The sequence below is a fragment of the Agrobacterium sp. 33MFTa1.1 genome (assembly GCF_004328495.1).
Lineage (GTDB): Bacteria > Pseudomonadota > Alphaproteobacteria > Rhizobiales > Rhizobiaceae > Agrobacterium > Agrobacterium pusense.
Genome location: NZ_CP036359.1, coordinates 914652 through 971682, shown reverse-complemented (window position 1 = coordinate 971682; position 57031 = coordinate 914652). Strand labels below are relative to the sequence as shown.

The 57031-nt window shown below is 57.0% G+C and carries 56 protein-coding genes and 1 pseudogene (2 of these 57 only partly in view); 27 read left to right on the top strand and 30 right to left on the bottom strand.

All coding sequences use genetic code 11. From position 1 onward, the window contains the following. The 8 genes from EYD00_RS18290 to EYD00_RS18250 form a co-directional block, all read right to left on the bottom strand. A protein-coding gene (locus EYD00_RS18290) for an alginate lyase (protein ID WP_022563233.1) crosses the window boundary here: on the bottom strand, positions 1 to 953 show its start. It extends 1378 nt beyond the left edge of the window; only the first 953 of its 2331 coding nucleotides appear in the window; the start codon lies at positions 951 to 953; its stop codon lies beyond the left edge, outside the window. Positions 954 to 1023: 70 nt separating this feature from the next. Then, entirely contained in the window at positions 1024 to 2553 is a 1530-nt protein-coding gene (locus EYD00_RS18285; protein ID WP_034497518.1) for an extracellular solute-binding protein, read from the bottom strand. 60 nt (positions 2554 to 2613) lie between these two features. After that, complete coding sequence (locus tag EYD00_RS18280) at positions 2614 to 3495, bottom strand: carbohydrate ABC transporter permease (protein WP_006697906.1); 882 nt, start codon at positions 3493 to 3495, stop codon at positions 2614 to 2616. Positions 3496 to 3505: 10 nt separating this feature from the next. Continuing rightward, entirely contained in the window at positions 3506 to 4435 is a 930-nt protein-coding gene (locus EYD00_RS18275) for an ABC transporter permease (protein ID WP_022563231.1), read from the bottom strand. Beyond that, positions 4432 to 5547 (bottom strand): ABC transporter ATP-binding protein, encoded by a 1116-nt coding sequence (locus tag EYD00_RS18270; protein WP_004446116.1) that lies wholly within the window; start codon positions 5545 to 5547, stop codon positions 4432 to 4434. The genes EYD00_RS18275 and EYD00_RS18270 overlap by 4 nt, the downstream gene beginning before the upstream one ends. 34 nt (positions 5548 to 5581) lie before the next feature. Then, a complete protein-coding gene (locus EYD00_RS18265; RefSeq protein WP_022563230.1) occupies positions 5582 to 6292 on the bottom strand; it encodes a GntR family transcriptional regulator in 711 nt (236 codons plus the stop codon). Positions 6293 to 6525: 233 nt separating this feature from the next. After that, entirely contained in the window at positions 6526 to 6744 is a 219-nt protein-coding gene (locus tag EYD00_RS18260) for a hypothetical protein (protein WP_131258901.1), read from the bottom strand. Positions 6745 to 7193: 449 nt separating this feature from the next. Continuing rightward, positions 7194 to 8075 (bottom strand): LysR family transcriptional regulator, encoded by an 882-nt coding sequence (locus EYD00_RS18250; protein WP_022563228.1) that lies wholly within the window; start codon positions 8073 to 8075, stop codon positions 7194 to 7196. A gap of 122 nt (positions 8076 to 8197) precedes the next feature. Between EYD00_RS18250 and EYD00_RS18245 the strand changes: the two genes are divergently transcribed. The 6 genes from EYD00_RS18245 to EYD00_RS18220 all read left to right on the top strand — a co-directional run bounded on the left by EYD00_RS18245 (position 8198) and on the right by EYD00_RS18220 (position 14047). Further along, positions 8198 to 9247 carry a hydroxyacid dehydrogenase gene (locus EYD00_RS18245; protein ID WP_077985887.1) on the top strand — a complete coding sequence of 350 codons (1050 nt, stop codon included), beginning with the start codon at positions 8198 to 8200 and terminating at the stop codon, positions 9245 to 9247. A 32-nt stretch (positions 9248 to 9279) separates the two neighbouring features. Then, positions 9280 to 9963: an RraA family protein gene (locus EYD00_RS18240; protein ID WP_022563226.1), complete on the top strand. Its 684-nt coding sequence runs from the start codon at positions 9280 to 9282 to the stop codon at positions 9961 to 9963. A 94-nt stretch (positions 9964 to 10057) separates the two neighbouring features. Beyond that, positions 10058 to 11014: a tripartite tricarboxylate transporter substrate binding protein gene (locus EYD00_RS18235; RefSeq protein ID WP_022563225.1), complete on the top strand. Its 957-nt coding sequence runs from the start codon at positions 10058 to 10060 to the stop codon at positions 11012 to 11014. Beyond that, complete coding sequence (locus EYD00_RS18230; protein WP_022563224.1) at positions 11014 to 11478, top strand: tripartite tricarboxylate transporter TctB family protein; 465 nt, start codon at positions 11014 to 11016, stop codon at positions 11476 to 11478. The genes EYD00_RS18235 and EYD00_RS18230 overlap by 1 nt, the downstream gene beginning before the upstream one ends. An 11-nt stretch (positions 11479 to 11489) precedes the next feature. Further along, complete coding sequence (locus EYD00_RS18225) at positions 11490 to 12998, top strand: tripartite tricarboxylate transporter permease (RefSeq protein WP_006697897.1); 1509 nt, start codon at positions 11490 to 11492, stop codon at positions 12996 to 12998. Between the two features lie 68 nt (positions 12999 to 13066). After that, positions 13067 to 14047: a D-2-hydroxyacid dehydrogenase gene (locus tag EYD00_RS18220; RefSeq protein ID WP_022563223.1), complete on the top strand. Its 981-nt coding sequence runs from the start codon at positions 13067 to 13069 to the stop codon at positions 14045 to 14047. 216 nt (positions 14048 to 14263) lie between these two features. On the opposite strand, the gene EYD00_RS18215 is transcribed toward EYD00_RS18220, so the two are convergent. Then, complete coding sequence (locus EYD00_RS18215; protein WP_022563222.1) at positions 14264 to 15160, bottom strand: LysR family transcriptional regulator; 897 nt, start codon at positions 15158 to 15160, stop codon at positions 14264 to 14266. A 136-nt stretch (positions 15161 to 15296) separates the two neighbouring features. On the opposite strand from EYD00_RS18215, the gene EYD00_RS18210 reads away from it, so the two are divergent. After that, on the top strand, positions 15297 to 15623 hold the full coding sequence (locus EYD00_RS18210; RefSeq protein ID WP_022563221.1) for a nuclear transport factor 2 family protein: 327 nt from the start codon (positions 15297 to 15299) through the stop codon (positions 15621 to 15623). After that, complete coding sequence (locus tag EYD00_RS18205; RefSeq protein WP_022563220.1) at positions 15620 to 16399, top strand: SDR family oxidoreductase; 780 nt, start codon at positions 15620 to 15622, stop codon at positions 16397 to 16399. The genes EYD00_RS18210 and EYD00_RS18205 overlap by 4 nt, the downstream gene beginning before the upstream one ends. Before the next feature lie 29 nt (positions 16400 to 16428). Here EYD00_RS18205 and EYD00_RS18200 read toward each other — a convergent pair whose 3' ends face one another. Next, a complete protein-coding gene (locus tag EYD00_RS18200; RefSeq protein WP_022563219.1) occupies positions 16429 to 16896 on the bottom strand; it encodes a MarR family winged helix-turn-helix transcriptional regulator in 468 nt (155 codons plus the stop codon). Between the two features lie 144 nt (positions 16897 to 17040). Here EYD00_RS18200 and EYD00_RS18195 point away from each other — a divergent pair, with 144 nt between their 5' ends. Both EYD00_RS18195 and EYD00_RS18190 read left to right on the top strand, forming a co-directional pair. Further along, positions 17041 to 17832, top strand: coding sequence for an alpha/beta fold hydrolase (locus EYD00_RS18195; protein ID WP_022563218.1), 792 nt, complete (start codon positions 17041 to 17043; stop codon positions 17830 to 17832). A 32-nt stretch (positions 17833 to 17864) separates the two neighbouring features. Next, positions 17865 to 18278 (top strand): annotated as a pseudogene (locus EYD00_RS18190) (GMC oxidoreductase); the annotation flags it as partial. A 384-nt stretch (positions 18279 to 18662) separates the two neighbouring features. Here EYD00_RS18190 and EYD00_RS18185 read toward each other — a convergent pair. Continuing rightward, positions 18663 to 19160: a DUF6985 domain-containing protein gene (locus EYD00_RS18185; protein WP_022563216.1), complete on the bottom strand. Its 498-nt coding sequence runs from the start codon at positions 19158 to 19160 to the stop codon at positions 18663 to 18665. 448 nt (positions 19161 to 19608) lie between these two features. Here EYD00_RS18185 and EYD00_RS18180 point away from each other — a divergent pair, with 448 nt between their 5' ends. Further along, on the top strand, positions 19609 to 20826 hold the full coding sequence (locus EYD00_RS18180) for a GGDEF domain-containing protein (RefSeq protein ID WP_022563215.1): 1218 nt from the start codon (positions 19609 to 19611) through the stop codon (positions 20824 to 20826). A gap of 149 nt (positions 20827 to 20975) precedes the next feature. Here the strand turns inward: EYD00_RS18180 and EYD00_RS18175 are convergent, their stop codons facing one another. After that, positions 20976 to 22931, bottom strand: a complete 1956-nt coding sequence (locus EYD00_RS18175; protein ID WP_022563214.1) for a methyl-accepting chemotaxis protein — start codon at positions 22929 to 22931, stop codon at positions 20976 to 20978. 512 nt (positions 22932 to 23443) lie between these two features. Then, positions 23444 to 24193: an SDR family oxidoreductase gene (locus tag EYD00_RS18170; RefSeq protein ID WP_034497515.1), complete on the bottom strand. Its 750-nt coding sequence runs from the start codon at positions 24191 to 24193 to the stop codon at positions 23444 to 23446. A 110-nt stretch (positions 24194 to 24303) separates the two neighbouring features. Between EYD00_RS18170 and EYD00_RS18165 the strand changes: the two genes are divergently transcribed. Beyond that, entirely contained in the window at positions 24304 to 25209 is a 906-nt protein-coding gene (locus EYD00_RS18165; RefSeq protein ID WP_004446094.1) for a LysR family transcriptional regulator, read from the top strand. 252 nt (positions 25210 to 25461) lie between these two features. Here EYD00_RS18165 and EYD00_RS18160 read toward each other — a convergent pair whose 3' ends face one another. From EYD00_RS18160 to EYD00_RS18150, 4 genes are all read right to left on the bottom strand, one after another. Further along, on the bottom strand, positions 25462 to 25953 hold the full coding sequence (locus EYD00_RS18160; protein ID WP_004446092.1) for a DUF4142 domain-containing protein: 492 nt from the start codon (positions 25951 to 25953) through the stop codon (positions 25462 to 25464). 245 nt (positions 25954 to 26198) lie between these two features. Further along, positions 26199 to 26351: a hypothetical protein gene (locus EYD00_RS25965; protein WP_004446089.1), complete on the bottom strand. Its 153-nt coding sequence runs from the start codon at positions 26349 to 26351 to the stop codon at positions 26199 to 26201. A 142-nt stretch (positions 26352 to 26493) separates the two neighbouring features. Further along, a complete protein-coding gene (locus tag EYD00_RS18155; RefSeq protein ID WP_004446087.1) occupies positions 26494 to 27198 on the bottom strand; it encodes an anti-sigma factor in 705 nt (234 codons plus the stop codon). Further along, positions 27195 to 27740: a sigma-70 family RNA polymerase sigma factor gene (locus EYD00_RS18150; protein WP_004446085.1), complete on the bottom strand. Its 546-nt coding sequence runs from the start codon at positions 27738 to 27740 to the stop codon at positions 27195 to 27197. The genes EYD00_RS18155 and EYD00_RS18150 overlap by 4 nt, the downstream gene beginning before the upstream one ends. 197 nt (positions 27741 to 27937) lie before the next feature. On the opposite strand from EYD00_RS18150, the gene EYD00_RS18145 reads away from it, so the two are divergent. The 3 genes from EYD00_RS18145 (at position 27938) to EYD00_RS26435 (ending at position 30487) form a co-directional block, all read left to right on the top strand. After that, the gene (locus EYD00_RS18145; RefSeq protein WP_022563210.1) at positions 27938 to 28726 is read left to right on the top strand and encodes a DUF4394 domain-containing protein; all 789 of its coding nucleotides are present in this window, start codon (positions 27938 to 27940) and stop codon (positions 28724 to 28726) included. Positions 28727 to 28821: 95 nt separating this feature from the next. After that, positions 28822 to 29292, top strand: a complete 471-nt coding sequence (locus EYD00_RS18140; protein ID WP_309762518.1) for an aconitase family protein — start codon at positions 28822 to 28824, stop codon at positions 29290 to 29292. A gap of 691 nt (positions 29293 to 29983) precedes the next feature. Continuing rightward, entirely contained in the window at positions 29984 to 30487 is a 504-nt protein-coding gene (locus EYD00_RS26435) for a hypothetical protein (RefSeq protein ID WP_112636311.1), read from the top strand. Here EYD00_RS26435 and EYD00_RS18125 read toward each other — a convergent pair. The 3 genes from EYD00_RS18125 to EYD00_RS18115 form a co-directional block, all read right to left on the bottom strand. Then, positions 30472 to 31119 carry a response regulator gene (locus EYD00_RS18125; RefSeq protein ID WP_022563207.1) on the bottom strand — a complete coding sequence of 216 codons (648 nt, stop codon included), beginning with the start codon at positions 31117 to 31119 and terminating at the stop codon, positions 30472 to 30474. The two genes, EYD00_RS26435 and EYD00_RS18125, sit on opposite strands and share 16 nt — an antisense overlap. Next, positions 31116 to 32486 carry a sensor histidine kinase gene (locus EYD00_RS18120; protein WP_022563206.1) on the bottom strand — a complete coding sequence of 457 codons (1371 nt, stop codon included), beginning with the start codon at positions 32484 to 32486 and terminating at the stop codon, positions 31116 to 31118. The genes EYD00_RS18125 and EYD00_RS18120 overlap by 4 nt, the downstream gene beginning before the upstream one ends. A 184-nt stretch (positions 32487 to 32670) precedes the next feature. Beyond that, positions 32671 to 33066 (bottom strand): DUF1236 domain-containing protein, encoded by a 396-nt coding sequence (locus tag EYD00_RS18115; protein ID WP_004446075.1) that lies wholly within the window; start codon positions 33064 to 33066, stop codon positions 32671 to 32673. Positions 33067 to 33234: 168 nt separating this feature from the next. On the opposite strand from EYD00_RS18115, the gene EYD00_RS18110 reads away from it, so the two are divergent. Both EYD00_RS18110 and EYD00_RS26370 read left to right on the top strand, forming a co-directional pair. Beyond that, on the top strand, positions 33235 to 33540 hold the full coding sequence (locus tag EYD00_RS18110; protein WP_034497513.1) for a DUF1236 domain-containing protein: 306 nt from the start codon (positions 33235 to 33237) through the stop codon (positions 33538 to 33540). 226 nt (positions 33541 to 33766) lie between these two features. After that, on the top strand, positions 33767 to 34384 hold the full coding sequence (locus tag EYD00_RS26370; protein WP_022563205.1) for a BA14K family protein: 618 nt from the start codon (positions 33767 to 33769) through the stop codon (positions 34382 to 34384). A gap of 368 nt (positions 34385 to 34752) precedes the next feature. Here the strand turns inward: EYD00_RS26370 and EYD00_RS18100 are convergent, their stop codons facing one another. The 4 genes from EYD00_RS18100 to EYD00_RS18085 all read right to left on the bottom strand — a co-directional run bounded on the left by EYD00_RS18100 (position 34753) and on the right by EYD00_RS18085 (position 40241). Next, complete coding sequence (locus tag EYD00_RS18100) at positions 34753 to 37062, bottom strand: GAF domain-containing protein (RefSeq protein ID WP_022563204.1); 2310 nt, start codon at positions 37060 to 37062, stop codon at positions 34753 to 34755. A gap of 26 nt (positions 37063 to 37088) precedes the next feature. After that, on the bottom strand, positions 37089 to 37514 hold the full coding sequence (locus tag EYD00_RS18095; protein WP_004446066.1) for a response regulator: 426 nt from the start codon (positions 37512 to 37514) through the stop codon (positions 37089 to 37091). 11 nt (positions 37515 to 37525) lie between these two features. Beyond that, entirely contained in the window at positions 37526 to 38635 is a 1110-nt protein-coding gene (locus EYD00_RS18090; protein ID WP_006697873.1) for a PAS domain-containing protein, read from the bottom strand. A 226-nt stretch (positions 38636 to 38861) separates the two neighbouring features. Next, positions 38862 to 40241: an enoyl ACP reductase FabMG family protein gene (locus EYD00_RS18085; RefSeq protein ID WP_034497511.1), complete on the bottom strand. Its 1380-nt coding sequence runs from the start codon at positions 40239 to 40241 to the stop codon at positions 38862 to 38864. A gap of 664 nt (positions 40242 to 40905) precedes the next feature. Between EYD00_RS18085 and EYD00_RS18080 the strand changes: the two genes are divergently transcribed. The 6 genes from EYD00_RS18080 to EYD00_RS18055 all read left to right on the top strand — a co-directional run bounded on the left by EYD00_RS18080 (position 40906) and on the right by EYD00_RS18055 (position 47483). Next, positions 40906 to 42369, top strand: a complete 1464-nt coding sequence (locus EYD00_RS18080; RefSeq protein ID WP_286084890.1) for an ABC transporter substrate-binding protein — start codon at positions 40906 to 40908, stop codon at positions 42367 to 42369. A gap of 164 nt (positions 42370 to 42533) precedes the next feature. Beyond that, positions 42534 to 43505: an ABC transporter permease gene (locus tag EYD00_RS18075; protein ID WP_034497506.1), complete on the top strand. Its 972-nt coding sequence runs from the start codon at positions 42534 to 42536 to the stop codon at positions 43503 to 43505. Position 43506: 1 nt separating this feature from the next. After that, positions 43507 to 44406 (top strand): ABC transporter permease, encoded by a 900-nt coding sequence (locus tag EYD00_RS18070; protein WP_034497503.1) that lies wholly within the window; start codon positions 43507 to 43509, stop codon positions 44404 to 44406. Beyond that, entirely contained in the window at positions 44403 to 45377 is a 975-nt protein-coding gene (locus EYD00_RS18065; RefSeq protein ID WP_034497501.1) for an ABC transporter ATP-binding protein, read from the top strand. The genes EYD00_RS18070 and EYD00_RS18065 overlap by 4 nt, the downstream gene beginning before the upstream one ends. Then, positions 45374 to 46363, top strand: a complete 990-nt coding sequence (locus tag EYD00_RS18060; protein WP_034497499.1) for an ABC transporter ATP-binding protein — start codon at positions 45374 to 45376, stop codon at positions 46361 to 46363. Before EYD00_RS18065 ends, EYD00_RS18060 begins: the two co-directional genes overlap by 4 nt. A 40-nt stretch (positions 46364 to 46403) precedes the next feature. Next, complete coding sequence (locus EYD00_RS18055; protein WP_034497497.1) at positions 46404 to 47483, top strand: serine hydrolase domain-containing protein; 1080 nt, start codon at positions 46404 to 46406, stop codon at positions 47481 to 47483. Positions 47484 to 47504: 21 nt separating this feature from the next. On the opposite strand, the gene EYD00_RS18050 is transcribed toward EYD00_RS18055, so the two are convergent. The 5 genes from EYD00_RS18050 to EYD00_RS18030 form a co-directional block, all read right to left on the bottom strand. Further along, positions 47505 to 48455: a LysR family transcriptional regulator gene (locus EYD00_RS18050; RefSeq protein WP_034497496.1), complete on the bottom strand. Its 951-nt coding sequence runs from the start codon at positions 48453 to 48455 to the stop codon at positions 47505 to 47507. Between the two features lie 201 nt (positions 48456 to 48656). Beyond that, positions 48657 to 48854 carry a hypothetical protein gene (locus EYD00_RS18045; protein WP_034497494.1) on the bottom strand — a complete coding sequence of 66 codons (198 nt, stop codon included), beginning with the start codon at positions 48852 to 48854 and terminating at the stop codon, positions 48657 to 48659. Between the two features lie 96 nt (positions 48855 to 48950). Beyond that, positions 48951 to 50882, bottom strand: a complete 1932-nt coding sequence (locus EYD00_RS18040; protein WP_051674184.1) for an autotransporter family protein — start codon at positions 50880 to 50882, stop codon at positions 48951 to 48953. Positions 50883 to 50910: 28 nt separating this feature from the next. Continuing rightward, positions 50911 to 51801, bottom strand: coding sequence for a transporter (locus EYD00_RS18035; protein WP_131258895.1), 891 nt, complete (start codon positions 51799 to 51801; stop codon positions 50911 to 50913). A gap of 104 nt (positions 51802 to 51905) precedes the next feature. Continuing rightward, positions 51906 to 53702, bottom strand: coding sequence for a heavy metal translocating P-type ATPase (locus tag EYD00_RS18030; RefSeq protein WP_081859439.1), 1797 nt, complete (start codon positions 53700 to 53702; stop codon positions 51906 to 51908). Between the two features lie 180 nt (positions 53703 to 53882). On the opposite strand from EYD00_RS18030, the gene EYD00_RS18025 reads away from it, so the two are divergent. After that, the gene (locus EYD00_RS18025; protein ID WP_131258892.1) at positions 53883 to 54707 is read left to right on the top strand and encodes a universal stress protein; all 825 of its coding nucleotides are present in this window, start codon (positions 53883 to 53885) and stop codon (positions 54705 to 54707) included. Between the two features lie 71 nt (positions 54708 to 54778). Here the strand turns inward: EYD00_RS18025 and EYD00_RS18020 are convergent, their stop codons facing one another. Next, positions 54779 to 55705 carry a LysR family transcriptional regulator gene (locus EYD00_RS18020; RefSeq protein ID WP_004446048.1) on the bottom strand — a complete coding sequence of 309 codons (927 nt, stop codon included), beginning with the start codon at positions 55703 to 55705 and terminating at the stop codon, positions 54779 to 54781. Between the two features lie 123 nt (positions 55706 to 55828). Here EYD00_RS18020 and EYD00_RS18015 point away from each other — a divergent pair, with 123 nt between their 5' ends. The 3 genes in view from EYD00_RS18015 to EYD00_RS26190 are tightly spaced (at most 4 nt apart) and all read left to right on the top strand, a layout consistent with a single transcriptional unit that may run on beyond the window. Then, positions 55829 to 56185, top strand: a complete 357-nt coding sequence (locus EYD00_RS18015; RefSeq protein WP_022563192.1) for an antibiotic biosynthesis monooxygenase — start codon at positions 55829 to 55831, stop codon at positions 56183 to 56185. 4 nt (positions 56186 to 56189) lie between these two features. Continuing rightward, positions 56190 to 56864 (top strand): MFS transporter, encoded by a 675-nt coding sequence (locus EYD00_RS26195; RefSeq protein ID WP_286084889.1) that lies wholly within the window; start codon positions 56190 to 56192, stop codon positions 56862 to 56864. Further along, positions 56864 to 57031 carry the 5' portion of an MFS transporter gene (locus EYD00_RS26190; RefSeq protein WP_286084888.1) on the top strand. It continues 366 nt past the right edge of the window, so only the first 168 of its 534 coding nucleotides appear in the window; it begins with the start codon at positions 56864 to 56866; its stop codon lies off the right edge, out of view. Before EYD00_RS26195 ends, EYD00_RS26190 begins: the two co-directional genes overlap by 1 nt.

The following is a 57031-nucleotide window of genomic DNA, read 5'->3' as shown; positions in this document are numbered from 1 at the left end:
GCAGACAGGGAGCGTACTGCGTGGCTGTCATAGGGGAAGACGTGGATACGCGCATGCGAGATCACATGGTCAGCGACCTCACGCGTACGGCGCAGCAGAACGGCTTTGACCGTTTCGCGCTCTTTCGCACTCAGATGGTCGTAAAGCCAGTCATATCCCCAGGCCAGTGCAACAACGACACGAAAGGCGGCTTCATCATTATAGGCGCGGGAGGTCGGGCCAGACGGATCCCAGCCCGCCACGGTCAGCAGCCAGTCACGCGACCTGTCGAGCAGGTCTTCCCGCCCCAGAACACGTCCCGCAATCGCCAGATGGCGAATGGCATAAATCACTTCCTGGCAATCAATATACATTTGCCGCCACAAGGTCGCGACGCGGACATTGTTGGGGTAGGGTTTCGGTTCCAGGATGATCGGCCGGTCCAGCCAGGGCTGGACAGATTTTTCGAAAAAGTCAGACCACCCGCAATGATCGGCATCCTTAGCAACAGCAGCCGAGAAAGCTTTCAACTGGTCGCCATTCAGCCAGAGCCTTGGATGGCTCGTATGGGCGGCGGCACGTCGCGCCGCCCGGCCGGGTAACGGGGTTTTTGGCAATGCGGCAGTGATTTCGAAGCCCCGCGCCTTGCTCCAGTTGGAAAGAGGTTGCCGTGCATTCTGGTCCCAGAGCGCGTAGCTCCAGTGATAGTGGCCATCCTCCAGCGCCACGTCTGGGGTGAAGAAATTCCAAGCCAGATCTTCAAACACAGTTGTCTGTGCGTCAGGGAAATTGGGGTCAGTCGAGATGCGCAGCACATAGCGCGCACCATCATCAATATCGGGAAGCCAGGAAAAACGTGGGGGATTTTCGGTAGGCGGTAATTGCTCACTCGGCATGTAGCCAATGGTCAGGGAACCTGGGCGCGGTTCATCGAGATGAGCTTGTCTGGCAATCGCCGAGGCAGAGGGACGCATTGCGCTCTAACTCCTATAAGAACAAAGAGAGGAGATGGCGGCGACAGGGCCGCCATCACAATAGCCTGATTTATTGGGCCGATTTGTACTGACGGTCGTAGGCTGACTGCATCATCTTGATGACCTCATCGTAACCGAGTGCCGTCAGCCTTTTCTTGTAGGCATCCCAACCGGCATCGACGTCCTGCGCACCAAGGATCCAGGTTTGCTGCATCTCGGTCATGTATGTGAGAATGCTCGGCCAATAGCGGTCGAAGGTTGCCTTTTCCTCGGCGTTCAGCGACACGCCCATGAACTCGTCCTTAAGGCAATTGCACTTGTCGTACATATCGATACCTTCAAGCGCGATTTTGTTGGTCCACTGGCGTTCATATTCGTAGTCCATCCAGTAGCCGCGCGGTACCTGCGCACCCACAGCCCACAGCTGGGCATTAACCGGGTCCTTGTTTTCAAGAACTTCCTTTTTGAACTGCGGTTTGCCGTCGACCATCTCATAGGTCAGGCCTTCGACACCGAAGTTCGACAGGACACGGCCTTGCTGGGAGAACCAGAAATCGAAGTACTTGATCGTTTCGACCGGATGTTCATTGGCGGCCGAGATCGCCCAGCCAACCGGCTGAACACGCAATCTGCGGGCATCTTCGAAACGTTGACCGGAGACGGTCTTCGGCGGCAACATTGGCTTCAGCGCGAAACCTTCGATCTTTGGCGACAGCGCGTCGTTATAGGTCGAGGTGCTGGCGAACCAGTCATGCGTCATGCCGCCGAGATTGTTGCCTAGAAGATATTCACGCGACCGGGCGCCCCGCGTGAAGATTTCCTTGTCGATCAGGCCTTCCTTGTACCACTTGGCGACGTTCGAGATGCCGGTCCTGTAGTTTTCTTCAGCCCATGGATGGCGCAACTCGCCGTCATAGACGGCAAAGTCACCATAGCGTTCAGAACCTGAAACCCGGGCATCCCAGAGATTGATAAGGCGAACCGCGTCGATCTCTTCACGGGCAAAATACGGTACTTCGTCCTTCTTGCCGTTGCCATTCGGGTCCTTGTCGCGGAAGGCTTTCAGGACCTCATAGACTTCTTCAGGCGTTTCCGGCTGTTTCAGTCCCAGTTTGTCCAGCCAGTCCTGGCGGATGAACCAGCCACGGGAGTATTTTCCGTCCGGCACGTAAGGAATGAAATAGAGCTTGCCATCCGGTCCGGAAATCGCGTTGCGGATATCCTTGTGGCTGTCAAAGAATGCCTTGAGGTTGGGGGCGTGTTCCTCGATCAAATCATCAAGCGGAACAAATGCACCTTCCAGCCCGTAACGAATGAAGTCTTCCTTCAGGCCGCCCGACGCATCACCGCCGACGATGTCGGGAAGGTCACCCGAAGCGATCAACAGGTTGAAGGCATCGCGGCTGCTGGTGGTTGCCAGCGATGCGACGTTGCGCACACGGATATTGGTGATCTCCGCAGCCTTCTGCTCCACCGGCCACTTTTCCGAATAGACGTATTTGTCGCGGAAGTGGAAGTGGATCGTCAGCTCCAACGGGTCTTCTGATATTTTGCCCGTATCTTGCGCGAAGGCCGGCAAGGCCATTGTCGCTGCAGTCATCAACGCCAGAAGGGGCGTGCCTTTTCGCAGTTTTCTCACAGGTTCTCCTCCCTTGTGCAGCTACTCTTTGACCCCGCCCAGCAAAATTCCCTTTGTGAAATACTTCTGGGCGTAGGGGTAAATGATAAGGACGGGGATGATCGACGCGATCATGATGGCGGAGGTCACCGTCTCGAATGAATAATGGGCTGTGAGCAGGCTCGAAGCGAACTCGTCGTTCGAATTGAGGTCGACGATGACGCGCTTGAGGTAGACCTGCAGCGGGATTTTCTCCTCGCCACGCAGGAGCACCATTGCCCAGAAATACCCGTTCCAGCGCGAGACGATGCAGAACAGCGCCACCGTGACGATGGCCGGTTTGGAAAGCGGAATGAATACTTTCCACAGCAGTTGCAACTCGCTCGCGCCGTCCATCTTGGCGGCTTCCTCGAAGGATTTCGGCACGGCTTCGAAGAAGTTTCGCAACAGGATGACATTGAAGGCGCTGGCCGCGAACCCGATGATGATACCAAAGCGGCTGTCGAGCAGGCCGAGATCCCGCATGTTCAGGAAGAAGGGGATCATGCCGGCATGAAACCAGAGCGTGAAGGCAATCGCGATATTGAAGAACGTGCGACCGCGCAGACGCTTGCGTGACAATGCATAAGCGCCCGGGATCATGATCAGCAGGCTCATGAATGTACCGCCGAACGTGTAGATGAACGTGTTGCCGTAAGCGATCCAGAACATCCTGTCCGAGAGGACATGTTCATAGGCCGCCAGCGTGACATCGACCGGCCAAAGGGTGACGCGACCGGCAGTCACCGCGGCCCCTGAGGATATCGAAACTGCTGCGACGTAAATGAACGGGTAAAGCGTCGACAGAACGAATAGCCCTAGAAGAATGGCGTTAGCCCAGCCAAAAATCCTGTCGCCACGCGAATAGAGATTGAAACTTGTCATTTTCAGTTCCTCACCAAAGCGATGTCGACGAGACTCGTCGGCTGATGCGGTTTGCCGAATAGACCAGCACGAAAGCGATAACCGCATTGAACAGGCCGGCGGCCGTTGCCAGGTCGTACTGGGTACCTTGCAGACCGGTGCGGTAGATGAAGGTCGAAACGACGTCGGCAGTCTCGTAGGTGGAAGGGCGGTAGAGAAGAATGATGTATTCGAAACCGACCTCGACCAGATTGCCAATGCGAATAATGAGCATGATGACAATCGTGGGGAGAATGCACGGTAGCGTGATCCGCCACATCATCTGCCAGCGCGAGGCTCCATCGACCCTCGCGGACTCGTAAAGGGTTGGGCTCACACCGGCGATTGCTGCCAGATAGACGATCGATTCAAACCCCGACTCCTTCCAGACCGACGAGCCGATGAACACAGGCCGAAACCATTCGGGCTGCGTAAGGAAATATATCGGTTCAAGCCCGATGCCCTTCAGCAGAAGATTGACGATGCCGATGGATGGGGAGAGGAAATTGATGACGATACCCGCAACGATCACCACGGAGATGAAGTGGGGCAGGTAAACGATCGTCTGGGCCCAGCGCTTGCCGATTTCGCTCTGAACCTCGTTAAACATCAAGGCCAGAATGATGGGGACCGGAAAAGCGAAGATGAGGCCGAGGCCACTGATGGTGATGGTGTTCCAGAATGCACGAACGAACATGTCATTCTGGAAAAGCTCGATGAAATTCGCAAAGCCGACCCACGGACTTTTCTCGATGCCACGGAAAATCGAAAAATCCTGAAAAGCGATGACCAGGCCGTACATCGGCTTGTAAAGAAAGAGTGCAAACCAGATGGCCATGGGGGCAAGAAGCAAATAAAGCTGCCAGTCACGGCGCACATCTTGCCAGAGCTCGTGTAGCGACTCCTGAAGATACTGTCTCATGGCCGCGCCCTGCCGGCGGCCTTGAGAGATCTGCCGCTTGCGGCGTCAAAAACATGGATGCGCGCCGTATCGATACCGAGCCGGGTAACGCCGTTTAGCGAGTGATCCGCATAAAGCGTTTCGGCTTTGGCGATGAAGGACTGGCCATCGGCCTTCCCGTGCAACAGTGCCTCGGCACCAAGCGGTTCAACGAGGTCGATGCTGCAATTGAGCACGTCCTGTCCATCGGCCACTTCTACGGACATGATTTCGGGTCTGATGCCGAGTTTCACCGGCTGGCCTTGCACCGCGTTCCGGGCAAAGGCATCGGGGATCGTCAGGCTTTGTCCGGCATCACCCGTGAGCACGGCTTTGGCGTAGCCACCCTGCTTGTCGATTGTCGCGTCAAAAAGGTTCATGGGCGGAGAGCCGATGAAGCTGGCGACAAAAACATTCGCCGGCTCAAGAAAGACTTCCATCGGCGAGCCGACTTGCTCGATATTGCCGCGGTTCATGATGACTATACGGTCGGCCAGTGTCATCGCCTCGACCTGATCGTGGGTCACATAGACGCTCGTCGCCTGCATGCGCTTGTGCAGCTGCTTGATTTCAGCCCGCATATGGGTGCGCAGCTTGGCATCAAGATTGGAAAGTGGCTCATCGAAGAGGAAAATCTTGGGGCGACGTACGATCGCGCGCCCCATGGCAACACGCTGACGCTGCCCGCCCGACAGGTCGGCTGGCTTACGTGCCAGATATTCCGTCAGACCAAGGATTTGGGCGGCTTCGGCAACGGCCTTGTCGACCACATCGCGCTTTTCACCGCGCACGCGCAGGCCGAAAGCAATGTTCTCGGCGACGTTGAGATGCGGATAAAGCGCGTAGTTCTGGAACACCATGGCGACATCGCGATCTTTCGGGGCGATCTTGTTGACCACCCGCCCATCAATCGCGACGGTGCCGCCGGAGATATCCTCAAGACCTGCGAGCATGCGCAGTGTGGTGGATTTTCCGCAGCCCGAGGGGCCGACGAGCACGACGAATTCTTGCGGTTGAATGGAAAGGTTGATGCCATGTACGACTTCGAGAGCACCGTAGCGCTTGACGACGTCGTTGATTTGAACTGCGGACATGAAAGGCCCCTCCTCAAAAGCCTTGAATGTTCAGTCAGGCAGGGGCCTTGGCTCCTCTTGACACACGCTTCCTGGTGACGCGCGTATTGACCTGTTCGATGAAGGTCCAGATTTTGGGGTTCTTGGAGAGCTCTGCGATTTTGGATTCCAGCGATCCCAGATGACACTGTATGGCGTCACGCGCTGCCTCGACGTTGCCAGACTCGATCGCATTCACGATCGCATCGTGCTCTTCGATAACCTTTTCCGTGCGACGTACAGCAAATACCCTTTTCAGGTGGCGCATGCGGTCCATTTCACCTTTGGCCTGATTGACGACGCTCCAGGCGCCGGGCAGGCGAGCCGCTGCAAAAATCGTGCGGTGGAATTCCTCGTCGAGCAGGAAAAAGTCAGTAAACTCTTCATCGGCCGCGGCGGTACGCTGCTGCGAAAGACAGGTCTTCAGGCGGGCGATATCTTCAAGTGAGTGCCGCTTGGCAGCCTCTATCACCGCGCCTTCTTCAAGCTTGAAGCGGATGAAACACGCTTCCATGTAACGCTGCACGTCGATCGGCGAGATATAGGTACCACCCTGCGGTACAACCGTCACGAAACCTTCCTCTGCAAGGCGAATGATCGCCTCGCGCACCGGCGTCTTGCTCACATGCAACAACGCCGCGATTTCCTTTTCGGACAGAGCCCGACCCGGCAGCAGCTTCACTTCCACAATCAATTGGCGAAGCAACGCGTGGATCCGATTGGTCATGTTTCCCTCAACCGGCAAGTCCTGCGGCGTCACAAGATCGGACAGAGGCAAAGATGGGAATTCAACGGTTTTAGACATATCAATAACCAAACTGAGATATCAGAATCTAAGTTGACATATCTGTTGATTTTTCGAAAGTCAAGCTTGTGATGAGGATGGAGATGTCGACCTACCCACAATTCATCCGGATTTTCTACGGAAAGCATCTTCACCCGCAGGGGCTAACACCTTGATTAAAAAACTTTTTCAGTCCGCCTGTGAATGGCTCGAAATATTCCATCCCAAAGCAGGGCGTCCGGGAAAGTTTGAATATCCGGCACAGTTGTTCGGGAGGCTTCGACACGTTTGATCGCTGCAATCGAAGCTGGCGTGGATTCAGGCGCTGGCTGAATTCGCCACAGCAAGGTTCGTTGACAAGCTGATTTTGGGCCAGCCAACATCAGTTCCGCCAACATTGCTTCCTCAACCTTGGCTCCTTCGAAGCATGGAGCAGAGGCCCATCTTGAAGACGTGCGATCACAGCGCGCGATGATGCCGTCCAGAGGCAATATCAACGTTCCATCCATCGTACGTGCGGCGTTCTACCGGTTGATGAAATACAAAAGTCCCGAGTCCTATTGCGGGAAAAGGACGCTTAACAAGAAAGTGGATATCCAATCAGGAAATCAATTGGATCTGGATTAGTCCGCCGGAGCGCTTGGTTCGAATCTCGACAAGTGTTGATCTATCGGCGTTCGAGAGCTCCTCGCCGGATGTCTATTGAGGAATATTCGCGAAAGCATGAAGCGCCACGCCAATCTTCTGAGCCGCAGCGGCGAGGCGTTCATCCCTCGTCCACAAGCTTGATCGTCGATCGGGGAGGATTGAGGTCAACCGATGGGCATCAGTATGCCAGCGTCAGTCAACGGGCTATACCGTACGGATCGCTAAGCCTGCTCAAGTGCTGGTGCAGCCGATCTATAATCGCGACGCGCGTCCCGGCTCGCCTTTGCACGAGCCCGATAGGCCGAAATATCTGCGGCTCACCAAATGGCGCCGAGACAATCGGCACAGCGATATCTCTAAGCGCGATCCAGGGCACCACGGACACGCCGAGACCATGAATTACGCAAGAGACCACCGACGCGATCGTGTCGATCTCGGCTATCAGGTTCGGGGCGACGCCGGTTTTTGCAAGCTCGGTCTCGATGATCTGGGCCAATCTGAACCGACTGTTGAACCTGACATAAGGCATGGTCGACAGCATGTCGATGCCGGACATTCGGGGAGTGCCCTTGGGAGCGATCACGAGCAGGGGTTCGTTGATAAAGGGGTGCCACCTTAGCGCTGAAGGGATTCCAGAGTACTCGGCGACCATCGCGCAGTCCAGGCGGCCGGACAGGACGCCGCTCATCAATTCATCTGTATTGGCGACCTGTAGCTTGATCCTGAGATCAGGATAATCTGCCTTGAGGGCGACGATTGAGAGAGGCAGGAGCGAAAGCGCACTTGAGCGAACGGAGCCGATTGTGAAGGTCCCGCTGATGGCTCTGCCGGAAATCGTGTCAATGATGTTGTCTGCATCACGCACCAGAGTACGTGCTGCTTCGAGCATCTGCAGCCCATGGCCGTTAAGCGTGATCGGCCGGCTCGAGCGATCGAAGAGTTCTCCGCTGACCTCTAATTCAAGTGCCTGCATTTGCTGACTGACTGCGGATGGGGTCAAACCGACGGCCTCAGCAGCCTTTGCAAAAGTTCCGTGCTCAGCGATCGCGATGAAGGTCTTCAGTTGCCGCGTATCCAAACCATCCTCCGACTAATTAAGATTCTCTGTTCATCGTGGCCAGAATTATTCGCTTTAATCAAGAGAGGCTTATGTTAACTTCCGCTCAGGAGACGCCAGGAGGAGCTTTGGCGTATGGGAGGATGGCTACGCTGCGCGCTCAGCGCTCGCGTCCTCGCGCATTCCAGTTCGAGGTACGCATGGGAAGCCGAAACATCCTGGTCACTGGACCAGCCATCAACGAACAAGCAGTCAAGCTGATCGCCGAGAACGGCTATCACGTGTCTTACGTTCCCCCTTACACGAGCGAAGACGACCTGGTCCGGATTGTGACGGAACTTGATCCTGTCGGCGTGGTGGTGCGCATGGGGCGGTTCGGCTCCGCAGCGATTGAAGCCGCGCCTTCGCTACGTGTCCTTTCCAAGCACGGGGTTGGGGTTGACAACATCGACGTGGACGCCGCGTCTCGCCGCGAAATCCCCGTTGTCGTCGCCGCTGGCGCAAATGCGCTTTCGGTCGCTGAACATGCGATTGCACTACTTTTTGCCGTGGTAAAGCGGATTGTGCCGCTCGACAGCAGCCTGCGCGCTGGGCGCTGGGAGAAGGCGGGCTTTGCTGGCAAGGAACTGGCTGGCATGACTATCGGCCTTGTCGGGTTCGGCGCGATTGCTCGGCAAACTGCCTTGTTCGCTAAGGGTTTTGGCTTGAAGGTCCAAGCCTTCGACCCCTTTACAGATGAGGCGGCGTTTGCCGAGGCAGGTGTCCGCCAGGTGACTGATGTCGACCGCCTCCTCTCCTCGTCGGATATCTTGAGCCTGCACTGCCCTTTGACGCCCGACACGCGGAATTTGCTTGATGACCGCCGGCTCGGCCTGATGAAGCCGGGATCGTTCGTTATCAATACAGCCCGGGGCGGCCTGATCGATGAGGATGCCCTTCTTCGCGCTGTCGAAAGCGGACAGATTGCCGGGGCCGGGCTTGACACGTTCCAGACAGAGCCTCCTGGAGACAACCACCCGTTCTGGCAGAATCAGCGGATCGTCGTCACGCCGCATATCGGCGGCGTAACCCAGGAGGCGAACGTTCGCGTCGGCGTCGATGCCGTCGAGGGCATTCTTGCGATCGTGGAAGGTCGTGAGCTTGGCCGCGAGAGGATCGTGAACCATCGCGCGCTGGCAAAGACACCTGCCTGAAAAAGACAATCAAGATCATCGAGGAGAATACGTTGACTATAGGATTTAGGGTTCGCAACAGGGACAGGATCGTCGAACAGGAATGGATCGACAAGTTCAGGGAGCTTCCCGTCGCCAACATCAGCGATAGCATGCACCGCATGTACGCGGGCGGCGCTCAGCTTCGCCCGATGCACCGCCACGGCAAACTTGTCGGCCGCGCACTGACCGTCAAAGCGCCTCCGGGCGACAACCTTATGCTCCACAAGGCGATGGACATGGCCGTGGACGGCGACGTCATCGTCATGGATGCCGGCGGCGACGTGACCCACGCCCTGATGGGGGAGATGATGCTCGACTACGCTCATCGCCGCGGTGTTGTGGGCTTCGTTCTCAACGGTGCGATCCGCGATGCGGATGCGTTTCTCGAAATGAACGTCCCCTCCTACGCGGTCGGCGTGACCCACCGTGGCCCCTACAAGAACGGCCCAGGCGAAATCAATACGCCCATTGCCATTGGAGGAATGGTTGTGATGCCGGGCGACCTGATCGTAGGCGACGCGGACGGGGTCGTCGTTGTTCCGATCGACGATGTGGCGGAGGTTTACGAACGGACGGTTGCCAAGCACGCCGCCGAGCAAAAGCAGATCGAGAATATCAAAGCTGGCACGCACAAGCCGACTTGGTTCAACGACGCCCTCGTCAAGGCCGGATGTGAGCTACCGCCGACTAACTGAACGAAGCTGGCCGATGTTCCGGAGGGGAAACGTCGGCCGGTCACCGAGACCTTGGACGGTACCGTCCAAATACAAACTATCCTGGGAGGATAAGATGAAGCATTTGATTAGAAATACCGCACTGGCAACGACGCTGCTTCTCGCCATAGGCGTAGCCCACGCTGACTGGCCAACGGATCGCCCGATCGAATTTATCGTGGCGTTTGCTCCGGGCGGCGGCACTGATGTGATGAACCGTACGCTTGCTCCTTATGTGGAAAAGGAACTGGACGCGAAGATAACCGTCCTAAACCGTCCAGGTGCGTCCGGTGAAATCGCCTATACTGCGATGACCCAGGCTCGCCCCGATGGCTACACCGTTTCCTCGCTAAACACGCCTGGCTATCTGACGATGCAAATGGATCGCAAGGTGCGGTTCGACCCGAAAAAGCTCTGCCTCGTCGCGCGCATTGTCGAAGATCCCGGTTCGTTCATTGTCCAAACCAATTCCAAGTTCAATACGCTCAAAGACCTCGTCGCCTATGCGAAGGAGAACCCCGGGGCTGTTACCGTCGGCACAACTGGCCTCGGAACCGACGAGCATCTTGCCATGCTTCAGTTGGAGAAGTCTGCAGGTATCGATCTGACTGCGGTCACCTTCAATGGGGCGAACGAGGCTCGCACCGCGCTTCTCGGCGGGCACGTGGACACGATCGGCATCAACGTCGGGGAGTTCGTGGGCAGCGATCACTCCGCGTTCAAGAATCTCGGCCAGTTTGCCGAAGAGCGCGCCTCCATCGCTCCCGATCTCCCAACCGCAAAAGAACAGGGTTTTGAAGTCCTGATGAGTTCTGAGCGCGGAATCGCAATGAGCTGTGACGTGCCGGAGGAAATTCGGACGAAGTTCTCCGCCGCGGTGAAGAAAGCTCTCGACGATCCAGAGTTCAAGGCAAAGGCGAAGCAGATGTCGCTGGCCATTTCCTATCGCTCGTCCCAAGATTGGGACAAGGAGCTTCCCGTGCGCGCTGAGCGCCTGGGCGCGATCTGGAAACTGGCCAAGGAACAGAAGTAATGGCCGCTCCCCGCAAGGCTGGAGGCACCGGTGACCGGCCTGACCTCTTCACCGCAGCGTTATTCATGGGATTCGGCGCGCTTGGCCTATGGGCCGGGCGCGACCTGACCATGGGCACGGCATCCGCCATGGGCCCAGGTTACCTGCCTCGAATAGTGTGCTGGCTTCTTATCATCATTGGCGCCACGATCGGCGGGTTGGGCGCGGTCCGGGCACGGGTCGACATCGACAAACCGAAGATCTGGCCGCTTATGGTCATCCTTGCAGCAGTTGTTGGCTTCGCCTTCATCGCGGAGTTCTTTGGTTTCGTTGCGGCGTCCGTATGGTTGCTTCTGGTCGGCAGCATCGCTGACCGCGATTCACGGCTTCGCGAGGTCATCCTGCTGACCGCTGGGCTGACAGCGTTTGGCGTTTTGGTCTTCATTGTCGGCCTTGGCGTGCAAATGCCTATCTGGCCGTTCTGAGGGAGGTATAATTGAATTTCGTTGACCTTCTCATGCTGGGCTTCAGCGAGGCCCTGACGCCGACGAACCTGGGCTTCTGTCTGCTTGGCGCTCTGCTTGGCACGCTGATCGGGGTGTTACCAGGTATCGGGCCGACGGCGACGATCGCGGTTTTGCTGCCGATTACGTTCTACCTTCCGCCTCTGGCGGGCCTCATCATGCTCGCCGGCATCTATTACGGCGCGCAGTACGGTGGATCGACGACGGCTATCCTCGTCAATCTTCCCGGAGAGGCGTCGTCGGTCGTGACCGCTGTCGACGGTTACAAGATGGCTCAGAAGGGAAGGGCCGGGTCGGCGCTTGCCGTCGCGGCGCTCGGTTCCTTCTTCGCCGGAACGGTCGCGACGTTCGGTATTGCTATCGCTGGTCCGACGCTATCGTCTTTCGCCCTTTCCTTTGGCCCGGCAGAATACGTGTCGCTGATGCTGTTCGGCCTTCTGGCGGCCACTATCCTCGCCCGCGGACCAGTCCTGAAGGCGATCGGCATGATCCTTCTCGGTCTGCTGCTCGGTATGGTCGGGATCGACGCCAGTTCCGGGGAGGAACGCCTTACATTCACTGCAGTCGAACTCTTCGACGGCATCGACTTCGTGGTCATCGCCATAGGTCTGTTCGGTTTCGCGGAGATCATCGAAAATCTTGAGAACGTCGAAGCTCGTGGTGTGCTTGTCAGCAAGCTCAGCCGCCTGTGGCCGACCAAAGAGGACTTCAAACGGGCCTGGCCGGCTGTCCTTCGCGGCACGGGTGTCGGGACGTTTCTCGGCGTACTTCCGGGCGGCGGAGCCACTCTAGCCTCATTCTGCGCCTATTCGGTAGAGAAAAAAGTATCCAAGCGTCCCCAGGAGTTCGGCGAGGGTGCCGTTGAGGGTGTCGCCGGACCGGAGGCTGCCAACAATGCCGGCGCACAGTCCTCGTTTATCCCGCTTCTCACCCTGGGCATCCCATCGAACAACATGATGGCGATGATGCTGAGTGCGTTCATCATACACGGCATCACCCCGGGACCGACGGTACTGGCAACCCAGCCGGAAATCTTCTGGGGACTCGTTGCCAGCATGTGGATCGGCAACCTGATGCTCGTCGTGATCAACCTGCCACTGATCGGCGTGTGGGTGAAGCTCCTGACGGTCCCGTATCGTCTGCTGTATCCGGCAATCCTTCTCTTTTGCTGCGTCGGTGTCTACAGCATCAACAACCGCATATTCGACGTGGTACTGGCTGCCGGGTTCGGCCTGCTGGGGTATGCCTTCCGCAAGGCCAAGTGCGAGCCGGGTCCGCTACTTCTGGGGTTCGTCCTGGGACCGTTGTTGGAAACCAACATCCGTCGCGCCCTGACAATTTCGCACGGAAACCCCAGTGTCTTCGTGGAGCGGCCGATCAGTCTGGTCCTGCTGATCGCGACAGCCGGCGTGCTTCTGCTGATGATCCTGCCGTCATTCCGCAAAACACGCGAAGAAGCGTTTCAGGAAGAAGAAGCCTGAGGCTGATCTTAAATTGAGCGGCCGCTTGAAAGCGGCCGCTGTTCTCCCTCTGAACCTGGTGTCCCCCAATGCCTCATGCTTCCAGCAAGCCTCTTCGGATCGTCCTTCTCGATCGGAAGACCTTACCCGACGATATTTACTTTCGTGCGTTCTCCTTCGCTCACGAGCTCGTTCAGTTTGACCAGACGGCTCCCGACGAGGTGCCGGAGCGCATCAAGGATGCCGACATCGTCATTACCAACAAGGCCCCTGTGCGCGGCTCAGCGGTCGCGTCCGCTCCCAGACTTAAACTGGTCGCCGTAGCGGCGACGGGCACCGACGTCGTAGACGTCGCAGCATGCGCGCAGCATGGAGTCATCGTCTCAAACATCCGCAACTACGCCGTCAACACCGTACCCGAGCACACTTTCGCTCTGATCCTTGCGCTTCGCCGCAGCCTGCTCGCCTATCGCAATTCGGTGCAGGCCGGACGCTGGCAGGAAGCAAACCAGTTCTGCTATTTCGACTTCCCGATTAACGATCTCGCCGGTTCGACGCTCGGCATCATCGGTGACGGTGCCCTCGGGCGCTCGGTGGCCGATCTTGGTCGTGCTTTCGGGATGAAGGTTCTTTTTTCGGACTACAAGGGCACCAGCGGAATGGGGCCGCTCTATACGCCGTTCGAGAAGGTCCTCGCGCTCAGCGACATCATCACCTTGCACTCTCCCTTGATGCCTTCGACCCGCAACATGATCTCGACCGCGGAGTTCGCACGGATGGCTAGGCGGCCTCTTTTGATCAACACCGCACGCGGCGGACTCGTCGATGAGGCCGCGCTGGAACACGCCTTGAGAAGCGGCCAGATCAGCGGCGCCGGCTTCGACGTCGTCACCACCGAGCCGCCTGCACACGATCATCCGCTGATGCGGCTGCTCGATCTGCCGAACTTCATCCTGACGCCGCATGTGGCGTGGGCGAGCCGAGAGGCTGTGCAGTCGCTGGTCGACCAACTGATTGATAATGTCGAGGCGTTCGAGCGCGGCGCCCCCACGAACACCGTGGCCGCTTGATCATGGCGGCAGTCGCGGACAAACGCGCGCAGCCTTCGGGAATATCTCTGCCTCGATGATTTCGCGGAAGGTATCCGCCCATTTTATTGAGGCGAAGTAAACCTCTCGACAAGGGACTTTTGAACTTTAGCTGTGTCCCAGCAGTCAACCGGTTCAAATAGCTTCAAGAGTTTAAGAACGCCCAGCGTTCACTGGCATCGAACATCTGCATGCCGGTCATTCTCTTGCAAATTCGCGAGCAGCCTGAATAAATGCGGTGAACGCTGCAGGGGGGGTCTTCCTACCAGGGTAATACAACGCCAGCGGGGCCAACGAGGGCGTCCAGTCCTCAAGAACGCGCACCAGTCGCCCAGCCTCAATATCCTCTCGAACATCCGCTTCCATGAGATAACCAAGCCCAACCCCATTTTGGGCTGCTATCGTAACGAGGCTTGGCTCGTCCAGAGTGATCGCGCCTTGCACGTCGATCTGGAGTGCATTTCCGTCTTTCTCGAATTTCCACCGGAAAAGCGCATTGTTCGGAAGGCGCGCGCGAATGCAGCGAAACCTGTAGAGGTCAGTTGGTACAATTGGCTTGCCATGTCTGCGCAGGAATTCCGGTGATGCGACGACCGCATTGCTGCGCTTCAAGCCCAAAGGCACGGCGATCATGTCGGCAGGAACGAGATCGGCCGGTCTCAGACCCAGATCAAAACCCGCCGCGACAATATCGACAATCCGTCCCTCCGTGACAAGGTCGATATGCACTTGCGGATACTTCTCCAGAAATGACAGGACGAGCGGCGCCATTACTTCTCGTGCTGCCGTGGCGAAGGCGTTGATGCGCAATGTTCCGCTCGGGGTCTCCTGAAGCGACTGGGCCGCGAGCATTGCGTCGCGGATGTCGGTCACCGCTGGTCCGACCCGTTCTACAAACGTCTTCCCCGCATCGGTCAGGGACACGCTTCGCGTCGTCCTGTTGAACAGCCGGATACCGAGGCGCTGCTCCAGCTTCGCGATGGAGTTGCTCAAGGCCGTTGTTGACATTCCAAGGTCGAGAGCCGCTGCGCGGAAGGTTCCAAGGCGGGCGATGCTGAGGACGGCATCAAGGTCAGCAAGGACGGAACGGGTCATTTATCCCTCTTTTCGCAATACCTCATCCTTGTTTATCCTGCTTATCCCGTCAATAAGCTTCATCTATCTTCCAGCCAGTGGATATCGCGAAGGCGGAGCCACAGCCCAAGATACCAAAACGACGGGAGATACTACGATGATCGAACTACCCAGCGCTATCGAAGCCTATTTCGAAGCCGACAGGTCAGGCTGTCCGGACGCCATCGCTGCCACCTTCACCGAAAACGGGGTCGTCAAGGACAAGGGGAAGATTCACATCGGGCAGAAGGCCATTCGGGCGTGGATGACCGATGAGGCCCAGCAGTACAGCTACACGGTCAGGCCTTTCCTGATCGCCGTCGAGAATGGAAAGACCCAGGTGATGGCCCACGCAGCCGGCACCTTCCCCGGAAGTCCGATCGACCTTCGCTTTATCTTCGTCCTTTCGGGCGACAGGATTGCTGAGCTGGAGATCACCCTATGACGCCGTTTCTGACACTGGAGGGCCGTCGAACTCTCATCACCGGCGGGACGTCGGGCGCTGGCGCTGCGACTGTGGCTCAGTTCAAGGAGCTCGGCGCCCGCGTGCTGACAACCGCACGCAGAAAGCCGGAGGACTTTTCCGGCGCGGCCTTCGTCGAGGCCGACCTGACCACGATGGATGGCGTTCAGACAGTTGTTGACGCAGTCCACCGGGAGCTCGGCGGACTCGATATCCTCGTCAACGTGTTGGGCGGATCCTCAGCACCTTCTGGCGGCTTTGCGGCGTTGACCGAAGAGGAATGGGAAAAGGAATTCAACCTTAATTTCTTCCCTGCGGTGAGGCTGGACCGCGCCCTTATCCCCGGAATGATCGCGCAAGGAAGCGGCGTCGTCATTCACGTGACGTCGATCCAGCGCGTCCTTCCGCTGCACCAGGCGACGACCGGATACGCCTCCGCAAAGGGCGCGCTCAACACCTACAGCAAGAGCATCTCCAAGGAGGTTTCTCCCAAAGGTGTACGGGTGGTTCGGGTTTCTCCCGGCTGGATTGCAGATCCGGGCTCCAGCGGTCTTGCGCTTCGTATCGCGGAGGAAGCCGGCATCAGCTACGACGAAGCTGTGCAGACGATCATGGACTCGCTTGGTGGTATACCGCTTGGCCGGCCGGCCAGGCCTGGAGAAGTCGCCGACCTGATCGCGTTCCTTGCGTCGGATCGAGCGTCGTCAATTACGGGTACAGAGCATGTGATCGACGGTGGGACCGTACCGACCGCCTGAGCGGTGAGGCGATTTACCACTATCGAAGGTCAGGCGGGTGCGTCCCATCCGCCGACCTGGGAATAGATCGCGTTACGGAGATACCGGACATCGCGGTTAAGAGCAGCGAGTTCCTTTGGCGTCTGTGTAGAGGCCGCGAGCAAAGTGTCGCTGAGGCAGCCGGCCTTGTGCTGCAAGGCACGGCCGTCGTCGGTCAAGGCGATGACAACCTGCCGCTCGTTGCTAAGGTTGCGCGTCCTGCGCAGCAAGCCGGCAGTCTCGAGTCGCTTCAGCAGCGGTGTCAGCGTGCTTGATTCCAGAGCAAGGGTCTGGGCGATGGCGCCAACCGTCTGTCCGTCCTGGCTCCATAACACGTTGAGTACGAGATATTGCGGATAGGTCAGGCCCAGTTCATCGAGAAGAGGCTTGTATGCACGCTGGATCGCAATGCCGGCGGTGTAGATCGCATAGCATAGCTGGTCGTGCAGAGGCGGTGGATCGTTATGGCGTTTTGTCACTGTGAACTCCTGTTGCGTCAAATGTAACGAACGAAAGTACGAAAAACAATATCGCGATAATAATTATGTTGACGCGCAACTCCAAATCTGACAGCCTGAATATATCGCGATAAATGTTATCGCGAGTAAAAAGAGGAAAAAGTCATGACGCGCAAGATCCCGCCCACCGTCGCAGCAATTGCAGCCGTAGCCACATTAACTGCCGCATTGCCGGCAAACGCAGCCGATACCATCCCCAGGGAGCAGTCCGTCAGAAACGTTGTCCTCGTTCATGGAGCCTTCGCGGACGGCTCCGGCTGGAAAGGGGTTTACGATAATCTGACCAAGCGTGGTTACCGCGTGACCATCGTCCAGAATCCACTGACGTCTCTCGCTGATGACGTTGCCGCGACTGCCCGCGCGCTTGAGCGCCAGGATGGTCCGGTCATTCTTGTCGGACATTCCTGGGGCGGCACTGTCATCACGGAAGCCGGTATCGATCAAAAGGTTGCCGGCCTCGTCTACGTCTCCGCACTTTCTCCGGATGTCGGCGAAACGACGGCTCAGCAATACGACGGTTTTGCTCCTGCATCGGAGTTCGTCATCGAAACCACGAAGGATGGATTTGGCTATGTCAGCCCGGACAAGTTCAAGGCTGGGTTTGCCCATGACGTCAGTGACGCCGATGTTGCGTTCATGAAAGATGCCCAGGTCCCGATCAATATGTCGGCGTTCAGCACGAAGCTTGAACATGCTGCCTGGCACATGAAGCCCAGCTGGGCTGTTATCGCAACCGAAGACAAGGCGTTCGATCAGGCAATGCTGATCCATATGGCCGAGCGCATCAAGGCAAAAATCACAAAGGTCTCAGCAAGTCACGCACTGTTCATGACCCAGCCGGAGGTCGTGGCCGATACCATTGATCAGGCCGCCAAGGCCGTCTCCGCGAAGAAGTAATGCCAGGCACGGCGTCATCGCAACAGCCAAATTCCCTGGTCGAAACAGGTCTGGAAACACCGGAATATGGCTGGACGATGTTCAACGGACTTGCCCATCCGAAGAGTCGGGGCCGGTTGCTACTCTCCGGCTCCGACGCAACTGATCCGATCCTGATCGAATCGAATTCACTCAGTGAGCCGGAAGACATGGCTGCCGCCTTGGCCGCCGGGGAATTGTGCCGCATGCTCGGGAATAGTGACAGTTTCGCACCTCCGGTGAAAGGCGAAACTGCTCCGGGCGCGCGCGACCGATCGGGCATGATCAATTTTATTCAGCGCTCTGCCGTCACCTACTGGCATCAGTCCTGTACTGCAAAGATGGGTCGTGACAGCATGTCTGTTGTCGATAACAAGCTGAAAGTCTACGGGATCGGCGGCCTCCGTATTGCGGACGCCTCCGTCATGCGGGCATCTCAGGTCTTCATGTGTCGGCGTTGAAGTGGGTCTGGCTAGAATCTCGGACGCCGAACAGTTCGTCTCCTTCCAGATTGCACAGAGTATTTTGCATCCTCACCGAGCTCGAAGAGCAAAACCTTCGGAATGCTGATGTGATTACGGACGAGATCACAACGACTGGAGAGGGGCGGCATTGTGCGACCGATTGTTCTGCACGGTTTCGACACGTCGTTTAGCATCTTGTTTCTGCTGCGAGTGTGCGCCATGGCGGCGAGGAGGTGGGGACTTCCGATGTATAGCCCAGGTCGTCTCGCCTTTCATGGCTTTCTCAAACAACGTGTGGTGAGCGTTTTTCCTGGTAGGTTCACACGCCCGTAAGCAAGTCTCGGATACTCACTCGGCAATCCTAGTTGTGTATTCCGGGTTTCGCGCCTTGTAGACGACAGCCTCCAAAGCGGGATCTGCGTAGGCATTCACATTGGTCAGGTGACCATTATATCCGCCGACTTTCGTAAGCGTCGCACCGTTTCGCCAAACCATCATGAGGCCACGTTCGACATCCCAGCCGCACTCAGCCTGCATCACGACGTACCAGTTTTCATCCTCCTTTCGCCCTTTCTTGACGGTAACAGGTCCGGGAGTGACATGATCCCATATATCGGCGGGTGATTGTGGAACGCCCATTTCCGCGTCCAGCCATTCTGGTTTCCCGGCCTCTTCGTAATAGTCCTTGTAGAAGGCAAAAACGTGCCGCGTGTCCAAGAGCCTGTCCGCCTCCGTCAGCGCAAGAAACGAGGCCAGAGCAGCAGCGGACTCAGGAGCGTCAGGATCAGGCTCTTCGTCCAGTTCAACTTCAGCGCCATCAAAATAAGAAACGACGATCGTAGTCATAAATCTGCACCTTCAATCCTGCCGCAAGCCGATTTTCAATGCGCCTCCACGGGAGCGTCGGAGGCGCACTGTATCATGATGTTTCGCTGCCGGAAGGGATAGAGGGCGCAGGCAGCGCAGGCCGCGACGGGCGGCCTAGAGGCAAGACGCCTCTATCAGGTCCTCTGTATCTCCTTAACGGCCAATGTAACGAACATGGTCTAACTGCAGTAACTGAAAGTTCGGGGCAACTTCAAGCGCGGTGATGGGGTTGGTTTTTAGAAGACCGGTTCGATTTTGCTCAATGCTGCCAGTCAAGTTAAACCGGCCTCTGCGTGCACCAGTTTTCATCTAGGTGCTGTGGTCGAAACAGATGATTTTGGCGATGGATTAAAGGCTCGACAAGTTTTTTACCCGCCGTTCACGGGTTTCGCCGTACTGGTCACGACTTCTGAGAATGGGACATCAAATGCCCGACTTTTATACGCTCTTTCTCGTTGTCTTGCTGCTCGGTCTTTCTCAATGCCTTATTTGGGGTCTGGTGGTCTATCGCTACGGCGAACTGAAGGCGGCACGTTATTGGTTCTCAGGCAGCGTTGCCAGTGTGCTCGGAGGAGCTATTCTGGCCCTCCAGGGAAATGATGGTCTGCTCATCCAGACTGTACTCGGTAACAGTTTCATAGTTCTGGGATTTTATCTGAACTGCGTGGGCGCCCGCTGTTTCCACGGCGCTCGATTAAAGTTGCTTTCTGTCGCTTGTCTTTTCGTGATCAGCGTAGTGCTGATGCTGGCAACTTTTTGTCCCTGGTACGCGCGCAATCCTGTTTACACGGTGGCGCAGTTGTTGCCGCTAGCAATCACCGCAGTCTTTCTCTTGCGACACCATGGCGGCGAACTCGGCGCAATTGTCAGCAGCGGTGCAATGATCGTGGCCGTTTCCTCGCATGCGATAATTGCTTGCGGCAACATCTTGATCGTCACCCGCCTAACGCCAGAACTGGACCTCAAAGCGGCAGCCGCTGTTGATCTCTTGGCATTCCTTTTTGCCGCAGTGGTCTGGAATTTCGGGTTCCTGTTGTCGGCTGTCGATCGGCTTCGAGGTGAAGTCGAACGCCTCGCCAATGAAGACGAACTGACGGGTCTCGCCAATCGTCGAATGCTGATGAACAAGCTTGCAGATATGTGTGGTCCGTCCCATACCAAACGTGTTTTTAGCGTCATGCTTTTCGATCTCGACCGCTTTAAGGCGATCAATGACAAGTATGGGCATGCTGCCGGGGATGCTGCGCTCCGGCATGCCGCTGCCGTTGTTTCCGAGAAATTATCTGCCAACGATGTTTTTGCTCGGCTTGGCGGGGACGAGTTTTGTCTGCTTCTACCCGGCGTGTCACCCGTCGATGCCGCCGCCAGGGCGAGGACGATGATCAAGGCGCTCACGGCAACACCGATGATATGGAATGACTGTCCCTTGGTGATAAAGACAAGCATTGGCATTGCCTGCTGCACGACCCTGGATAAAATCGATCCCGAGGAACTTCTCGACCAGGCGGACCGTGCATTATACGAGACCAAAAAACGTAGTCGAAACGGATACTCTGTCTATAGAGGTTCGTCTGGCGCTGCGATCAGCGGTAACGTGATACAGCTTAATGATTTCGTCGCAGCAGAGGCAAAATCCAAGTCTTGAAAGTGGAAGCCGAGGGAACTCCCACGACTTGCGTCGCTCCCTCGACCGAAAACCCGCTTTTAATCTGCAAGCGAAGTTTCCGATCCAAGGCACTCGTGATGATGATCAACGGCCGGGCGGTTGGTCTGTCGCGCCGCGGCCGTAGATTTTTAGAACTCCTCCCAGCTGTCTTGCGCAACCGCGGCAGCCGAACCACCCCCGAACGCGTTCGCAATCTTGCGGCCAAGGGCTCTAGCCGGTGATGCTGCAGGTCGTGAAGCTGGCGATGCCGAGCGAACGGCCGCAGGGGCTACAGACGAACGACTTGTGCTTGCGCCATCGGCTAGATTGAAACGCGATAGCAGCTGGTTGAGGGATGCCGCCTCCTTGGCGAGGCTGTGGCTTGCGGCTGTCGACTGTTCGACCATGGCGGCATTCTGCTGTGTGCCCTGGTCCATGGTGTTGACGGCCGTGTTGATTTCCTGAAGGCCAACCGACTGTTCGCGCGAGGATTCGACAATCGCGGCGATATGACGGTTAATCTCTTGCACTTCCGTGACGATCACTTCGAGTGCCCTGCCGGTTTCACCCACCAGTGTCACGCCGGAGCGAACGTGTTCACCGGATGTCGTGATCAATGCCTTGATCTCTTTCGCAGCCTTTGCAGACCGCTGGGCAAGTTCGCGGACTTCCTGTGCGACGACCGCAAAGCCCTTGCCGGCCTCGCCGGCGCGGGCGGCCTCAACGCCTGCATTCAAAGCCAGAAGATTGGTCTGGAAGGCAATTTCATCAATAACGCTGATGATGTTGGTAATTTCACCGGATGAACGTTCGATTTCGTTCATGGCGGTAACGGCCTGACGTACGACTGCTCCGGACTTTTCCGCACCCTCACGGGCCCTCGCGACCAGATGGCCGACTTCTTCGGCACGGTTGCTGCTGTCCTTCACGGTCGTGGTGATTTCCTCCAGAGCGGCGGCTGTTTCTTCGACTGAGGCAGCCTGCTGCTCAGTGCGCTTGGACAGGTCGTCGGCGGCAGAGCGAATTTCGTTGGCACCGGCATCGATGCCGCGAGCGTTCTCGCCGACGGCGCGCAACGCGTCATTCAGATTCGCGACCGAGCCATTGAAGTTGTTCCGCAGAGTATCGAGATGGGCAACAAACGGTGTCTCGATGCGATACGCGATATCACCATCGGCGAGACGGTCGAGCCCCTTGGCCAGTTGGTCAACGGCAAATTGGGTGTCGGCAGCGTCCTTCGCCTTTTGGGCCTCGCGTTCCAATCGTTCCTGTTCGGAAAGGCTGCGATTGGCATCAGCTTCTTTTTCCAGACGGATTTTCTCAAGAGCATTGTCGCGAAAAATGGAGACCGCCTTTGCCATCTGACCTACTTCGTCCTTGCGATCCTGACCATCGACGAGTGCAGTGGTCTCCCCCTGCGCCAGAGTGATCATGCGCTCGCGCAAAGAGGCGATAGGCGTCGTGATCCCCTTGGCGGCAACAACGAGTGACGCGATGATGCCGAGTGTGAATGTGATGCCGACAACCATCAGCGAGGTAAAGATGGTGGAGTTTGTTTGGTCGGTCAGTTCGTCACTTCTCGCAGCCACGGATTTCAAGACCTGGTCCAGAAACGCTGCGTTGTCGGTCGTCAGGGGAAGAATCAAAGAGTCCGCTTTTGCCAGGGTCGCCCTTGCCGGTTCGTCCTGATCAGCTTTACCCAGTTGAACGGCCTGGTCAGTCAAGACGATGACTTCTTTCGTTCTCTCAATGATTTTGTCTATCGCAGCGCTCTCACGTGGGAGAAGTTCTTTCGTGTGCTGGAGACGCTCAAGAAGCTTGCCTTTGCTATCGCTGTAAAAGTCGATAGCTGTTTTCATGGCCGGATCGTCTTGGCGGTAGGTCAGGATTTGATAGGCGGCGTAAGCAGTTGCGACGACATTTCGGTTTACGCGCGACATCTCGACACTGGCGCCAGCATCATTGGAAATGAAATCGGAGTAGCTCGTATCTGCTGCTTTGTATCGGGTTGCGATAAACGCCGTGGCACACAGGCCCACCACGCACAGAGGGATGATCAGGGATAGAATTTTCGTGCGAATGCTCGCATTTTTAAGAAACGACATATTTCCTCGCGGTTCTGTTTTGAAATCGCGAACACGAAGCAGGGAGCATTGCGACCGGGAACTGGTCGAATGAAAAAAGAACTCTGCTGCAGGGGATTCGGCATGGATATGAAGAATTACAGAAGGTGCATGCCGTCATGGCAACCTGATTTTGCTCTGTCTGCTGTTATGGTAAATTAGTTATCGTTTAAATGTAATTAAAGAAACGGCGGCGCTCATAACAAAAGCCGAGGAGACAGGACTTCGCTTTTCGAGCCGAAGGGACCTGTATCCACGAAGTGCAATTTGGCACGTCACCGGATCATCTCTTCAAGATCGAGGACGCCGAAACGGCATTTTCTTGCGCGGTATGCCGACCGCCAGTTGCGACCGTTTTGCGCCTTCATGCCGGCCACAGAAACCAGCTTGGCCGCTGACCGAAAGCAGACGTCACCAGCGATGCGCGCCTTGACATCCGACAACCGTCGGAGCCCGGCGCGCTGCTGTCACCGGATTCCGTTGCTTGGGGAGTGTCACAATGTGCCCATGCCACCGTCGATCATGATCTCGCTGCCGACCGTGTAGGCGGCTTCGTCCGATGCCAGGAACACTACCGCCTTTGCAATCTCGGACGGTTCGCCAAAGCGGCCGGCCGGGACCAGATTTTGTATGCTCTCAGCGACATTCTTCAGGTCAGTCTCGGTGAAACCCAGCTTGCCATAGAGCGGTGTAGAAATGGGACCTGGGCTCACCGCATTCAGCCGGATACCGCGTGTGATCAGTTCGCCGGATAACGTGCGGATGAATGACTGTAGTGCCGCTTTCGAGGCGGCGTAGACACTCGAGTTAGGCATGCCGATGTGGGCATTGACCGAGGTGTTCAGTACGATCGAAGCCGGATTGGCCAGTATCGGCAGTAGTGCCTGCAGCAAAAAATACGGGCCTTTCACATTGATGTCGAAGACCCTGTCAAAACCTTCTTCGTCCCATGCTTCCAAAGGCTTGAGAAGGGCGACGCCTGCATTGATGAAGACGATGTCCAGGCTCCCGAATGCCTCCCTGATCGTTTCAGCGACGACCTTCTGGCCCTTCACGTCGGCAGCGTCTGCCTTGATGACCAGTACACTGGGACCAAGCTCCCGCCGTGCAGCTTCCAGCGTCTCGGGATTGGTTCCCGTGACTGCTACCCGCGCAGCCTCACTGATGAATTGACGTGCTGTCTCAAGTCCGATGCCGCTGGTGCCACCGGTGATGAGCGCCCGCTTGCTTTTGAGCCTACCCATAATCCGAATTCCTTCTCGTTGTGTGGGTTTTCGTAAGTGCGAATGTGGCGCAAGCATGCTGTTCGTACTACTGTGCCAATGGCGGACGTACCTTTCGGAAAGGCCGAACAATGAAGCTGGATGGCATTTCGAGTTTCGTGGCTGTCGCCGAAGAGGGCTCGATCAGCGGGGCGGCACGCACGCTCAGGCTGTCAAAATCGGTCGTGAGCGAACGTCTGGCGGAATTGGAACGCAGCCTCGGCGCTACTTTACTCCACCGTACGACACGTCGCGTTTCGGTGACGGAAGATGGCGCTGCCTTTCTCGAACGCGCCAAGCGCATCCTGCGAGAGGTCTCTGAGGCAGCGGCGGATTTGTCCGAGCGGCGTGGAACGCTGGGCGGTCCAATCCGCATTGCTGCGCCTGTTACCTTCGGGCGGATGCACCTGGGACCGGCTCTGTATCCGTTTCTGGCTGCCAATCCCGAAATTGAGATGTCGCTCGAACTCGACGATCGGCGAGTCGATATTGCATCAGACGTTTACGATGGCGTTGTGCGCCATGGGGCGATTGACGATTCGAGACTGATGGTCTGGCGTTTGGCGCCAAGCCGCCGTGTCCTGGTGGCCTCCGAGGCCTATCTGTCGGTCAACGGGATGCCTGCAACAACTACCGAACTCGCTGCCCATAAGGGTTTGTTCTACACGAACCGGGGTGTTGCGGATTGGCGTTTCCTTACGCCTGGAGGCATTGAAATCGTTCGTGCACGCATTGGATTCAGAGTGAACAACGGCGACATGCTGCGAGATGCGGCAATCGCCGGTCTCGGTATTGCACTCCTTCCGCTCTTCATCGCAGGACCGGACATTCGCGATGGGAAGCTCAAGATCGTCGATGTCGGCGTTCGGCCGGATGCGGAATTCGTCTTTCTTGCGCACCCCGAGGGTCGCCGTCCTTCGGCAAAACTGCGCGCACTGGCGGCTCACTTGAAAGCGTCGTTCGGGGACCCGCCCTATTGGGAGGATGGCGTGGGTTAAGGGACGCATCATAACGGCCCCGCGCGCCTGCGCCTCGTCAGAGAGTTATATATACTAACCCGATGAAAAGTTACGTATTGATCGTCGCGGTGGCATAGGGTGGATTAGATCAAATATCTTCATCGATCGGCCGGTGTAACGTAAGTACGGTTGCCGGCCGGGCGCAGACAAGCTGGGTCAACATAGCTCGCCGCTGAATTGTCGATGGTGATCCAAATTCCGAATGTTGAGCTGGAGTGGATCTGGTCGCTTTCACGGATTTGTCAGGCCCTGAACACGCACATTATAGATTCGTACGGTGCCACGCTGATTTTCAGCGTATGCACGTAGCGAGCCTGCAATTCCGGTTTTGATGAAGGCTTCGAACATCGTCTTCGCATCTTCAAGGACCGAAACCTGCGTCGAGAGGTAAGCCTGGTCGAACTCACTTTGTGAAGCGGTTTCTAAAGCTCTCATCTTCTCGGCATATTCGGCGCTCAGGTCCGTCGGGACCGAGGTACCGTCCTTTTTAGCAGCATCGGCGAGATCGACGAGCGCTTTCTCATGGTCGCGCATGATGTCATTAGCGAACATTTTCGTCGCGTCATCCTGCGCGCTTTTAAGCGCCAGCCTGCTCGCCTCCACCTCAAACTGATTGAAGGAAGCCGCCTCGGCAGTGAAGTCCGCGGGTGATTGCGCGTTCGAGAAAGCGGGCATTAACATCGAAAGACACAGAGCGGCGCAGCAGGCACGGAATGGCTTCATGTTAAACTCTCCCTCAATGACTATTGTGGTCAGGGCGTCGTGTTCTGGCTGCCCGGCAGCGCATTCCTGTCAGCAGGCCCCGCAGGTGCTTGGTCTTCCGTCTGCCCCCTGTCTGGTGAATTTGACGGTGCTGTATCCGGAGTCGTCCTGACGAAGTAGACGGCCACGGTCATCGCGAGAGCCACAGCCGCAGCCCCTACCAAGGGCCATATGGTTCTATAGTTCATATCAGTCTCCGCTTCCGGTTACTTTCCGTCGTAAAGCTTATGAACCTTGCGAGCTTGTTCTTGTTGCTCCTTGGCGGATAACCTGCGCTGACGCAGCAGGACATAAACGACCACGGCACCCAGCAGCAATGGGCCTCCAGCGACAACAACCAGCCAAAATACATCCGCCATAATCCGTCCTGTCAGTTCAAGAGGTTGGTGCCACGACGAACCACAGACGAGGGCCAATGTTCCTGGAAATTTGGAAAGCAAGCAGATGGGACAAAAATCGCCTGTCGGATGAGGCGCTGAAGCAACGCTCAGACGGTGGATTTCATCGCGGAAATTTCGCCAGCCCTTTGGCCAAGATCGGTCCGGTCGGTCTGCCTGTCGGCGATCCTCCCGCTTGTTCGAGCGTGATCTCGTATAGCTGGTTGTCACGCGGGGTGGGCAATGCGGGTCCATCAAGGCGAGCCGAGCGAACGCCTTTCAGCAATCCGAGCGAAACAGGCCCAATTTCTCGAGACGGAAGCGTCCATACCTCTATCGTCTTATCGTTCGGCACCGCAAAGTCGGCCAGTATACGGATCATCGCCCGTTCATCGCCAAAGTCCTCGACAACCGCCTGAATATCTCCAGCCTCATTGATCAAAACGGCGACGACAAGCGGCTCCGCCTTGTGAATGAGGCTGTATCCAAGACCGATGGCAAGCAACAATGCGGCGGCAATTGACGAAAGCGCAGCGATCTTCCAGCCTTTGCTGTTATTGTCATTCGCGAGCGTGGAAACAGACATGTAGCGGGTCACAGGCTGCGAAGTCAGCCCAGATTCAATGCGATGCCACAGGCTCTCGTTGACGGTTGCCGGTGTGATAGCGGTGTCGAGCGGCAGGAAACGCTCACGGCTTGCAGCAATCGCGGCCTTGAGTTCGGAATCTCGTTCCATGGCGTCCTCGATTTCCGCGGCGGCGGTGCTTTCGGTCAAGCCCAACACATACTCGTCAGCGAGGTTCGGTATATCCTTGCGGTCGTAGATCATCCCATGCACTCCCGAAGCGTCAGAAGCCCGCGCCTGATCCAGGATTTCGCTGTGCCAAGTGGAACGCGCAGCCTTCCGGCGATCTCGCCGTGAGAATAGCCTCCAACATAGGCCATCAGAATACCGTGCCGCTTTGTCTCATCGAGCGATCCCAGGCATTCGCGCAGGCGCGATTGTGTGTCCAGACGGTGCCACGCACCCATGATCGCGTCTGCCTGTTCGGCTTCCTGAAGCGCTTCTACCTCTTCGACCGAATGTTCAAGTTTGCCATCCCGCAGGAGATTGAGCGCTCTGTTTCGAACAATGGCATAAATCCATCCGCGCGCGGAGCCACGGTCCGCACTGTATTGATAAGCGTGGGTCCATATTCGGATAAAGGCTTCCTGCACGACCTCTTCGGCAAGTTCGCGACGTCCAACGATGCGTTGCGCCACGGCGACCAACCGCCCGGCCTCCTGATCGAAAATTCGGCGTAATGCCGAACGGTCACCCTTAGCGCAGGCAGCAAGCGCCTTATCCAGATCGTCCGGCCCGGAACCCATTAATATCCTTCCATGATCCAGCGGTGAAAATCGTCAGCTTTCACGAACTATACCCATCCGGCGATCAAATGGATGCATCCTGAGAATTATTTTTACGACCTGCATCCATTCGCCTCCCTTGCGGTGTCTTCAATGATGAAGGGTCAAGCGCCGAGTGCCTGACGCCTTCTCGAATGTTAAACGCACGGGAGAAAGACATGAAGACCATCCTTTTCGCACTGACCGCCTCCGCCGCCTTTGCTGCCATGGCATCGACAGCCTTTTCGGCACCCGTTCTCGGGCTGACGAGTGACAAAACACTTGTCATGTTCGATACCGCGAAGCCCGCCGTTACAAAGACCATGGAAGTAACCGGCGTCGATAAGCTCGTCGGCATTGATTACCGCCCCGCCAACAAGACAGTGATCGGTGTTACTGCGGACCATCGTATCGTTACCATCAACCTTGAAAGCGGTGCTGCCACTGATCTCGCAAAAATGGACAAGACGCTGACGGTGACACAGGCTCCGATCGTCGTCGATTTCAATCCGGTGGCTGATCGTCTTCGTTTCATGACTGGCACCACCAACCACCGTGTCCATCCTGACACCGGTGCAGTGACGGTCGACGGTGTCCTGGCCTTCGAAGATGGTGACATGCACAAGGGCGAGACGCCGAACATTGTCGCAGCCGCCTATACCAACTCCATCGGCAAGCCTGAAAAGACCGCAATGTACAATATCGATGCGACGATTGGCGCCTTGATCCAGCAGACCAAGCCGAATGACGGCACTTTGAAAGCAATTGGCAAGCTGGGTTTCAAAGACAAGCCAGCCACCTATGCTTTTGACATTCAGGGCACGGAAGCCGGAAAGAACACTGCCTATCTCGCTGCAAACAAAATGCTTTACACCGTTAATCTCGATACCGGCAACGCTACCGAAGTAGGCGCTATCACCGGCACGGACAACGAAGTCCGCGACATCGCTGTTCTTCCCGAAATGTGACACAGGAAGACGGGCGGAGGCTGATGACCGGCAATCTGCCTCCGTCCGATTTACTCTTCAAGTAATCAGGCCTCAATTGTCCTTGCGAGCTCGACCTGTCAACGGTCGAGCCGAGCCTTGCAGGTTTTTGCCGACCTCAGGACAAGATCCAGGTCTGCGGCACTCGCGATGCAATCCTCAACATGCGAGAAGTGCTGGCCATTTTTGTCGAGAGTAGCCCGAATCATGGCGCAGTTGCGATCGCCGCAATTACCAGCTGTACAAATACTTCGTATCCCCCGTTTGCTAGTTGCGCTGGCTTGCGCGCCTGGAAAGCGACGGAGCTTGGCATTCAGCCAGCGGAATGGGTCGAGACCTCACTGGCGCGAGGCTCGCTTACCGCGGAGCGATATCTCCGCCGCGCGGGCTTCCTGCCGATCTGGAAGCTTTGGGTTTGGGGGTGGTGCGAATGTCACCCGCACCGTGCGAGGATCGGCTTTGAGGAAAAAGGCCTCCTTCCGTTCCGGTCGAATAAGTCCCACCCAAATTTGGGCACTAAGTCCCAATCGATGAACCCCTCCGCATAATGAGTGTTGATTGTTTGGAAGTTGTCGCTCGAGGAACTCCAGCCGGAAACGATCCGGAGAACTCGACACAAGCCAATCATGGGCGCATTTCGCGCCCGGCGTCTCGGATACGCAATCGATCGCACAGCATCTGATTGCAGAACGTAAAGAGGATAAGATGGACCAGAGCTTACGACCCGAGCCTTACACCGTTGAGCAACTTCAACAAAAATACTCTCTGAGCATTTCGAAGGCAGTCGACATTCTGGATCACTGTAACGGAGACAGGGCCCTGATCGACAAAATGTTGAAGAGATGCCACCAGAAGCAGCTCGATGCTCATCCGAAAAGCGATACGGACGGGAGCTGCTGACGCTTACTTTTGAGACGACGTTGCTTTTTTGGTCGCGCTGAGCCAGCGGGAAAGTGCAGGGTTTCTTCACTTTGTTTTACGCGCGGCTCTTGTGCAACCATCACGTCAGTCGCTTTCAGACGGCGATTATTTCAGAACAAGCGGGTTCAAGACTACCCCAGGTCAGTTCTCAACCGAGCCAAACTCTGGCAGCCTGCGCAGAGATAATTGGTTCGCGTCCATTCCGGCAGGACGGCAGATATGGAGAACGGAGTGCGTACAAGAAGAAACATGCTTAAGTACCTCTTCACCTTTCCCATGGTCGGACGGCCCGTGGTTGCGTTGATCGCTGTCCAATTCTTGCAGGCCGCTGGTGTTCGGGTTGCTGTCGCTCAAGGCAATGGCGGCGGCAACGGTAACGGGAATGACGGCGGTAATGGCGGAGGGAACAACGGCGGCGGCAACGGTAACGGGAATAACGGCGGTAATGGCGGAGGAAACAACGGCGGCGGCAATGGAAACGGAAATGGCGGTAACAGCGGCGGAAACGGAAGCGCGAACGGTGGCGGCAACGGCAACGGCGGCAGCAATGATGGCGGACATGGAAATGGAGGTGGCAAAGGGAACGGAAACGAGAGCGGAAGCGGAAGCGGGAAAGCACCAGATCCTGGAGCAGCCGGAAATTCCGGTCAGAACCGGGCTGGCGTTCAGCAGTCTGGCCAGGCTCTCGAAGTGCGCCACGCCAATGGCATCACCGAGACTTTACGAAAAGGCCGGTATTCGATGCGCGACAATAAGGGCCGTGTCATCGTTGATCGGCTTGCGACGGTCAAGGATCGTTCAAGGTTTCAGGGCTCACGCTGAGCAGAGATACGATCTCTCCAAAGAAGTGCCGCCTCCGTGCGATTGCTGACCTTTAACTTGGCAAAAATCCTTGTCACGTGATGCTTCACCGTTTTCTCGTGGAGATCCAGTTTGCGGGCGACAAGCTTGTTGCTCATTCCGATGGCGATGAGGTCCATGACTTGCCGCTCTCTTCTGCTCAGATCCTGACGCTGCTCGATCAGTTCCGATGCGGCCTTTCTTTCAGCCAGCAACTTGGCGCCCAGTTCGGGTGGAATGTAACGCCCGCCGTCTGCGATGGTCCGCAGCATCTGTACCAGCTCACGAGAGCCGACGCCTTTCAAGGCGTATCCCGCCGCGCCCGACTGGATTGCTGTCTGAAGATCATCCACGCTCTCAGATGCTGTGAGAATGAGAATTCGAATGGACGGAGACAGGCTCAATATGGATTTGATCGCCGCTAGGCCGTTGCCGGGCATCGAGATATCCAGAAGGATGATGTCCGGCGCTAATCTGGTCGCAAGGGCTAGTGCGTCGTCGGCGTTTTCTCCTTCGCCCAGGACGTCGAAACCACACTCTTTCAGGCTCTGCGATACACCCGAGCGAAACATCGGGTGATCATCAACGATGACGACCTTTATATTTTCTGTCATGGATCGCTCACATCGACGGTGTTCAGTCTCATGGTGAGGTGCGTTCCGCGTGCCGATGTCTGCACTTCGAAACGGCCTCCCAGACTTTCAATTCGTTCTTTAAGGCCTGACAACCCGATGCAATCGGGTCCAATCTCGTCGAACGAAAAACCACTGCCGCCGTCTGAAACAGTAGCGACGATCTCTGTGCCTTCCTGTCGGAGTGACACGCATTGATTTGTTGATGCTGCGTGGCGCCAACCGTTGTTCAGACCCTCCTGGACGAACCGATAAGCGCAGATTTTAACGGGAACTCCGACTTGCGCGTTCACATCCTCAATTGAGGTCGTTATTCGCGTACCAGCACGGGACTGATGATGTTCAACTGCCCGACCAACAACGTCTTCGATGGGCAGATTTTCTATATCCGGCAAAACAAGGCCGCGGCAGATGTTGCGGATATCCCGGATAGCTTCATCCAGACTGGCCTTGATCGATGTCGTCTCGGATTCTCGTTCATTCCGACTTGTCTGGTCACTGACGAGCTTCTCGCTGTCCACCCGAAGTGCTGCGTAGGCGATGAGCTGTGCAGGCCCATCGTGCAGATCGGCACCGATCTTGCGCAACAGCCGCTCGTTCAAGGCCACCGTGCGCTGCGATCCTTTCTGCACGCGACGCGCCAGGTCCTCGATCTCACGCAGTTGATGCCGGATCATCCTGCTGCCCTTGAGCACAATTGTGGAAAGAACGGCGAAAAATGCAGAGGCAACCGCGATGACGACGATCCAGCTCTTCCAGCGCGCTCGCGCCAGGCTTTTCTCAAGATCCGTTGCCCGCTCATAAAACTCTGCGACGGCAACCACCTCTCCCGACCATGGCTGCAAGACGGGATTATATATCTCCAGGAGGGGTTCCCCGAGCGCTCGCTCCGCGTCGCTCTCTGGGTCTCCTGCCTCTTCGAAATTTGCGACGAGCTCGCCGGCAAACGCTTTTGTCCTGTTTTCGCCAGGTGGCACGACCATGTTCATCAGCCGCTTGTCGTTCGAGTAGATAATGGTTCCGTCTTTCGTCCACAGCCGGAAGGAAACCAGTCGTCTGCCCAGTGCACCCTGTCCCAGAGTTTCATCCAGCGTTCGTTCGATGGAATCGTCGAGTTTTGCCGCGCGGGTAAGATCCGGCAGGATAGGCGCAATGATGCTGTCGACATAAAGCGCGGTTGTCGAGCCTGCATTCCTTGTTACAGTCTCAACAATCTGATCTGTCACCAGCAATCCAATCAAAACCGTCGCACCCAACGTAACAAGACCGCCGGCGAGGAAAAACTGTTGGGCGAGTGACAATGAGCCCAAGGTCTTCGATGAAAGACGAGTGATTGTGCGACCTGACATAGTGACACGCGTGCCTGTGACTTTGCCGCCGAGGGTCAGCCCAGCGAACTTCAGACAACAGTAAATTATGATCTCGAGGACGGAAAGCGAAGCCTGAAGGCATTAAGATTTTTTATTTCTGAAAATACTAATTTATTCCCCCAGGAAAAGGCCTGCCGGGAAGAAAACCCGGCAGGCAATGCCATCAGTTGATAACCTGCACGACTTTGCGCGTGGTCGGTTCAACGATTACTCGCTGCTTGTTGACGATGGCATAAGAATATTTCGGTTCGTCCGGAACCTGATGAATGACCACAGTCGAAGGAAGCGGCTCGCCCACAACGACCTTTTCCTTCACGACAACTGTCTCGGCCGGCATCGGAGCCTCCCGAACATAGGTAACGACGCGCGGGGGCGGCGGATCGATAGCTGTGCCTGCGACGGCGCCCACGACGCCACCAACGGCTGCGCCGACCGGGCCGCCTACGATTGCCCCGGTAATCGCGCCGCCAGCGGCGCCGGTTACAGTCGATTCCTGAGCCTGAGCTCCGCCGGCGACCAGTATTGCGAACGTCAGGAAAGAAAGCTGTTTCATCTGCATGGGTGTTCCTCCTTCAGGCAGAATTTCTACAGCCAAACAATATTTTTCGATCTGCATCAGTTCCGGGCATAGGACTTTGTGCCCTGTCTGGAACACTTTCCGCGCAATTTGCTTGAAATCCCACCTGCAACCGCAGGCAAAAAGCAACACTTGCCAAGGTGGAATGATATGAAAACCCGAGTCCTCGCAATGACGGCTGCAATGATCGTTATGGGCACGTCGAGCGTTCTGCACGCGCAGACCGTCGTGATCAGCCCGGAACAGGAAGTTGTGATCCAGAAATACGTGACTGCGCACACGGTCACCTCAGTGGATGTGCCAAATGTCGATGTCGTGGTTGGCACTGCCCTTCCGGAAACGGTGGAGCTGCACAGGATTGATGCACCGGATGTGACCTACAGCTACGTCGTCGTTAACGGAAAGACCGCGATCGTCGATCCCGGCACCCGCAAGGTCATCAGGATCATGAACTAAGCCGGTAACCCGGGCGATCGATGGAGGCGAGATGTCACGTCGTCGTTCATCGATCCTGCAGGCTGTAAGATCATCGACGTTCTTTCGATCTGACAGCTTTCCCGGCCACTCAGCGTTGGTCGCGGTGGCGCGACCAACAATTTGATCGGCTACCCGTGTGCCGAGCGGCACGAAATTTTCCGTCCTGCTGCTCTGGCGATATTTCGATGCTTTTTAGTGATGCGCCATGCAAAACGTTATCGTCGGCTCCCTACTGTTTCTCTGCTCATTACCCGTTGTTGGCGGTGGAATGAGGATTGCATCCGATCTCAGGTCACAGTCCCAGCCACCTGTCATTCTTGATGTAAATGAGGAGCCGTTGTGGACCACGCAGGTCAAGCGTGTTGATCCAAATGAGCAAGCCTATGAGCGTTTACCGGCTGACGTTGATGACGCGCTCCTCGCTTCCAATGATGTCCCGCGAAGGAAGCCATCCATAGAAGATAGCGGTCTACCGCTTGGAAAAGCGACTGAGATTGATGTCGCGGAGCACAAATCAGATGAATGGTGCTCCCGCAAATACCGGTCGTATGTGAAGGCCGATAAAAGTTACCAACCCTTCAGTGGCGGGCCGCGCAGGCGCTGCGTCCCACCGATAGATCTGGTCGAGACGGAGAAGCGACCGCAAATCGCCTCGCTGAACGACGACCATGTTGCCTGGTGTATGAGCCGGTATCGGTCTTACCAGCCTGAGGACAATTCTTATCAGCCGTTTTCAGGTCCAAGGAGAAAGTGCCAATCTGGTCTAGAAACGCCAGATCAGCGCTACCGGACAACTCTACTCGCCCAACAGGTTCCCAATTAGACAGACGACCTCTGCCGTCCTCGATGGCGGCTCTTTCAGTAGGCCAGCCAGCCAAGAAATTGCCGATACTCCAACATCATTGTCTGAATTCCATTGGTTGTCTCCTTCCCCTCGCCGTTGCGCGCTGTCATGAGGGCGCATAGAGGAAGAGGGAATGCCGATGCGCCGGGCGAAGGCCACGTTCAAAGTGCTTGCTGAGCCATATTGGAGCTGTTCGGCTACATCCTTAACTGCAGGTTCAGCGCTAAACTAGCAGGTATTTCACCGGTGAGCCCTGGTGCTGACAGTTGCAGTCGGCAGCCATGGACGGTCGGTCGAAAACTGGTTTGCCGATCATGGTTGCCCCTCATTATGGCTTCGGCTCGATGTCACTGCTCAAGCTGTGAAACCAGCGCCTGCATGGTCACACGCAGTCCGTCAGGATCGTAATTGATCTCGACGCCCCCGGTTCCCAGGAGGCCCATGCGGATCAGCTTCGATCCAAACCCTTTTGCCGACGGCAGTTCCACCGGCGGGCCGTCCTGTTCGTTCCACTCGACAACAACCATGCCATCGCCACCGACGGGCTCAACCCTCCAGGTCACGATGACCTTTCCACTGTCGCTCGACCAGGCGCCATATTTCAGGGCGTTGGTGCCGAGTTCGTGCATGAGAAGGCCAAGGCTGAGCGCAGTCCGCGGCCCGATTTCAAGGTCGGAACCTGACAGACGGTAACGATCCGGAAGAGAGAGTTGTCGAAGTGAGGTATCGATCACGGTCATCATACGCGCCGATGACCAGTCGTGAGTGAGCAGTACTTCATGCGCTTTTGAAAGTGCGTGCAGTCTGCTGACAAACGCTTCGACGGGCGCTCTGTCGGTGACGGGCCGAAGGGTCTGGGTCGCAATTGCCTGAACCATCGCCATCGTGTTCTTTAGCCGATGGCTTATCTCATGGTTGAGAACCTGCTGTTCCTGTTCCGCACGTATCCGCGATATTGCTTCGCGGGTGCGATCGGCAATCGTCCGCACGAAATCCCGTTCTTCTGAAGAAAATTCGTGCGGCTTTTCGTAATGCACAAACATGACGCCGACGAAAGCGCCCCGCTCAAGAATAGGGACGTTGACGAGGACGGAGATGCCCAGCGAGTTCAAAAGCTCCGCTGACGCCGAGGTTCTTGGATCGGCCGCAACGTCAGCTATGATGACCAGTTCGCCACGCTTCAGGTCTTCAATATAGGAACCGTAATCGCGAAATTGATGCTGGCCGGCAACGGTGAACATCCCGGGCGCGCGCCAGTCAGGCAGCATCTCCACGGTCTCGGCGATCGGATCGACGATGCCATAACCGGCTCGCGTTGCCCCTTGCAGGTTTCGAGCCATGATTTCCGCTGCTGCGAAAGCGACCTCGGCGACCGAGTCGAGTTCGCGGATCTTTTCGCCCAGCTCCAGAAAAGCGAGCTGCCGGTCTTCCGACAGCTTTTGGGCTGTCGCGTTTCTCGCAACCTTGATGAAGCCGGAAAGATGGGATGAGGAGTGATTGGGCATCGGGCGTATGGTGCCGTCAAGAAAAACCCGCGTACCATCGGCGGCAAGATGCCATCGGCGATCAAGTGCAACACCGTCGCGGCCCGCCGTTTCGATCTCAAACTGCGGAATATTCGCCGCCCGATCTTCCTGTGTAAAAATTTCTTCGAACGGTCTGCCGAGCATCTGCGCTTCCGACCAGCCGAAAGTCTCCTCCGCGCCGCCGAACCAGCTGGTGATGCGTTGGTTTTCATCAAGCGTCAGGATGATGTAATCCTTGGCGCCTTCGACGATCAGTCGCAGCTTCGTCTCGCTGTTGCGTAGCGCCTCCACCGCCCGCATCCGATCGGTGACGTCAACGAAGATGATGACGAATTTATCGTTGCCAGTCGCCTGGACATAGCCGTCGAACCAGCGATCCAGGGAGCGAATCTTGCGAGTGAAACGCTTGCTTTGCCTGGTCTCCATCGCTTCGGCGACATCGGAAATCCATTCTTCCTCGAAGTCGGGGAAGACATCCCGCATTGTTCGGCCCGGGACACCATCTCCGGGCAAGCCAAGGAGAACACTCCAGGCCGGGTTGATTGTATCAAACCGCCAGTCGATGATCGATCCTTCAAGATCGCGGATCACGGAGCCGACGACGATGCCTTCTTCCAGCTGTTGAAAGAGTGTTCCCCATCGACGCTCGGAGAGGAAGGTCGCAATCTGATTGGAGACGACGCGCCCGATCCGGCTCAGCAACTCCAGCTCGCTTTCGGTCCAGTTTCGCGGCTCTCCGTCGATTGCCGCGAGCGCACCGATTACCAGGCCATCCGGCATGGTGACCGGAACACCCATGTATGAAATCACGCCGAGATCGGCGATGGCCAGATTGTCCCTGACGAGGTCGTGGAGCGTAGCATCCCCGATAATGAGGGGTATCTTGTCGCGAACCACGTGCTGGCAGAAGGAATGCGTCAGCGGCGTTTCTGCCGCCTCGGCCCATTTTTCCGGAAGGCCGAGATGGGCGATGAAGACCTGCCGGTGCTCATCAAGAATGGAAATCAGTGCCACCGGAGATTTCAGCCCGGCTTTGACAACCTCGATAATATCCTGGAATTCGGATTGGCCCTGAACATCAAGCAAACCAGAATTGCGAACGGCTTCAATGCGTTCAGATGGTGAGTTCAAGGTCAATCCCTAATCACGCGTGCGTTTCACGCCGACAGAGCGGCGAGCAAACGGGGTGACAAAACGAGGCTAGGAGGCGCGGTGACGGACTGGTGCTCACCGTTCACAATGGTGTCGATGAATTCCAGCGCATTTTGCAGTCCGTTCATGGTGTAAGGTTTTTCGATCGCACCAAGGGCGCCCGCAAAATCCTCAGGAATCCGCTTCAGATTTCCGGAAACGAAGACATAGGGAATCGAACGGGACGCAAGATGACGGCCGACGTCGATACCCGTGGGACCGTCCAGCAACTGAATATCCACAAAGGCGAACTGTGGCGAGGACTTTTCGATCAAGGATAGAGCCTGCTTGCTTTCGGCGGCGACGCCGACGATCTCGTGCCCGGCCTCTTCGACCTCGCTCTCAAGCTCCATAGCCAGCAAAGCCTCGTCTTCAACAATCAAGATTTTCACGCGATATCCTTTCAGTCTTTTACAGAGAGCGTGACCCGCACGTCAGTACGGCGACCATCGACGGTCCTTACGATCGTTGCACGCAACTGCTTTAGTGACGCTTCCAGCATCTTCTTGCTGAAGGCGGCTTGTTCGCTATCCACTTCCACCGGGACAACGGTGTCAACGACCCGAATGAGGAAGTGACCGTTGAGTCGCTTCACTTCCAGATGCAGTTCACCACCGCCTTCTTTCAGTCCCCGGCCAATCGCGTCTCCAATGAGTTCGTTGATGATCAAGGCCAGAGGAGATGCCTTGGTTGCTGGAACCACGACCTCGTGAAGGTCTGTCGTGAGACTGATATCGGTCCGTTTCAAGGCACCGATTTTGTCCAGCATCAGGGTGTTGGCGAAATCCGCCACGTCGAAATGGCCAACATCCTCATCGTTCAGAAGTTTGCGTTGAACGGTGCTCAGTGCTTCGACGCGGTTCAGCACGGACATCAGTGTCCGCTCGACGACCTCGTTATCTGTCATTCGTGCCTGGAGCTTGACGATGGAAGCGATCGTCAGAAGATTGTTTTTCACGCGGTGGTCGACCTCATGGACGAGCGCCGTTTTTGCGCGCAAGGCCTCGGTCAGATCGGCCGTTCTAAGCGCTACTTCTTCCTCGGCAATGTGCCGGGCGCGGGCGAGTTCGGCTTCCTTACTCTTGATATTGGTGAAGTCGAGCTGCGAGGCGAAAAAGTAGATCACGGCTCCGGACACGTCGCGCACCGGGCTTACGAAAAGTGCATTCCAAAATTTGGATCCATCTTTCCTGTAGTTGAGGATATCGACGGCAATGTCTTTTTGCGATGCAACGGCGTCACGAAGTTTGGTGACTGCGTCCGGATCGGTCTGTGGTCCCTGCAGGAGTCGGCAGTTGCGTCCAATTAGCTCGCCAACCTCGTAGCCGGTGAGGGTGCAGAACGCTTTGTTGCAGAAAATGATGGGATTGTCTGGCTGCCGTGGGTCCGTAATCAGCATCGGCATGCGGGTGGCCTTGAATGCGGCCGCAAACGGATCTTCTGATGCATGGGCTGACACAAGACGCTCACCGGCGTCTTTGGCGTCCTGCCGGGAGTTCTGGTTGTCGATCATTCAGCGCCCTGAGAATTGTACGCCGATGAAATGGGCCACTTCCGATTTTGTTCCAATGTCGCGGAAAAAAGAGCTTCGGCCCTTCTTGGATGCTCCAACGGACTCGCTTCTTATGACGCCTGCGACAAGCTGCCAGTACACGGGACCAATTGGAGGGGCGTTCCCCTGGCGGGATTTGTCGCTCCAGGCCAAGACGCCTGGTTTCCAAGCCAGGTTAGGGAGGCCGTCACGCCATCTCAGGATGCGGGGATGCCGTCCCCTGAGCGACGAGCGGCGCAGAAGACTCAGAATGCAGGTGGGAAGCGTTAAGTCGCCGGGCAACAATATCGTGATTGAGCCAGAGGACGGGACCCGCGGGTTCAGACGATTCGCTAAAGATCAGTTGCCCTGTTGCAGTCACAACGAGACTGCTCAGGAGATCACTAATCATCGTCTTGCCATCCCGATGCATCCGGGTGATCTCGTTTGACGTGCCGATGGTCAAATCGGCCTGTGCCTGGCTGTTTGCCATTGGCCATGCCGAAAAATCATAGAATGGACGCATGACATCGCTGGCCTGCATGTCGGTGATCTTCCGGAAAACATCGTTCATGGTTAAGCCGTCCATGAGTAGCTGCTCGCAGGCCTGCCATTGTTCGTCGGCCCATTCGCTCCCGTTTTCCTTCTTCAACGCAAGCAGCAGCGGTATCAGGGGCAGCTCGATACCGGTGAACACGTCGGACGAATTGGTCCGGATTTCAGGGCAGTTGTAGACGGTTGCCTTAATGCCTTTCGCCCAGGCATCCTCGGCGATGCCTTCGAGACGCATCTTCGCATATCCCTGGGTGTAGTTGGTATAGGTTTGCCAACGATAGCTCCCATCGATCAGGACCGCCGATCCGTGATAGCCATAGGCCGTATATCGCACTTGTCCGCCCGAGGCTTCGATGCGCTCGCGGATCGCTGTGCTGAAGTCGATGAGATGGCGAAAGGTGTTCGCAGAAACATCGTCAAAATTCTGCAGAATGAGCTTTCCCATATCGCTGTCGAGCAGCGTCTGAGAAGACATGTGGCGGGGGCCGGTTCCCTTGTAGATTCGATTGGCGACGACCAGGAATGTCTTCGCCTTCGGAATGCCGCCGGCCATTGTGTGGGCGAAGAAAACATTGCGGCCATTAGCGATCATTCCGTCCAGAGCGGTCATGACCTTTGACAGCGATGCCTTGAAACGCGCAGTGGCAATGTCACGGCAGTGCTCCAGATAGTCCCAGTCGAGCCTGTCGTGTTCCCAGCTCTCAAGCGTCATCTTTGCCAGAAGGTCGGTTGGAGTCGGGCCACCTGCTGGCGCATCGAGTTCGAAACCCGCCATAAGCGGTATGTTGATGATCCTACCGCCCAACTGGGCCTCCGCAGAAGACAGTTCCTCGGCGTCGAGCGGCCGCAGGGCGTTATTCTCGTCCCGCCGTCCGACGGTGATCCCCACAATCTCCATTTCAGCCCGTCTGGCTTCGTCTAGCAGGCCGGTGGCATACCCGCGACCGAACAATTCGCCGAAGAGTACGAAAACATCGCCCTTACGGAAGATCGTGTTTTCGGAAAGACGATTCAACGCAACCGGATTTTCCATATTGTCAACTCTTTGCTTCGCGTTTCGTCGAGCAGGTGCCCATACGATCTGAGCAAGACATGACCGCATAGTTCGCCGATGGGAACTCATTTTCGGTGACTGCTCATTTCAAAACGTGAAGAGCCGCGCAATCCGAAAACACCTCGGGATTACATCCGCCTTTCGCCGCGGTTGCTTCAGTACGAATTAGCGACAGCATTGCCGGCGAAGAGTTGGGAATGATACCCATATTGCCGGTTTTCTATACGCAGACAGATTTTCGCTAAGCGGTTTCAGCGCGTTATTTCTCGGCGGCCGCCAACCTGCTCTTTTCACGAGTACTCGGAAGCGCCGTCTATAAACGGCTGTCCTTGACACAATCGAATTACAGGCGACCGGCCAGTTCCCTTGCACGTTGCTCTCGATCACCTGAACCGACTTTGGCGCGGCCGTATATTCGCCTGGCGAATGATGAATGGAAAAAACATTCATTTGATAAATCAGGCGGAGGCCGGAATAATACTTTACGAGCCAACGTGGCCAAGGCGGTTCATCGCTCAAAGAAATCAATAAAAAAGGGAACGAAATGAGGAAAAGTGCGGTTTTTCTATGCTTGGCGGCCTGCGCCAGCTTTGCGGTTTCTCCGGCTATTGCGAAGGATATTAAGGTAGGATTGAGCGGCACCGTGACATCGGTTGATCCGCATTTTTATAATGCCTCTCCAAACAACAGTATCGCCATGCAGATATTCGACAGGCTGACCGAGCGGACAGCCGAAGGGCAGCTTGTCGAGGGCCTTGCGACGAAATGGGAGGCCGTTTCGCAAACCAAATGGCGTTTCACCCTTCGTGAGGGAGTAAAATGGCATGACGGAAAACCCTTCACCGCCGATGACGTTGTTTTCACGCTCAGCCGCGCTGGAAATGTTCCAAATAGCCCCGGCGGGTTCGGCGGTTTCATCAGAAATGTCGCAAGCGTCGAAACCGATGGAAATCTTGCGGTCCTAATCACCACTAAGGCACCGGCGCCTACCCTTCCGGGCGATCTTGCCAATATAGCGGTCATATCCCGGCACGTCGGGGAGGGCGCGGACACAGCAGACTACAATTCCGGAAAAGCGGCAATCGGCACCGGCGCCTTTCGCTTCTCGACTTTCAAGCAGGGCATCGAAGTTGGGCTGGAGCGCAATCCAGACTGGTGGGGCAAGAGAGTGGCCTGGGACCATGCGACCTACCGCATGATCTCCAGCGCCAGCGCGCGCACCACGGCTATTCTGGCGGGTGATGTCGACATTATCGACGCCCCCGCCGCAACCGATATCGCGCGATTCAAGTCGACAGCAAATCTTTCCTTCGTCTCCACGCCCGGTCTGCGCGTGATCTATCTGGCGCCGACGACCTCGGGAGAGAGCTGGAAAGCCAATGTAAAGGGGCCGAATGGTGAAGCGCTGCAGACAAATCCGCTTGCCGATGCGCGCGTCCGCAACGCTTTGTCCGTGGCGATAAACCGTCAAGGTATCGTCGATAAGATCATGAAAGGTACAGCCACGGCATCCGGCCAGTGGCTGCCCAAAGGTGCCTTCTCCTACACCGACGACATTCAACCACCGAAGCCGGACGCGACAAGCGCCAAGAAGATGCTGGCCGATGCTGGCTTCCCGAACGGTTTCCAGCTGACGGTTCATGTGCCGAACGACCGCTATCCCAATGCGCCTGCCGTCGTTCAGGCCGTCGCGCAGATGTGGACGCGCATTGGCGTAAAGACGAATGTGGAGGCCCTGCCGTGGACCACCTTCTCTTCGCGTAAATCGGAATTCTCCATGAAGCTGCTGGGGCTCGGTAACGCCACCTATGATGCAAGCTCCATGTTGGTGAACGTTATCGGAACCGTTGATCCGAAGCGTGGACTGGGTGCTTCAAATGACAGCGGATACTCCAATCCGGCACTCGATGATCTCGTCGCGAAGGCGATGACGATCTACGACGACAAGGCTCGCGAGACGGCCCTTGTGGAGGCGGTCAAGGTTGCGGTAAATGACGGCGCCATCATACCGCTTTACCAGCAGAGCAATGCCTGGGTTACGCGCAAAGGCCTGTCCTATGCACCGCGGATCGATGAGCGTACGCTCGTGAAGGATATATCCGAATAAGTCTGCCTGACGGATCGGAATTGTTTCGATCCGTCACCGTCACCTCCTGCGCGCAGATGAGCGGCTTTTGCAAGAAGGCAAAGCCTGAAATGCGGTATATCTGACAGGGCCCGCATGTCGAAATCGGCGGGCCTGCGCCACATCATCAATGTTTTGAGGGTATCATGACCCTATGGATTATCCAGCGCCTGTTGCAAGGGATACTGGTCGCTCTGGCAATGGCCGTGATCGTGTTTGTTGGTCTTCACCTGATAGGCAGCCCGATCGAAACCCTGCTTCCGGCGGAAGCCACGCATGAAGACCGCCTCCGGCTGATCGCCGATCTCGGCCTTGATCGCCCGCTTTACGAGCAGTTCTTTCTGTTTCTGAAAGGCGTCCTCCAGGGAAATCTCGGCATCAGCTATGTCTACAAGGAGCCGGCTGTCGAGCTGATCCTGTCCCGCCTGCCGGCCACGTTGGAGCTTGCCTTTGCGGCCGTCCTGCTGTCGCTCGTCTTCGGCGTGCCCCTCGGCCTCATGGCGGGTTGGAAGCCCGAGAGCCCATTTTCCCGCATGATCATGGTCGGTTCGATCTTCGGTTTCAGCCTGCCGATCTTCTGGATAGCCATTCTGCTTATCATGATATTCAGCGTGCAGCTGGGCTGGCTGCCGAGTTCCGGTCGCGGTGCAACCGAAACCCTGTTTGGCATTCCATGGTCCTTCGTCACGCTGGATGGCCTCAGGCACATGGTGCTGCCGGCAATCAGCCTTTCACTGTTTAACATTTCCATGGTGACGCGCCTGACCGAAGCCGGTGTCCGCGAGGCGATGTCCAGCGAATATGTGCGGTTTGCCAAGGCCAAAGGCCTTTCACCACCGCGCATACTCGGCATTCATGTCCTCAAGAATGTCATGATACCGGTCGTGACCGTCGTCGGGCTCGATATCGGTCAGACAATCGCCTTTTCTGTCGTCACCGAAACGATTTTTGCCTGGCCCGGCGTCGGGAAGATCATCATCGACAGTATCGCCGCGCTCGATCGCCCCGTGATCGTGGCCTATCTCATGCTTGTGGTCATCATGTTCGTCATCATCAATCTCGTCGTCGATGTCACCTACAGGCTGCTCGATCCACGTATCCGACTTCAGGGAGAGTGACATGCAAGCTATCCCCGTCTCCGCAAAATTCCGACCCGGGCTGCAATTCCTGCGGCAGTTTTCACGCTCACCGCTTGCGCTCATCGGCCTCATCCTGATCATACTTATTGCCCTTCTGGCGATCTTCGCTCCGATGTTATCGCCTCAAAACCCCTACGACCTGATGCAACTGGACATCATGGATGGCCGCATGCCGCCGGGATCGGAGGCGTCCGCCGGATTCACCTTCCTGTTCGGCTCGGACGATCAGGGGCGCGACATGCTCTCCGCCATTCTCCACGGTCTGCGGATCAGTCTGATCGTCGGTCTGGGATCTGCGGCCATCGCGTTCATCATCGGCACTGCTTTCGGCCTGACAGCCGCTTATGTCGGCGGCAAGGTGGAGACGGCGATGATGCGCATTGTCGATCTTCAGCTCTCCTTTCCCACCATCCTTTCGGCGCTCCTCATTCTTGCGCTGCTCGGGAAAAGCGTCGGCAACGTCGTTTTCGCCATCGTGCTCGTGGAGTGGGCGACCTATGCCCGCACTGCCCGCGGCGCCGCACTGACCGAACTGCGCCGCGAATATGTTGAAGCGGCAAGGTCGTTGCGCCTTCCCCACCGGAATATCCTGTTTCGCCAGCTTCTGCCCAACTGTCTGTCGCCGCTGGTGGTCCTGCTGACCATGCAGGTCGCGCGCGCCATCACGCTTGAGGCGACGCTCAGCTTTCTTGGCCTTGGCGTGCCCGTTACCGAACCGTCGCTCGGGCTCCTCATTTCCAGCGGCTATGAATTCATGTTGTCGGGCACCTACTGGATCGCGCTTTTCCCGGGAATAGCGCTGCTCGTAACCATCTTTGCGATCAACCTCGTCGGCGACCGCCTGCGTCAAATGCTCGATCCGAAGGCTGCACAGAAATGACCGCCATGCTCGAAATCAAAGGTTTGAAAACTGAAGTCGTGACCGCCGAAGGCCGCGTCACCCTTATCGACGACATCAATCTCGACCTCGCGGCCGGTGAAGTGATGGGCCTTGTGGGAGAATCGGGATCGGGAAAATCGGTAACCGGCCTGTCGATCATGGGATTGATCGATAAGCCAGCGCAGGTGACGGGCGGCCAGATACTTTTCAAGGGCAGGGATCTGCGGACTCTCTCTGAACGGGAGTTTCGCTCCATTCGCGGCAACCGGATTGCCATGATTTTCCAGGATCCGATGTCCACGCTCAACCCCGTGCTGCGTATCGATACGCAGATGATGGAGGTGGTGCGTGCCCATGAAAATATCAGCAAGCAGGTGGCCCGCGAGAGGGCGCGTGATGCCTTGGGCATGGTCGGCATTCCAAGCCCTGAGGAGAGGCTGAGCGCCTATCCGCATCAATTCTCCGGCGGCATGCGACAACGAGTGGCCATCGCCATCGCACTCTTGATGTCACCGGATCTCATTATCGCCGATGAACCGACCACGGCACTTGATGTCACCATCCAGGCGCAGATCCTCTCGATCGTGCAGAAGCTCGCGCGCGAAAGGGGAACTGCTCTCATCTGGGTTACGCACGACCTCTCGGTCGTCGCTGGCCTCGCCGACCGCCTTTCGGTCATGTATGCCGGCCGCATCGCCGAACAGGGCAAGACGGCCGATCTGCTTCGACGCCCCATGCATCCCTATACGAACGGCTTGATGGCGAGCCTTCCCGCGCACAACAAACGCGGTTTCAGGCTCAAACAGATATCGGGCACGACGCCCTCCGTTGCCAATATGCCGAAAGGTTGCGCCTTTCACCCCCGCTGTTCGTCAGCGACCGAGCTCTGTCTCAGTCCACCGCAACTTGAGCCCGTAGAAGGCCGACTTCTTCGCTGTTTTCACCCCGTCATGGAAGGAGCGCCAGCATGAGCAATCGACTGGAGGTCCGCAACGTCAGCAAGCGCTTCAGCCGCAAATCCGGCCTGATCGAACGTGGCGCCGAATTCATCGGCCTGAAATCCCCAAATCCCGTCGTCCGCGCTCTGGATGACGTCAGTCTTACTGTCGCAGAAGGCGAAGTCGTCGGTATCGTCGGAGAATCCGGCTGCGGGAAGTCGACGCTCGGACGGGTGGTGGCCGGTCTGCTGCAGGCGTCAGACGGAACCGTGCTCTTTCGGGACAAGCGCCTTCAGGACATGCAGGGCGACGAGGCGGAGACGGCGCGGCTGAAGGTCCAGATGATCTTTCAGGACCCGTCCTCCTCCCTCAATCCGCGGCAGCGGGTGCGTGAGATCATTGGTGCTGCGCCACTGCATCATGGGCTGACCACGGCGCGGGAGCTGGATGACTACGTCAACCAGCAGATGGCGCGCGCCGGCCTTGATCCGTCAATGGCGTCCCGCTTCCCTCATCAGTTCAGCGGCGGGCAGCGCCAGCGTATCGGCATCGCACGCGCGCTTGCGGTTCAACCGGACATGCTGATCTGTGACGAGTCGGTCGCGGCTCTTGATGTGTCGATCCAGGCGCAGATACTCAACCTTTTTCTCGACCTCAGAGAACAGCTGGACCTGACTTACATCTTCATCAGTCACGACCTCTCCGTTGTTGAGCATATCTCCGATCGTGTCGTGGTGATGTATCTCGGCCGTGTCGTGGAAGAGGCGACCGTCGAGGAGTTGTTCGCCCATCCCAATCACCCCTATACCCGCGCCCTTCTTCAGGAACGACCAAGCCTCGATCCCGTGCAGCGCAGTTTTACCGCCATCGAAGGCGAAATACCAAGCCCGCTTTCACCGCCGTCAGGATGCCACTTCCACCCGCGTTGTCCGCTGGCGATGGAGCGCTGTCGTGTCGAGCGGCCGGAGCTGCGTTCGGTCGGTTCGCGACACAAGAGCGCCTGCCATCTGAACGACTGACGTCGGCAAATCCAAAACCAAAACCGCAAAAGGAAGAAATATGTCTGTTTCAGCACCTCTGGAACATTTGTCTGCCGAGCAAAGCCAGGAATTTCCCTCACAGGAATGGAAGCAGGTAGCTAATCCTGCCGACCACGGTCTTTCCGCCGATGTTCGCTCGAAAGTCGATGCGGCTCTGGACGCCTTGCCGACCACGTCGTTTATCGCGGTTGCCGGTGGCGAAATCCTCTATAGCTACGGTGATATTTCCGAGGTGAGCTATCTTGCCTCGACCCGCAAGAGCATCCTGTCGATGCTGATGGGCAAAGCCGTTGCCGAAGGAAAGATCGATCTCGATCTGACCATGGCGGACCTCGGCATCGATGAGGATCACGGCCTGTTGCCTATCGAAAAGACGGCGACGCTGCGGGACCTTCTGATCAGCAGTTCCGGCGTTTACCATCGGCCTGGGAGCCCCGGCAGCAATACCAAGAACATTCCCGAGCGCGGCTCGAAGAAACCCGGCACGTATTTCCACTACAACAACTGGGATTTCAACGTTCTCGGGGCCGCTTTTGAACAGTTGACCGGCCGCAGTGTCTTCAAGGCATTCGAGGAAGATTTCGCAGGGGCGATGCAAATGCAGGATTTCGACCCTTCTCGCCAACGGATGATGGGTTACGAGGGCGCATCGCGATACCTTGCCTATCACTTCTTCCTGTCCGGGCGCGACATGGCGCGGCTGGGGCTTGCGATGGTCCGACAGGGTCGCTGGGGCGACAGGCAGGTGATGCCGACCGAATGGGTTGCAGAAAGCACAAAGATCCGCGTTCCTGCGGAAAGCATGAATGAGAGCGAAAAGTCGCGGATTGCCGGCTACAGCTATCTCTGGTGGATTCCCGTGGTGACGGATGAGACGCCGGAATGGCAGGGCGCCTGTGTTGCCGCCGGCCATTTCGGGCAGTTCATCCTGTGCCTGCCGGCGCTCGACATGGTTTTCGTCAACAGGAGAGCAATCCCTGATCATCTGGCGATTGCCCGCAATGACGGCAGCTTCAAGGAAGAATTGCCGGCGGTGACCATGGAAAATTTCCTTGGCGTCGCCGATCATTTCATCCGCGCAAAGTTGACGACCGGATGATGCTGCAAGGCCGCTGATCCATCAGGGCGCGTCCCCGATGAAACAGTCGGAAATCTGCTCCCGCAGCCACTGACTTGCCGGATCGCGTTCTTTTTCGGCAAGCCAGATCATGCTGGTCGACTGTTTTTCTTCTGCAAAGGGAGATTCCAGCAGCAGCAGTTCGTGCGAGCGTTCGAAGAGTTTTGCAACGCTTTCCGGCATGATCGCCACAAGATCGCTGCGGGCGATGATCGCCACCGCTGCAGAAAAATGCGGCACGACGGCAACGACTCTTCGCTCAAGCCCCATGGCGTCCAGCCGCTCGTCGATCCAGCCACGACGGCTTGGCGCGGAGGTGACCTTGACGTGTCCAAGCGACAGCAGCGCGTCCAGCGTCAGCGGCTTCTGCGCGGCCGGATTGGTGGCCGACATGATGCAGACGCGCCTCTCCGTAAAGAGTGAGGTACAGCGGTAACGGGCCGGAAAATTGTCCGCCGTCATGACGGCGACATCAATCGTGCCTTCATCGAGATGCTCCTGTACGACGGGGAGGAAGTTTCGATTGTTGGCTACGCCCGTGCGCGGCATGTGAATGACTTCCAGCACACAATGCTTAGCCCTCGCCTGCACACGTTCAATCAGGCGAGGCATCAGGACGACGGAGAAATAGTCGTTCATTCCGATCCTGAAGGCGCGGTGCGATGTTTCCGGTTCGAATTTGAGATGTGACAACATCACGGTTTCGGTATCTTCGATGATACGCCGCACTGCCGGAAAAATCTCAGCGCAGAACCGCGTCATCACGAAGCCGCCTGACGTCTTCCGGAACAATTCATCACCCGTGATGGCACGAACGCGCTTCAGCGCATGGCTCATGGCGGGTTGGGAGAGACCGATATACTCGCCTGCGGCCGTCATGTTGCCTTTGACGACGAGGGCGTAGATGACTTTGAGTAGATTGAGATCGATGGATCCCAATGAAAATCGCTGCATGCGAACCTGCCTTAGCCTTCAAAACGTGCATGAACACAATGGCATGGACCGCGCCTGGCGAAAATAGGCGGCAGCCCTTCGCTTGCGGTCTCAGGCGTTGGCTGCTTGCTGCCGCAGCTCGGCTCCGTCGAGACATGACAATTTGCCTCATGCTGGCCTCCTTGCGGATCAGTCAACGCAACACCGCCCGGCATGCCGGTTTTATTCTCTGTCCCGCACGTTTCCCAGCCACCTGAAGATCGTTGGTGCATACAGCCCGCCGGCGAGAAACGCCGCCAGCATGACCAGCGATACGCCGAGCTGGACGATGTCGAACCTGACCGTTCCATCTGCGACGAACCACCCCGTAATGATACCCGCTATCGCAAAGGGAAGACGTGCCAGGATTGGAAACCACATTTTCAGGCTCCTATTTGCCAGGATGATCAGGAGAGGTGCCCCGCCGCCCGCGCGAGCCAGGCACGCTCTTTGATCCCTTCAAGGCGTGGTCCGGTTCTACCACGTCATCTTCAATCCCAACTTCCCGTTCCAGGCGTACTGGTCGGCGTCGAAAGTCGTGCTGAAGTTGAGGTTTCCATAGAGCGATGTGCTCTGCGATAGCCGTGTGGTGCCGCCAATCCCGATTTCGAGCCAGGTTTCCTTGAGGTCGCTTGCGAAGGCAACCGGGCCGTTGGCGGACGATATGTCCGTCTGCGCTTCCGCCGCGAATTCGTGCCACAGGCTCGCGCGGCCCCACACCGTATAAGATCTCTGGGACGTTTTATCCGTGCCGTCTGCATTCCAGGATCGCGCGAGCCGCGCTCCGATCCTGCCTGTAACCGAGTTCGACGTGTCGAAGTCGATATCGGCCGCCCCGTCGTTGAAGTCCCCCATCCGGATCGTCTGCAGCACCAGCTGTGCCTGAGGTTCGATCTGCCAGCCGTCCGCGAGATGAAAAGCACGCCCAGCCTCCAGCGATGCGGCAAGACCCACGCCATCGGCGTCCTGTTCCGGAAAGCCAATTGCCGTGCTGCGGTTCGATCTCGTATTGAAGCCGTACCAGGTTCCCTGAAGCACGCCGTCCAGATACCAGCCGTCGTCTGCCAGACGGGTCCAATATCCGCCGAGCGTGACGGCGTCGAACTGGTTGCGACCTGCGCTCCGCTCTTCGAAAATCCGGTCCTGGGTCACATCCATGATGCCATGACCGTAGGCAAGGTATAAACCCGCGCGATCGGTCAACCCGTTGGCTTCATTGGAATAAAGGTCCAATCCCGCCTGAAACGCAGCGAAGCGATAGTCGAACTCAGGCGCACCGTCATATATCCCCCGGGGATCGCCAGAGCGATGTCCCCAGTGGCCGATCGCGCGCATCCATGTACGCGGTTCGGTCGATAGCGACTGTGCATCTTCGGAGCGCTGACGTTGCTCCTCGTCACCAACGCGCTCGTGAAGCGTATCTATCATATGCCGACCGTAAATGGCCGCCATGGTGGGAATCGCCGCATAGAGCGACACCTCGGGGCGATAATCGGGCAGAGGGTCAGGTCCGGGAGGCGTGGGATCGGGGCCGGGGGGCACAGGTGCCAGTTCCGAACGAAGATACCAGTTTTCGGCCGCAGTGCCGTCCGCCGCTCCTCTGAACAGGGAATATTCGTAAGGTCCTGCCACGACGGGTCCGGCGAGCGTAAAGGCCTGTGCACCGGTGTTGCCTCCGTTGATGGCGTCGACGAGAAGGATACCGTTTCCGGTTGTGAGCGCTCCGCCGCCCCCTGTATTGTTCACTGACACACCGGTGCTGCCCGATGCCGTCCCGCCGTTTATGATCAACCTGTCGGAAGGAGATGTGTCATCCTCGAGATAGGCGTTAAAGCCGATACGCCCATCAATTCCGCCATATGCGCCGACCGAGAGCGTCTTGTAGCTCGGCAAAAGCAGCGGATCGGAGGATGGCGCCGAAAACTGGATCAGACTTTCGGTGTTTGACAAGGCGGTCAGGTTCGAGGATCCTGTGATGGTCCAGATGCTTCCGTTCGTCAGCGAGACATCGGAGGTGCTGCCTGTAGCCGTCGTCGCCGAACCCGTCAGGCTGCTGCGGGACGCGTCGAGATCAAGCGACCCTCCGCTTCCGACTTCTATCACTCGGCTATTGCCAATCATCGTTGAACCTGAAAGGTCGAGATCGAAGGTGCTGCCAGCACCCCATGCCAGAATGGCGGATGAATTTTCCGCTTCCACCAGCGCATTGGTAAGCGTCGCCGTGTTCGCGCCGCCCGCGCTCCAGAGCGCTCTCGCTCCGGTTCCGACCGTTCTTATGGAGCCACCTTCCATTACGACGTTGCTGCCACCGAGAAGATAAATCCCGTAGGCGGATGTGCCGGAGGTGACCACATCCGTGTCAGTCAGTCGGATTGTCGCCCCGGACGCGGTCTGAATGCCTATCCTCATCGCAAAGTAGCTTCGGTGGCACGCTCGCTCATTGCATGGCGGTTTTCTGCGGGAAAAGGAACGTCACGCCCGCCTTGATGCCCCATTGAGGCCCATCGTCAGGGCCTTCTATATAGTACTTGGCACCGAGCGAAAGGCTGAGGGTCTGCTCGCCGACCTTGACGATCTGGGAGAATGACAACGACACCGGCAGGGTGTAATCGCTTTCCACCCAGTCGTAATTGAAGTCCAGATTGGCGGAAATGGTCTTACCACCGCCAATGTGCCACGCGATGAATGGCTGCAGTTCGGTCTGGCTGACGCGTGGTCTGTCGCCCGCACCTGCGACCGACCAGAGATGGCTTGCCGATAAACCCAGGCTCATTGATTTTGTCTGAAGAAGTAACAGCCCTGAAGGACCTATCGACAATTTTCCGGTTCCGAAACGGTCGTCCGTGGCCGTCGGAAGGGAGAATTCCGGTCCAAAGGCCCATATAAGCGGTCCATGCCGCGCGGGTGTGAAGGAGAGGTTCTGACTGATATCCCCGAGCCCCAGTTTTCCCCCCGGCGTACCGATTGGATCATTGTAGACAATCGGGAAATCTGTGTGAGAAATCATGTTCCAGTCGTCGTTCAGCGCGAAGGGTATGACCGGCTCAATGTCCAGGGTTGCCGAATATGTGTCGCTACCGCCCCAGCGACCGATGTCGAAATCCGAATGGACAGGGACGCTTATCATGAATGATGCAGGGTTGGAGACCTTGCGGGCCAACTCGTCGACGTCATCTTCCGCTGCCGATACCCCTGACATGGCACTCAAAAGGAAAAGCAAGGACAGACCTGCGTGCACTACCTGACCCCCGTTGACGCTTACATCCTGCTTGAGATGAAAAGGAAGGATAAGTACGCAACAGTAAACAGGGCTCTGTTTACGCTGCAAATGCTGGGAATCGCGGTCCGTCTCAGAGGGTCACCCTCGTCGAAATAGTCGTCGGGAACCGGATGCCATGTCTGGTTACCCGTCCGGGAGGCGTGACGGGTCGATCAACCCGTCCTGATGTTGAGTACACGAAGGGCATTGAGAATGACGACCACGTCAATGACCTGCTGCAATAATGCGCCTTCAACGGCTGTGAGGTAACCAAATGCAGCAGCAAGCATGCCGAGCGTCGACAATCCCATGCCGGCGACGACGCTCTGTGTGGCAATCTGCCGACACCGTCTCGAAATTCTGATGCCTTGAACCACCAGGTCAAGGCGGTCCACAAGGAGGACGGCATCCGCGGCCTCGGTTGCTGCGGCTGAGCCATGGACCCCCATTGCAAGGCCGATATCCGCTGCGGCGAGGGCTGGCGCGTCATTGACGCCGTCGCCAATCATCAGAACGGGCTGTTTCCTTTTTTCTGCGTTTACGATCTCGATCTTTTGTGCCGGAGAAAGTTCCGCACGGACCTCGTCCAGAGGCAGATCCGCACTGATCATTTTTGCGACATCCTGCCGGTCGCCGGTCGCAAGGATAATGCGGTTTACGCCAATCTCCTTGAAGTTTCTGAGAACGGCATCGCTTCCGTCTCGGAGCCTGTCCGAAAAGAGCAGAATGCCACCGAAGTTGCCATCGATTGCGACCGCAGCTGCCATGGTTCCGGGGCGATCGGCGTGTGGTATGTCGATGCCAAGCTTATCGGCGATATAGGCTATTCCCCCAATCGCCACGTTTCGACCGTCAACGATGCCGGAGACACCTTCGCCAGGATTTTCGGCGACGTTCGTCGGTTGTGAGAGTTCCATGGTGCGGGCCTGGGCTGCCTGCACCAGGGCTTTTGCCGCCACATGGTTCGATGCCTGATCCAGGGATGCGGATAATCTCAGAAGCTCTGCCTCAGGGATTGCTGCATCGATCCCCGAAAGTGTTGGTGAACCTTCCGTCAGTGTTCCAGTCTTGTCGATAACGAGGATACGGATCGTTCCAAGGCCTTCCAGCACACGGGCGCCTTTTACGAGAAGCCCCAGACGCGCCACCCTAGATACGCCGGCCGTCCAGGCGATTGGAACGGCCAATATCAGCGGGCATGGGGTAGCGATGACGAGAACTGCAACCGCGCGAACGGGATCTCCGGACAGCATCCACGCTAGCGAGGCAAGCCCAATCGTCACCACCAGGAATAAAAGTGCGTAACGGTCAGCCATTCGCGCCATGGGTGCCTTGCTGCGTTGGGCGGTTTCCACCAGGCGCAAAATTCCGGCATATGTGCTGTCCGCGGCGCGTGTCGTCGCGGTCATTTCGAAGAGGTCGCCGGCGTTGGCAGCGCCACTCAGAACTGTTTCACCCCTGTTCCGCTTGACTGGCAGCGGTTCGCCCGTCAGGGCAGATTCATCGAGCGTTGCGATGTCATCGCCAATTATCCCATCGACGGGGACAAGGTCGCCACGGCGTACGACGAGGACATCGCCCATGTCGATTTCCTCAATTGAAACTTCCTCGATGTGATTGCCGTTTCGCCGGTTGGCTTTCCTGGGGGCTCGCGACAGGAGGGCGGTCATCTCGCGTCTGGCGCGTCCTTCAGCTGCATGCTCAAGATATTGCCCGCCGGAATACATGAGCGCCACGACGGCCCCCGCCATGTATTCGCCAAAAACAAGCGCGCCAGTCATCGATATCATGGCGATCAGGTCGAGCCCGAGTTCACCCGCGCGGAGACTTTTCAGGATTTGAAAAACCAGAGTGAGGAGAACCGGAATTGTCCCGGCGATCAGCGCGAATTTTGAGAGTCCGATAAGATTGCCGTATTGTGCCCCGACGCCTACCGCGAGCCCGAGGATTGGGAAGATTGGCAATAGCATCCGGATTATTCTTGTCGTTTCATACGGAAGCATATGCGACCTTCTGACGATTGCTCGACATTGAACAGGTATTTTACATATATTAAAAATTGCATTCGAAAAAGATATCCACCTTAAGACTTGATATGTAGGAGTTGTCGAAAGAGCGGTTGAGCAGGATGCCAGGGGCGGAGGGCGGCAGTGACAGACCTAGCTATTTTACACGTATGCAGTCCCAATATTGGCGAAGCCCAAATATTGTCCGTGGTAAACGCCACGAAGGCCCTCTGCGGATATCTTTCCGTTTTTGTTATTGGCACATCCGCCGTTCCTCCCATCGGTGCACACGTCAGCAATGTCTCTGTTCCCTGGATGAAGGAAAGGCAAAGGGACCAAGCGCAGATTGATAAGACGGTGCGGGAACTCGAAGGTTTCCTGGCTGGCACGGGTATCCCCTACAATGTGGAAAGTGCCTATACGGAAGTGTTCAGCGTTGATAACGAGGTTGATCGGAGGGCGAGACTAGCCGATCTTGTCATGATCGGTGCCGATCTTCTCGGCGATCAAAACACCTTGGAGGCCGTTCTTGACGGTGCCTGGTTTCATGCCGACGTGCCTGTGCTGTTCGACCCCGCAGCATCGCTGGTTTTCGACAATCCGACTGTAATGATTGCCTGGCAGGAAACCGCGGAGGCGTCTTCTGCGGTGAGGGCCAGCGTGCCCCTTCTGAAGCTCGCCGGGTCGGTCCACATTGTCATCGTTGACGATAACCGCGATCTACGCGATCCGGCGGCAGGCTTATTATCCTATCTTTCTTCTCGCGGCGTCGAAAACGTGTCAGCAGAAGTCGTGCCGCGCAATGATCGCCTGGTGTCTCACGTTTTGGATGATCACGCCGAGAGAGTAGGTGCGAATCTTGTGGTGATGGGAGCCTATGGCCACGCAAGACTTCGGGAATGGGTGTTCGGCGGGGTTACGCGTTCCGTTGTCCAGCATCTGACAAGGCCGACATTTATGGCCCGCTAACCGGCGCAGGCATCGCTGGAGCCTGCCCCGCTCGGTTCATGCCCGGCGGAACAGCGGGATGGCGGAAACCTCTAGCCAGCTTTCTGCCCGTTGACATGAGCTGCAGCCCTTTCCGGTACGAAAAGATTATCAGCCATGAAGTCAACGAACACGCGGATTTTTGGCGATAGATAACGGCTTGTCGGCCAAAGGACGCGGAAAACACCCGCTTCTGCTGTGAAGTCTTGGAGTATCGAGACCAGCGTGCCTTGTTCGATCTGTTGAGCCACGGCGAAGTGTGGCAGGCAGGTTATGCCAAAGCCGTTTTCTGCAAGGTGGATAAGCGGTTCAAGCGTGCTGGCAACCGTCGTCGTCGGCAGCGCGATGCGCAGATCTTTGCCGCTTCTGGCCAGCGGCCATGGCTCCAGTTTGCCCGAGTTGGCAAATCGGTGATGCATGCAGCGATGACTTGACAGGTCCTCGGGAACGAGCGGGATGCCTTCTCTCTCCAGATAGGCAGGCGAGGCGACTATCCGGTGTCGGAAAGAACCAAGTTTGCGGCTCATCAGCCGCGTGTCGCGCACCTCGCCAGTGCGGACAACGGCATCGAAACCTTCTTCTATCACGTCAACCAGTCGGTCGGTAAAATCGAGATCCAGCGTGATGTCGGGATATGCTTTCATGAATGCGCATATTGCCGGCATAAGCAGCATTCCCGTCAGCGGAAAACTCACGCGCAACAGGCCATGAGGTTCGCTGTGGGACCTTGAAAGCTGCGCCTGCGCCCTGTCCAGCTCAGACAGAACGCGCCGACAGGTATCGAGAAAAAAGCTCCCTTCCTCCGTCAGCGTCATGCTGCGGGTCGAGCGATGGAAAAGCCGTACTCCCATCTCCTGCTCAAGCCGCGCAATGGCCTTGCCAACGGCGGAGCTGGAGAGCCCCAGCCTTTGAGAGGCTGCAACGAAGCTGCCGCCTTCCGCCGCCTGAACGAAAATACTCAGCGTCCCAAGCTTATCCATATCGTTCCCATTAAGGAATATTATTCCGCTCTGATTGGAATACGCGACTGTTTATCGCTTATCGCTCGGCCGATATCCAGTGGGACCCGACAATGGGTACCGATTTTCACGAAAGGAAAACATATGGACAGCACATTCACCGCCGGATTTGCCATCGCCCCGGAGCCGACAACTTTCATCGTCAATGTCATTCATGCCCATCCGGGCAAGCAGGATGAAGCGTTTCAAATCATTCAGGACGTGGTCCACTACGTGGCAGAACGAAAGCCCGGGTTTCTGTGGAGCAATCTTGCGAAGAGCACTGACGGGCTGACCGTGGTCAATATCGAAGCAATTCAGGGGGCGGGCAACGTAGACGAATTCTTTTCAGATCCGGTTTTCGTTGAAAAATTCCGTAAGCTCGACACCGTCTCCACCAGCGAATTCCATACATACACTGTCGGTGATGTCGTTTTGCCCAAATTGGGCAAGACGGGCTGACACCATGTCACATTCGTTCCCGGACAACCGCAAAACGGCCGCAGGATCAGATGGCAATCGATTGCCGATGGCGGCGCTGCTTGCCCTTGCCACGGCTGGCTTCATAACCATTTTGACGGAGGCCCTGCCAGCAGGGCTTCTTCCACAAATGAGCACGGACCTTGGCGTCAGCCCCGCTGTTGTCGGCCAACTCGTCACGGTTTACGCCATAGGGTCTCTGGTGGCGGCAATTCCGCTCACCGCAGCCACCCAGCGGTTTCGCCGCAAACCACTTCTCCTCTGCGCCATTGCCGGTTTTGCCGTTGCCAATACGATAACATCCGTCACGGACAGTTTTGGCATCCTGCTGATGGCGCGATTTTTTGCCGGCGTATCCTCAGGCCTGCTTTGGGCGATGGTTGCCGGTTACGCGGCGCGCATGGTTCCGGATGAGCTGAAGGGGCGCGCCATCGCTGTCGCGATGGTCGGTACGCCGCTGGCCCTGTCATTGGGTATTCCCGCCGGGACGCTGATAGGGTCTGAGATCGGTTGGCGAAGTACATTTTCGGCCATGACCGCGCTCACTGTGGTTTTGATCGGCTGGGTGTTGGTGAAGGTGCCCGATTTCCGGGCACCACGATCAACGAACGGATCACGATCAGCGGAGCGTTGGCAACAGGTGGGATCAAGTCTGTCTTGATGGTGACGTTGCTGTTCGTCCTGGCGCACAACATCCTCTATACCTACATCGCCCCGCTCGTGGCTCCCGCGGAATTAACTCAGAAGCTCGACGTTGTTCTGCTGTTGTTCGGGGTAACGGCCATCGCAGGGATTGGTATAGTCGGCTATCTGATTGGGCGCTGGCTG

Excerpts from the sequence above, each read along its gene's own strand:
- EYD00_RS18180 (WP_022563215.1), top strand. The coding sequence starts at position 19,609 with ATGCCCGACTTTTATACGCTCTTTCTCGTTGTCTTGCTGCTCGGTCTT.
- EYD00_RS18150 (WP_004446085.1), bottom strand. The coding sequence starts at position 27,740 with ATGGGTTCCGGGCCGGACGATCTGGATAAGGCGCTTGCTGCCTGCGCT.
- EYD00_RS18115 (WP_004446075.1), bottom strand. The coding sequence starts at position 33,066 with ATGCAGATGAAACAGCTTTCTTTCCTGACGTTCGCAATACTGGTCGCC.
- EYD00_RS18280 (WP_006697906.1), bottom strand. The coding sequence starts at position 3,495 with ATGACAAGTTTCAATCTCTATTCGCGTGGCGACAGGATTTTTGGCTGG.
- EYD00_RS26195 (WP_286084889.1), top strand. The coding sequence starts at position 56,190 with ATGTCACATTCGTTCCCGGACAACCGCAAAACGGCCGCAGGATCAGAT.
- EYD00_RS18245 (WP_077985887.1), top strand. The coding sequence starts at position 8,198 with ATGGCTACGCTGCGCGCTCAGCGCTCGCGTCCTCGCGCATTCCAGTTC.
- EYD00_RS18160 (WP_004446092.1), bottom strand. The coding sequence starts at position 25,953 with ATGAAGCCATTCCGTGCCTGCTGCGCCGCTCTGTGTCTTTCGATGTTA.
- EYD00_RS18270 (WP_004446116.1), bottom strand. The coding sequence starts at position 5,547 with ATGTCCGCAGTTCAAATCAACGACGTCGTCAAGCGCTACGGTGCTCTC.
- EYD00_RS18120 (WP_022563206.1), bottom strand. The coding sequence starts at position 32,486 with ATGTCAGGTCGCACAATCACTCGTCTTTCATCGAAGACCTTGGGCTCA.
- EYD00_RS18075 (WP_034497506.1), top strand. The coding sequence starts at position 42,534 with ATGACCCTATGGATTATCCAGCGCCTGTTGCAAGGGATACTGGTCGCT.
- EYD00_RS18215 (WP_022563222.1), bottom strand. The coding sequence starts at position 15,160 with ATGACCCGTTCCGTCCTTGCTGACCTTGATGCCGTCCTCAGCATCGCC.
- EYD00_RS18265 (WP_022563230.1), bottom strand. The coding sequence starts at position 6,292 with ATGACCAATCGGATCCACGCGTTGCTTCGCCAATTGATTGTGGAAGTG.
- EYD00_RS18040 (WP_051674184.1), bottom strand. The coding sequence starts at position 50,882 with ATGAGGATAGGCATTCAGACCGCGTCCGGGGCGACAATCCGACTGACT.
- EYD00_RS18155 (WP_004446087.1), bottom strand. The coding sequence starts at position 27,198 with ATGATCTACGACCGCAAGGATATACCGAACCTCGCTGACGAGTATGTG.
- EYD00_RS18175 (WP_022563214.1), bottom strand. The coding sequence starts at position 22,931 with ATGTCGTTTCTTAAAAATGCGAGCATTCGCACGAAAATTCTATCCCTG.
- EYD00_RS18170 (WP_034497515.1), bottom strand. The coding sequence starts at position 24,193 with ATGGGTAGGCTCAAAAGCAAGCGGGCGCTCATCACCGGTGGCACCAGC.
- EYD00_RS18185 (WP_022563216.1), bottom strand. The coding sequence starts at position 19,160 with ATGACTACGATCGTCGTTTCTTATTTTGATGGCGCTGAAGTTGAACTG.
- EYD00_RS18275 (WP_022563231.1), bottom strand. The coding sequence starts at position 4,435 with ATGAGACAGTATCTTCAGGAGTCGCTACACGAGCTCTGGCAAGATGTG.
- EYD00_RS18205 (WP_022563220.1), top strand. The coding sequence starts at position 15,620 with ATGACGCCGTTTCTGACACTGGAGGGCCGTCGAACTCTCATCACCGGC.
- EYD00_RS18050 (WP_034497496.1), bottom strand. The coding sequence starts at position 48,455 with ATGCAGCGATTTTCATTGGGATCCATCGATCTCAATCTACTCAAAGTC.
- EYD00_RS18060 (WP_034497499.1), top strand. The coding sequence starts at position 45,374 with ATGAGCAATCGACTGGAGGTCCGCAACGTCAGCAAGCGCTTCAGCCGC.
- EYD00_RS18285 (WP_034497518.1), bottom strand. The coding sequence starts at position 2,553 with ATGACTGCAGCGACAATGGCCTTGCCGGCCTTCGCGCAAGATACGGGC.
- EYD00_RS18085 (WP_034497511.1), bottom strand. The coding sequence starts at position 40,241 with ATGGAAAATCCGGTTGCGTTGAATCGTCTTTCCGAAAACACGATCTTC.
- EYD00_RS18195 (WP_022563218.1), top strand. The coding sequence starts at position 17,041 with ATGACGCGCAAGATCCCGCCCACCGTCGCAGCAATTGCAGCCGTAGCC.
- EYD00_RS18125 (WP_022563207.1), bottom strand. The coding sequence starts at position 31,119 with ATGACAGAAAATATAAAGGTCGTCATCGTTGATGATCACCCGATGTTT.
- EYD00_RS18015 (WP_022563192.1), top strand. The coding sequence starts at position 55,829 with ATGGACAGCACATTCACCGCCGGATTTGCCATCGCCCCGGAGCCGACA.
- EYD00_RS18165 (WP_004446094.1), top strand. The coding sequence starts at position 24,304 with ATGAAGCTGGATGGCATTTCGAGTTTCGTGGCTGTCGCCGAAGAGGGC.
- EYD00_RS18030 (WP_081859439.1), bottom strand. The coding sequence starts at position 53,702 with ATGCTATTGCCAATCTTCCCAATCCTCGGGCTCGCGGTAGGCGTCGGG.
- EYD00_RS18220 (WP_022563223.1), top strand. The coding sequence starts at position 13,067 with ATGCCTCATGCTTCCAGCAAGCCTCTTCGGATCGTCCTTCTCGATCGG.
- EYD00_RS18070 (WP_034497503.1), top strand. The coding sequence starts at position 43,507 with ATGCAAGCTATCCCCGTCTCCGCAAAATTCCGACCCGGGCTGCAATTC.
- EYD00_RS25965 (WP_004446089.1), bottom strand. The coding sequence starts at position 26,351 with ATGGCGGATGTATTTTGGCTGGTTGTTGTCGCTGGAGGCCCATTGCTG.
- EYD00_RS18045 (WP_034497494.1), bottom strand. The coding sequence starts at position 48,854 with ATGTGGTTTCCAATCCTGGCACGTCTTCCCTTTGCGATAGCGGGTATC.
- EYD00_RS18090 (WP_006697873.1), bottom strand. The coding sequence starts at position 38,635 with ATGATCGACAACCAGAACTCCCGGCAGGACGCCAAAGACGCCGGTGAG.
- EYD00_RS18065 (WP_034497501.1), top strand. The coding sequence starts at position 44,403 with ATGACCGCCATGCTCGAAATCAAAGGTTTGAAAACTGAAGTCGTGACC.
- EYD00_RS18145 (WP_022563210.1), top strand. The coding sequence starts at position 27,938 with ATGAAGACCATCCTTTTCGCACTGACCGCCTCCGCCGCCTTTGCTGCC.
- EYD00_RS26370 (WP_022563205.1), top strand. The coding sequence starts at position 33,767 with ATGCAAAACGTTATCGTCGGCTCCCTACTGTTTCTCTGCTCATTACCC.
- EYD00_RS18235 (WP_022563225.1), top strand. The coding sequence starts at position 10,058 with ATGAAGCATTTGATTAGAAATACCGCACTGGCAACGACGCTGCTTCTC.
- EYD00_RS18055 (WP_034497497.1), top strand. The coding sequence starts at position 46,404 with ATGTCTGTTTCAGCACCTCTGGAACATTTGTCTGCCGAGCAAAGCCAG.
- EYD00_RS18110 (WP_034497513.1), top strand. The coding sequence starts at position 33,235 with ATGAAAACCCGAGTCCTCGCAATGACGGCTGCAATGATCGTTATGGGC.
- EYD00_RS18020 (WP_004446048.1), bottom strand. The coding sequence starts at position 55,705 with ATGGATAAGCTTGGGACGCTGAGTATTTTCGTTCAGGCGGCGGAAGGC.
- EYD00_RS18210 (WP_022563221.1), top strand. The coding sequence starts at position 15,297 with ATGATCGAACTACCCAGCGCTATCGAAGCCTATTTCGAAGCCGACAGG.
- EYD00_RS18230 (WP_022563224.1), top strand. The coding sequence starts at position 11,014 with ATGGCCGCTCCCCGCAAGGCTGGAGGCACCGGTGACCGGCCTGACCTC.